51 protein-coding genes, 1 pseudogene and 1 riboswitch (2 of these 53 only partly in view) are annotated in these 57,671 nt (G+C 69.1%); of the genes and pseudogenes, 32 read left to right on the top strand and 20 right to left on the bottom strand.

The window, feature by feature from the left end:
* Together AA983_RS14540 and AA983_RS01875 are read right to left on the bottom strand one after the other, a co-directional pair.
* On the bottom strand, positions 1–524 hold the 5' portion of the coding sequence (locus AA983_RS14540) for a DUF559 domain-containing protein (protein WP_052946774.1). Its footprint begins 388 nt before the window's first position; only the first 524 of its 912 coding nucleotides appear in the window; the start codon lies at positions 522–524; its stop codon lies off the left edge, out of view.
* Positions 525–687: 163 nt separating this feature from the next.
* Positions 688–1,878: an MFS transporter gene (locus tag AA983_RS01875; protein ID WP_047310517.1), complete on the bottom strand. Its 1,191-nt coding sequence runs from the start codon at positions 1,876–1,878 to the stop codon at positions 688–690.
* Between the two features lie 133 nt (positions 1,879–2,011).
* Here AA983_RS01875 and hrpB point away from each other — a divergent pair, with 133 nt between their 5' ends.
* Positions 2,012–4,567, top strand: a complete 2,556-nt coding sequence (hrpB, locus tag AA983_RS01880) for an ATP-dependent helicase HrpB (RefSeq protein WP_047310518.1) — start codon at positions 2,012–2,014, stop codon at positions 4,565–4,567.
* Here hrpB and AA983_RS01885 read toward each other — a convergent pair.
* The 4 genes from AA983_RS01885 to AA983_RS01900 form a co-directional block, all read right to left on the bottom strand.
* Entirely contained in the window at positions 4,558–5,859 is a 1,302-nt protein-coding gene (locus tag AA983_RS01885; protein WP_047310519.1) for an MFS transporter, read from the bottom strand. The two genes, hrpB and AA983_RS01885, sit on opposite strands and share 10 nt — an antisense overlap.
* 159 nt (positions 5,860–6,018) lie before the next feature.
* Complete coding sequence (locus AA983_RS01890) at positions 6,019–8,037, bottom strand: thioredoxin domain-containing protein (RefSeq protein ID WP_047310520.1); 2,019 nt, start codon at positions 8,035–8,037, stop codon at positions 6,019–6,021.
* Positions 8,038–8,186: 149 nt separating this feature from the next.
* Entirely contained in the window at positions 8,187–8,420 is a 234-nt protein-coding gene (locus AA983_RS01895; protein ID WP_047310521.1) for a hypothetical protein, read from the bottom strand.
* A 74-nt stretch (positions 8,421–8,494) separates the two neighbouring features.
* Positions 8,495–9,664: a phosphatase domain-containing protein gene (locus AA983_RS01900; protein WP_047310522.1), complete on the bottom strand. Its 1,170-nt coding sequence runs from the start codon at positions 9,662–9,664 to the stop codon at positions 8,495–8,497.
* 105 nt (positions 9,665–9,769) lie between these two features.
* On the opposite strand from AA983_RS01900, the gene AA983_RS01905 reads away from it, so the two are divergent.
* Entirely contained in the window at positions 9,770–10,057 is a 288-nt protein-coding gene (locus tag AA983_RS01905) for a GNAT family N-acetyltransferase (RefSeq protein ID WP_047310523.1), read from the top strand.
* A complete protein-coding gene (locus AA983_RS01910) occupies positions 10,054–11,211 on the top strand; it encodes a glycosyltransferase (protein WP_193642550.1) in 1,158 nt (385 codons plus the stop codon). Before AA983_RS01905 ends, AA983_RS01910 begins: the two co-directional genes overlap by 4 nt.
* On the opposite strand, the gene AA983_RS01915 is transcribed toward AA983_RS01910, so the two are convergent.
* From AA983_RS01915 to AA983_RS01930, 4 genes are all read right to left on the bottom strand, one after another.
* A complete protein-coding gene (locus AA983_RS01915; protein WP_047310524.1) occupies positions 11,136–12,017 on the bottom strand; it encodes a glycosyltransferase family 2 protein in 882 nt (293 codons plus the stop codon). The genes AA983_RS01910 and AA983_RS01915 overlap by 76 nt on opposite strands.
* Complete coding sequence (locus AA983_RS01920) at positions 12,007–12,519, bottom strand: galactosyltransferase-related protein (protein ID WP_052946777.1); 513 nt, start codon at positions 12,517–12,519, stop codon at positions 12,007–12,009. The genes AA983_RS01915 and AA983_RS01920 overlap by 11 nt, the downstream gene beginning before the upstream one ends.
* Positions 12,506–12,691 carry a catalase gene (locus tag AA983_RS01925; protein WP_047310525.1) on the bottom strand — a complete coding sequence of 62 codons (186 nt, stop codon included), beginning with the start codon at positions 12,689–12,691 and terminating at the stop codon, positions 12,506–12,508. The genes AA983_RS01920 and AA983_RS01925 overlap by 14 nt, the downstream gene beginning before the upstream one ends.
* Positions 12,692–12,879: 188 nt before the next feature.
* Complete coding sequence (locus AA983_RS01930) at positions 12,880–14,355, bottom strand: amino acid permease (protein WP_052946901.1); 1,476 nt, start codon at positions 14,353–14,355, stop codon at positions 12,880–12,882.
* 431 nt (positions 14,356–14,786) lie between these two features.
* Between AA983_RS01930 and AA983_RS01935 the strand changes: the two genes are divergently transcribed.
* Together AA983_RS01935 and AA983_RS01940 are read left to right on the top strand one after the other, a co-directional pair.
* On the top strand, positions 14,787–16,340 hold the full coding sequence (locus tag AA983_RS01935; RefSeq protein WP_052946778.1) for an MFS transporter: 1,554 nt from the start codon (positions 14,787–14,789) through the stop codon (positions 16,338–16,340).
* Between the two features lie 168 nt (positions 16,341–16,508).
* A complete protein-coding gene (locus AA983_RS01940) occupies positions 16,509–17,162 on the top strand; it encodes a class I SAM-dependent methyltransferase (protein WP_047310527.1) in 654 nt (217 codons plus the stop codon).
* A gap of 8 nt (positions 17,163–17,170) precedes the next feature.
* On the opposite strand, the gene AA983_RS01945 is transcribed toward AA983_RS01940, so the two are convergent.
* Positions 17,171–18,871, bottom strand: a complete 1,701-nt coding sequence (locus AA983_RS01945; RefSeq protein ID WP_047310528.1) for a long-chain-fatty-acid--CoA ligase — start codon at positions 18,869–18,871, stop codon at positions 17,171–17,173.
* Between the two features lie 172 nt (positions 18,872–19,043).
* On the opposite strand from AA983_RS01945, the gene AA983_RS01950 reads away from it, so the two are divergent.
* From AA983_RS01950 to AA983_RS01975, 6 genes are all read left to right on the top strand, one after another.
* Complete coding sequence (locus AA983_RS01950) at positions 19,044–19,562, top strand: O-acetyl-ADP-ribose deacetylase (RefSeq protein WP_047310529.1); 519 nt, start codon at positions 19,044–19,046, stop codon at positions 19,560–19,562.
* 40 nt (positions 19,563–19,602) lie between these two features.
* Positions 19,603–19,971 (top strand): MazG nucleotide pyrophosphohydrolase domain-containing protein, encoded by a 369-nt coding sequence (locus tag AA983_RS01955; RefSeq protein WP_047310530.1) that lies wholly within the window; start codon positions 19,603–19,605, stop codon positions 19,969–19,971.
* The gene (locus AA983_RS01960; RefSeq protein WP_047310531.1) at positions 19,968–20,501 is read left to right on the top strand and encodes a methylated-DNA--[protein]-cysteine S-methyltransferase; all 534 of its coding nucleotides are present in this window, start codon (positions 19,968–19,970) and stop codon (positions 20,499–20,501) included. The genes AA983_RS01955 and AA983_RS01960 overlap by 4 nt, the downstream gene beginning before the upstream one ends.
* Positions 20,502–20,754: 253 nt before the next feature.
* A complete protein-coding gene (locus tag AA983_RS01965) occupies positions 20,755–21,093 on the top strand; it encodes an RNA polymerase sigma factor (RefSeq protein ID WP_052946779.1) in 339 nt (112 codons plus the stop codon).
* A complete protein-coding gene (locus AA983_RS01970) occupies positions 21,090–21,725 on the top strand; it encodes a methylated-DNA--[protein]-cysteine S-methyltransferase (protein WP_047310532.1) in 636 nt (211 codons plus the stop codon). Before AA983_RS01965 ends, AA983_RS01970 begins: the two co-directional genes overlap by 4 nt.
* A 109-nt stretch (positions 21,726–21,834) precedes the next feature.
* Positions 21,835–22,356 (top strand): DUF4240 domain-containing protein, encoded by a 522-nt coding sequence (locus AA983_RS01975; protein ID WP_047310533.1) that lies wholly within the window; start codon positions 21,835–21,837, stop codon positions 22,354–22,356.
* A 133-nt stretch (positions 22,357–22,489) separates the two neighbouring features.
* On the opposite strand, the gene AA983_RS01980 is transcribed toward AA983_RS01975, so the two are convergent.
* Positions 22,490–23,077 (bottom strand): DinB family protein, encoded by a 588-nt coding sequence (locus AA983_RS01980; RefSeq protein WP_082128622.1) that lies wholly within the window; start codon positions 23,075–23,077, stop codon positions 22,490–22,492.
* Positions 23,078–23,274: 197 nt separating this feature from the next.
* Between AA983_RS01980 and AA983_RS01985 the strand changes: the two genes are divergently transcribed.
* From AA983_RS01985 to crcB, 3 genes are all read left to right on the top strand, one after another.
* Positions 23,275–25,302, top strand: a complete 2,028-nt coding sequence (locus AA983_RS01985; RefSeq protein ID WP_047310534.1) for a PhoX family phosphatase — start codon at positions 23,275–23,277, stop codon at positions 25,300–25,302.
* 107 nt (positions 25,303–25,409) lie between these two features.
* Positions 25,410–25,835, top strand: a complete 426-nt coding sequence (locus tag AA983_RS01990) for a CrcB family protein (protein ID WP_047310535.1) — start codon at positions 25,410–25,412, stop codon at positions 25,833–25,835.
* Positions 25,832–26,191 (top strand): fluoride efflux transporter CrcB, encoded by a 360-nt coding sequence (crcB, locus tag AA983_RS01995; RefSeq protein ID WP_047310536.1) that lies wholly within the window; start codon positions 25,832–25,834, stop codon positions 26,189–26,191. Before AA983_RS01990 ends, crcB begins: the two co-directional genes overlap by 4 nt.
* On the opposite strand, the gene AA983_RS02000 is transcribed toward crcB, so the two are convergent.
* The 3 genes from AA983_RS02000 to AA983_RS02010 all read right to left on the bottom strand — a co-directional run bounded on the left by AA983_RS02000 (position 26,129) and on the right by AA983_RS02010 (position 31,823).
* Entirely contained in the window at positions 26,129–27,691 is a 1,563-nt protein-coding gene (locus AA983_RS02000) for a cell wall metabolism sensor histidine kinase WalK (RefSeq protein WP_047310537.1), read from the bottom strand. The two genes, crcB and AA983_RS02000, sit on opposite strands and share 63 nt — an antisense overlap.
* Positions 27,688–28,410, bottom strand: a complete 723-nt coding sequence (locus AA983_RS02005; protein ID WP_047311104.1) for a response regulator transcription factor — start codon at positions 28,408–28,410, stop codon at positions 27,688–27,690. The genes AA983_RS02000 and AA983_RS02005 overlap by 4 nt, the downstream gene beginning before the upstream one ends.
* Before the next feature lie 1,124 nt (positions 28,411–29,534).
* Positions 29,535–31,823 carry a bifunctional UDP-sugar hydrolase/5'-nucleotidase gene (locus tag AA983_RS02010; protein ID WP_047310538.1) on the bottom strand — a complete coding sequence of 763 codons (2,289 nt, stop codon included), beginning with the start codon at positions 31,821–31,823 and terminating at the stop codon, positions 29,535–29,537.
* Positions 31,824–32,031: 208 nt separating this feature from the next.
* Between AA983_RS02010 and AA983_RS02015 the strand changes: the two genes are divergently transcribed.
* The 6 genes and pseudogenes from AA983_RS02015 (at position 32,032) to AA983_RS02040 (ending at position 36,120) form a co-directional block, all read left to right on the top strand.
* The gene (locus AA983_RS02015) at positions 32,032–33,087 is read left to right on the top strand and encodes a pirin family protein (protein WP_047310539.1); all 1,056 of its coding nucleotides are present in this window, start codon (positions 32,032–32,034) and stop codon (positions 33,085–33,087) included.
* Between the two features lie 135 nt (positions 33,088–33,222).
* Positions 33,223–34,082 (top strand): annotated as a pseudogene (locus AA983_RS02020) (oxidoreductase).
* Positions 34,082–34,804: a lysoplasmalogenase family protein gene (locus tag AA983_RS02025; RefSeq protein ID WP_052946781.1), complete on the top strand. Its 723-nt coding sequence runs from the start codon at positions 34,082–34,084 to the stop codon at positions 34,802–34,804. Before AA983_RS02020 ends, AA983_RS02025 begins: the two are co-directional and overlap by 1 nt.
* Positions 34,805–34,840: 36 nt before the next feature.
* Complete coding sequence (locus AA983_RS02030) at positions 34,841–35,326, top strand: hypothetical protein (RefSeq protein ID WP_047310540.1); 486 nt, start codon at positions 34,841–34,843, stop codon at positions 35,324–35,326.
* Between the two features lie 145 nt (positions 35,327–35,471).
* Complete coding sequence (locus tag AA983_RS02035) at positions 35,472–35,924, top strand: hypothetical protein (protein ID WP_047310541.1); 453 nt, start codon at positions 35,472–35,474, stop codon at positions 35,922–35,924.
* 1 nt (position 35,925) lies between these two features.
* On the top strand, positions 35,926–36,120 hold the full coding sequence (locus AA983_RS02040; RefSeq protein ID WP_047310542.1) for a helix-turn-helix transcriptional regulator: 195 nt from the start codon (positions 35,926–35,928) through the stop codon (positions 36,118–36,120).
* Here the strand turns inward: AA983_RS02040 and AA983_RS02045 are convergent.
* On the bottom strand, positions 36,117–36,563 hold the full coding sequence (locus tag AA983_RS02045; RefSeq protein ID WP_227484349.1) for a hypothetical protein: 447 nt from the start codon (positions 36,561–36,563) through the stop codon (positions 36,117–36,119). The genes AA983_RS02040 and AA983_RS02045 overlap by 4 nt on opposite strands.
* Positions 36,563–37,609 (bottom strand): 6-phosphofructokinase, encoded by a 1,047-nt coding sequence (locus tag AA983_RS02050; protein ID WP_047310543.1) that lies wholly within the window; start codon positions 37,607–37,609, stop codon positions 36,563–36,565. The genes AA983_RS02045 and AA983_RS02050 overlap by 1 nt, the downstream gene beginning before the upstream one ends.
* Positions 37,610–37,761: 152 nt before the next feature.
* Between AA983_RS02050 and AA983_RS02055 the strand changes: the two genes are divergently transcribed.
* The 10 genes from AA983_RS02055 (at position 37,762) to AA983_RS02100 (ending at position 52,394) form a co-directional block, all read left to right on the top strand.
* Entirely contained in the window at positions 37,762–41,673 is a 3,912-nt protein-coding gene (locus AA983_RS02055; protein ID WP_156170126.1) for a Pls/PosA family non-ribosomal peptide synthetase, read from the top strand.
* A complete protein-coding gene (locus AA983_RS02060; RefSeq protein WP_047310545.1) occupies positions 41,670–43,028 on the top strand; it encodes a M1 family metallopeptidase in 1,359 nt (452 codons plus the stop codon). The genes AA983_RS02055 and AA983_RS02060 overlap by 4 nt, the downstream gene beginning before the upstream one ends.
* A gap of 269 nt (positions 43,029–43,297) precedes the next feature.
* The gene (locus tag AA983_RS02065) at positions 43,298–44,524 is read left to right on the top strand and encodes a branched-chain amino acid ABC transporter substrate-binding protein (protein ID WP_047310546.1); all 1,227 of its coding nucleotides are present in this window, start codon (positions 43,298–43,300) and stop codon (positions 44,522–44,524) included.
* A gap of 90 nt (positions 44,525–44,614) precedes the next feature.
* Positions 44,615–45,625, top strand: a complete 1,011-nt coding sequence (locus AA983_RS02070; protein ID WP_047311107.1) for a branched-chain amino acid ABC transporter permease — start codon at positions 44,615–44,617, stop codon at positions 45,623–45,625.
* Positions 45,622–46,800, top strand: a complete 1,179-nt coding sequence (locus AA983_RS02075; protein ID WP_047310547.1) for a branched-chain amino acid ABC transporter permease — start codon at positions 45,622–45,624, stop codon at positions 46,798–46,800. The genes AA983_RS02070 and AA983_RS02075 overlap by 4 nt, the downstream gene beginning before the upstream one ends.
* Complete coding sequence (locus AA983_RS02080; protein WP_047310548.1) at positions 46,797–47,756, top strand: ABC transporter ATP-binding protein; 960 nt, start codon at positions 46,797–46,799, stop codon at positions 47,754–47,756. The genes AA983_RS02075 and AA983_RS02080 overlap by 4 nt, the downstream gene beginning before the upstream one ends.
* Complete coding sequence (locus AA983_RS02085) at positions 47,743–48,456, top strand: ABC transporter ATP-binding protein (RefSeq protein WP_047310549.1); 714 nt, start codon at positions 47,743–47,745, stop codon at positions 48,454–48,456. Before AA983_RS02080 ends, AA983_RS02085 begins: the two co-directional genes overlap by 14 nt.
* Before the next feature lie 119 nt (positions 48,457–48,575).
* Positions 48,576–49,421 carry a thioesterase family protein gene (locus tag AA983_RS02090; protein ID WP_047310550.1) on the top strand — a complete coding sequence of 282 codons (846 nt, stop codon included), beginning with the start codon at positions 48,576–48,578 and terminating at the stop codon, positions 49,419–49,421.
* Positions 49,422–49,784: 363 nt separating this feature from the next.
* Positions 49,785–51,380, top strand: a complete 1,596-nt coding sequence (locus tag AA983_RS02095; RefSeq protein WP_047310551.1) for an aldehyde dehydrogenase family protein — start codon at positions 49,785–49,787, stop codon at positions 51,378–51,380.
* 138 nt (positions 51,381–51,518) lie between these two features.
* On the top strand, positions 51,519–52,394 hold the full coding sequence (locus tag AA983_RS02100) for a glycerophosphodiester phosphodiesterase family protein (RefSeq protein WP_052946782.1): 876 nt from the start codon (positions 51,519–51,521) through the stop codon (positions 52,392–52,394).
* On the opposite strand, the gene AA983_RS02105 is transcribed toward AA983_RS02100, so the two are convergent.
* From AA983_RS02105 to AA983_RS02115, 3 genes are read right to left on the bottom strand one after another with little or no spacing between them, the layout of a single operon-like run.
* The gene (locus AA983_RS02105) at positions 52,298–53,341 is read right to left on the bottom strand and encodes an ABC transporter ATP-binding protein (RefSeq protein WP_052946783.1); all 1,044 of its coding nucleotides are present in this window, start codon (positions 53,339–53,341) and stop codon (positions 52,298–52,300) included. The genes AA983_RS02100 and AA983_RS02105 overlap by 97 nt on opposite strands.
* Positions 53,338–55,068: an ABC transporter permease gene (locus tag AA983_RS02110; RefSeq protein ID WP_369798727.1), complete on the bottom strand. Its 1,731-nt coding sequence runs from the start codon at positions 55,066–55,068 to the stop codon at positions 53,338–53,340. The genes AA983_RS02105 and AA983_RS02110 overlap by 4 nt, the downstream gene beginning before the upstream one ends.
* On the bottom strand, positions 55,032–56,150 hold the full coding sequence (locus tag AA983_RS02115; protein ID WP_047311111.1) for a thiamine ABC transporter substrate binding subunit: 1,119 nt from the start codon (positions 56,148–56,150) through the stop codon (positions 55,032–55,034). Before AA983_RS02115 ends, AA983_RS02110 begins: the two co-directional genes overlap by 37 nt.
* Positions 56,151–56,211: 61 nt before the next feature.
* A riboswitch (TPP riboswitch) is annotated at positions 56,212–56,321 on the bottom strand.
* Between the two features lie 105 nt (positions 56,322–56,426).
* Here AA983_RS02115 and AA983_RS02120 point away from each other — a divergent pair.
* Together AA983_RS02120 and AA983_RS02125 are read left to right on the top strand one after the other, a co-directional pair.
* Entirely contained in the window at positions 56,427–56,762 is a 336-nt protein-coding gene (locus AA983_RS02120) for a DUF4235 domain-containing protein (RefSeq protein WP_047310552.1), read from the top strand.
* Between the two features lie 333 nt (positions 56,763–57,095).
* On the top strand, positions 57,096–57,671 hold the 5' end (the start) of the coding sequence (locus AA983_RS02125) for a circularly permuted type 2 ATP-grasp protein (protein WP_052946784.1). The gene runs 951 nt beyond the window's last position; 576 of the gene's 1,527 nt are visible here — the first part of the coding sequence; the start codon lies at positions 57,096–57,098; the stop codon falls past the right edge of the window.

A 57,671-nucleotide genomic window follows, 5' to 3' on the forward strand; every position in this document is an offset into this window, starting at 1 on the left:
GCTTGGAGCAGGCTGGACCTAGTCACGCCCGCGTGCGCGGCGGCGTCCGCCGTCACCAGTCCCGCTCGCGGACCGTGGGCAGCGGCAATCTGAACGCAGGCCTCCTCGAGCCGCTGACATCGCAGGCCTTCGATCACCACGGTCTCGCTGCCCCACGGCATGAAGGAATGCAGCACTCCGCGTGAAGCCTGCACGCGAGGTCGGCGGGAGACCTCGACCCGTTCGGGTTCGGACAGGACGGCCACGCCGTGAGCCACCGCGCTGGAACGTCCGACGAGGTACAGGTCTGGCCGTCCGGCCAACAGACTGCCGCAACGGCGAAGGTGAAGGCATCGGGCACGCTCGAACGCGGTGACGCCAACGAGTGGTGCCACGATGAGGTAGTCCCCACCGCCCAACGACTCCAGTAGTCCGGCGGAGACCCAGGAGGCGAGGGTGCGTTTCGACAGGCCCTGCCGATCGGCGTCGGAACGGTGGAAGTCATGGCGGCCTTCGGCGAGACGGCGCTTCAGCGGTTCGGTCATGCCGTCAGCGTGCGTCGCGTCGCCTGCCTCGTGCCGACGTCGGGCCCGCCGCCTGTGGAAAGGGGTGTCAGAGCGTCACACCTGGGGAAAACAACCTGTGAGTGTTGGCCCAGTGTGTGAGCGGCGCCGGTCACAGACCGGGCCAACACTCACATCGTGCGCATCAGCGCGCGGCTGCGCGGGTGATGCGCCGTCGGTAGGCGACGACCATGAGCGTCGCCGTCAGCATGCCGATGGCGGCGACGACGTAGACCGCGTGGATGCTGCTCGTGTCGAGCACGAGGGCTCCGAGCGCGGCGCCGCCGGCGATGGCGAAGTTGAAGATGCCCGAGTCGAGCGCGGCTGCGGGCTCGGCATAGTGACGCGCCGACGTAAGCACCCAGTGCTGAAGCACGACGGCCATTGCGCCGCCGAACAGGCCCCAGATCGTCATGGCGATCGCCGCGACGATGGGTGCGCCCGAAATCATGAGAACGAACACGCCGACGGTCATGCCGGTGGTCACGAGCAGCAGCGCGAGCATCGGGCGCGTGCGCATGATCGGCGCCGAGCCGACGTTGCCGATGAGGCCCGCAACACCCATGAGCAGCAGCATTCCGCCGACGCCGGCCTCGCTCACGCCCGCGAACTCCTGCAGCGCCGGGCTCGCGTACGTGTACGCGCAGAACTGCGCGACGACGAGCACCGCAGTGACGAACAGGGCCAACCGCACCGGGCCGATCGACCACGCGTGGCGGTAGCCGTCAAACGTGAAGCGCTCCGTGACGAGAACGCGCGGCACGAGCACCCACAGCGCGCCGGCCGTCACGAGGCACAGGGCGGCGAGGACGAAAAAGGCCGTGTGCCACGTCCACGTCGTGCCCAGCCAGGTGCCGAGCGGAACGCCGAGAATCGTGGCCGCCGCGGCGCCGGTGAACGCGACCGTCGTCGCGAGCGCAGCGCGCTCCGGGCGCACGATGCGTGACGCGACGATGGCGATGAGCGCCCAGAACACGCCGATGCCGAGGCCCGCGATGAGGCGCGCCACGAGGTAGACGGCCACGTTCTGCGCGGCCGCCGTCGCTGCCGTGGCGGCACTGACGAGGAGCAGAGCAACCACGAGCACGAGGCGCCGGTCGAGCGTGCCGATGACGACGCTCGTCGACAGACCCATGACACCCGCGACGGCGCCGGCGAGCGTCACACCGAGACCCACGGCGCCCTTCGACGCACCCAGGTCGTCGGAGATGAGGGTGAGAACGCCGATCGGCAGTTCCTCCACCGTCACCATCGCGAAGATGCCGACGGCGAGCGCCACCACTCCGGGCCAACCCGAGTCGCGCAGTTCTCGAAGCGACGACACAGACCTGGGCATGACGCGGTGACTCCTTCTCGCAAAATGACGGTGTTGAGGTCCACTCTCGCAGGCCGGGCGGCCACCCACGTCATCGCCCTGACGCTGCGTCGCTCGGGTTGCCGCTGGCGTGCGTCGCGCCCGGCACGAAAGGATGGCGAACGTGCCTGAATTCGACCTCGACCGCATCGGCGCGGGGCTGCCCTTCGCGGCGTCACTCGACGCGTTGCGCGATGCCCTGACGCGGGGCGTCGCCGTCGTTCAGGCACCGCCGGGTACCGGTAAGACGACGCTGGCGCCGCCGCTCGTTGCGAACCACGTCGCGGGTGTGGGTCGTGTGATCCTGACGCAGCCGCGACGGGTCGCGGTGCGCGCAGCGGCCCGCCGGCTGGCGCAGCTTTCCGGCACGACGCTGGGCGAGCACGTCGGATATGCAGTGCGCGGTGATGCGCGCACGAGCGCGTCAACGCTCGTCGAGTTCGTCACGCCGGGACTGCTCGTGCGCCGCCTGTTGGCGGACCCGGAGCTGACGGGTGTGGCCGCCGTCGTGCTCGACGAGGTCCACGAGCGCTCACTCGACTCCGACCTGCTCGTCGGCATGCTCGCCGACGTGCGCGAACTGCGCGACGATCTCGCCCTCGTCGCGATGTCGGCCACACTCGACGCCCCGACGTTCGCCGACGTCCTCGCCGGGGACGACGGCGTCGCGCCGCTCGTCGACTGCCCCTCGGCGCTGCACCCGCTGACGCTCGACTGGGCGCCCTTCGACACGCCACGCACCGACGCGCGCGGTGTGACGCGTGACTTCCTCGACCACGTTGCCCGCGTGACGGTTGACGCTGCTCGCACCAGCGACGACGACGCCCTGGTGTTCCTGCCCGGCGTGCGCGAGGTGTCGCACGTGGCCGACGCCGTCCGCCGTGCCCTACCGGATCGTGACGTGCTCGAATTGCACGGGCGCGTCGACGCGCGCGAGCAGGACCGCATCACGGCCGGGCGCGGGCCAGACGAGCCGCGGCGCGTCATCGTCTCGACGGCGATCGCGGAGTCGTCACTCACCGTGCCGGGCGTGCGGCTCGTCATCGACGCCGGCCTGTCGCGCGAACCGCGTCGGGATGCGGCACGCGGCATGGCGGGCCTCGTGACGGTGGCGTGCTCGCGAGCGTCAGCCGAGCAGCGAGCCGGACGCGCGGCCCGTCTGGGGCCGGGACGCGTCGTGCGCTGCTACGACGAGCGGACGTTCGCGCGGATGCCCGAGCACGTCACGCCGGAGATCTCGACGGCCGATCTCACCTCCGCAGCGCTGACGCTCGCCGCGTGGGGCACGCCCGGCGGCGTCGGGCTGCGGTTGCCGACGGCGCCGCCCGCTGCGGCGCTGCACGCGGCGGACGAGTCACTCACCGCCCTCGGGGCGTTCGACGGTTCGGATGACGGTCGTCTCACCCCGCTGGGTCGCACCCTCGCGGATCTGCCGACCGACCCACGCCTGGGGCGGGCGCTGCTTGTCGCGGGCGAGGGAGTCGACGTCCGTCGGGCCGCCGGGGTCGTGGCGGCCCTCTCCGACGATCTCCGCGCGAACGACGCTGACCTCGCCCGCGCTTTGCGAGAGCTGAGCGGCCCCACCCGAGCTCGGTGGTCGAAGGAACGCGACCGCCTCACCCGCCTCGCTGAACACCGCCCGAGCGAACCGGCACGTGACACGCCGCCCGTGCCCGGGGAGTGCGCCGACGGGTTCGTCGTGGCCCTCGCCTACCCCGAGCGGGTGGCTCGGCGAGTGACTGACGGCGTCTACCTTCACGCTTCGGGCACCCGCGCGGCGCTTCCGCCGAATTCGCCCCTGCGCCACCACGAATGGCTCGCCGTCGCCGACGCCACGCGGGCCGACGGACGCGTCGCACAGGGCACGGGCGCCGTCGTCAGGCTCGCCGCGCCGCTGACGCGCGAACTGGCCGAGCGCGCCGCGAGCCACCTCCTCGTCGACGAAGTCCGCGCCACCTGGGACGACGGCCGTGTCACCGCGCGTCGCGTGCAGGCCCTCGGCGCGATCGAGTTCTCGGCTACCCCGACGAAGCCGACACCCGAGGCCGCGCGAGCGGCCGTCCATGACGCTCTGCACAGGCACGGCCTTGACCTGCTCACCTGGAGCGACGAAGCCACTGCTCTGCGTCGCCGCCTCGCCTTCCTCCATCACCACCTCGGCGAGCTCTGGCCGGCGATGGACGATACGAGCCTCCTCGACCGCGCCGACGAGTGGCTCGGCCCGGAGCTCGACGCACTCGCTCGCGGGGCGAAGGCGTCGTCGGTGCGGTTGCTCGACCCGCTACGTCGTCTGCTTCCCTGGCCCGAAGCGACCCGCCTCGACGACCTCGCACCCGAACGCTTCGAGGTACCGAGCGGCTCGCGCATCCGGGTGAGTTACCCCGAGGACCCGGCCGATCCACCGGTCGTCGCGGTGAAGCTTCAGGAGTGCTTCGGGCTCGATGAGACCCCGCGCCTGGCCGACGGCCGCGCCCCGGTGCTGTTCCACCTGCTCTCACCGGCGGGGCGTCCGCTCGCGATCACCGACGACCTCGCGTCGTTCTGGGCCGGGCCGTACGCGGGCGTGCGCGCCGACATGCGCGGGCGCTACCCCAAACACCCGTGGCCCGAGGATCCGACGACGCACGTCGCCACCGCGAAGACGAAGAACCGTCTCGGTTCTCAGCGATAGCGGCGCAGGAACAGCAGCGACACGACGACGAGCACGGCCGGCATCACCGTGAAACCGAGCGCCACGGCGGTGATCGCCTGGCCGGTTTGGGTCGCGCCGCCTCCGCTCGACGGTGCGTACCCACCGAGTGCCAGCACGGCGGCGTAGAGGAACGGGCCGAGGGCGAGGCCGAGTGTCTCCCCCGCGGTCCAGACCCCGGTGAACGTGCCGATGCGGTTCTCGCCCGACGCCGTCGCGTCGTCGGCCGCCACGTCCGGCAGCATCGCCATCGGAAAGAGCTGAATGCCCGCGTAGCCGACGCCGACGACAGCGAGCGTCAGGGCTGTCGCTGCCATGCCGACGTTCGAGGCCCACCACGTCGTGAGCGCGCCCACCGCGAAGACGAGGGACGCCACGACGTAGCCCTGTCGCTTGTCGCGACGCTCGGCGAAGCGCTGCCACAGCGGAGTGACGAGGAGCGCCGGCCCGACGAAGCAGACGAACAGGACGGTCGCCGCACCGTCGTCCTCCAGGACCCAGCGTGCGACGTAGTCGACGCCGGCGAGCATCGCTCCGGTGGCGAGGGCCTGGATGATCCACGTGCACACCAGGTTTCGGAAGGCACGGTTCGCGCTGACGACGCGCAGTTGCTCCCGTAGCGACCCCACGGAACTCGTCGTCACGCGCGGAGTGACGCCGGCGGTCCCACGCCACGACGCGAGCGTGCCCACCGCGATCAGGGCGCCAACGAACAGTCCGACACCCCAGTAGCCCACCGCGTCACGCACGACGGGTGCGAGGCCGCCGCTCACGAGAATGGCGAGCGCGAGCACGGCGACGCGCCACGTCATGAGGCGGGTGCGTTCGTCGTAGCTGGAGGTGAGTTCGGCGGGCAGCGCCATGTACGGCACCTGGAAGAACGCGTACGCGCTGGCGCACGCGAAGTAGAGAACGACGACCCAGATCGCCCCCGCCGTCGTCGAGCTCGGCCCGAAGAAGAGCAGAGCGAACAGGACGGCGAGCGTCAGGCCACCGCGCAGGAGGAACGGGCGTCGGGATGATGCGCCGCGCCGATCACCGATGCCGCCGACGATGGGGTTGAAGATGACGTCCCACGCCTTCGGCAGGAAGACGAGAAGGCCGGCGAGCCACGCCGCGACACCGAGGTTGTCCGTGAGCAGGGGCAGAAGGAGCAGCCCCGGAACGGCGCCGAACGAACCCGTCGCGACCGATCCCAAGCCGTACCCCGCGCGCACGCGAGTGGGCAGAACGTCGTCCGCGCGCACCCCGTTCGCCGCGCCCCCACTCGTCATGCGCGTGACGGTAACAGCGCCGAAGCACGAGCCAGGCAGGATTCGGACATTAGCCCGGACCGCCGCAGGTGACGCAGTTCGGTGCGCGTGACGCAGTCTGAGCCAGTTCGAATCGCGTCAGCTGCACCGAAGTGCGTCAGCTGATGTCGGGCGGCCGGGTCAGACCTCCCGCAGGCTCCGCTCGAGTTCGCCGGCTTCCGTCGTTGGCGCGTCGCAGACGAACCCCCGGCAGACGTAGGCAGTCACACCGCCGTCCGCGGCCGGGCGGTCGGCGAGCAGCGGAACACCCTCGGCATCCGTACGGCCAACGACCCGCACAAGGCCAGGGCTCGTTGCCTGCCAAGCCGCCGTGGCCATGGCGTCAGTGTCGGGCGAAGCGCCGTCGCTGACGATCGCCACCTGAACCGGCCCCGCCGCGAGCGCCTCGGCTGCGGCGAGCGCCCACCCGGCGAACCGGGGCGCCTGACGCGCGACGGCACCCAACTGCCCTATACACACCTCCGCGAACTCGCGGTAGTCCGCCTCTCCCGTGAGCGCGAACGCCATGACCGCCGCGCTCGCCAGGGCCGACGCGCCGCACGGCTCGGCGTTGTCGCCTGTCGAACGGGGCCGGGTGAAGAGCTGTTCGGCGTCCGAGCCCGTGTCGTAGACGGCGCCGTCCGTGACGAAGAGGTCGCGCGAAGCATCGAGCAGCTCCGTGGCGTGCGTGAGGTAGCGCGCTTCCCCGGTGGCCTGGTGGAGCACGAGTAGGCCCTCGGCGAGGTTGCCGTAGTCGTCGGCACAGCCGAGCGCTTCGCTCACCTCACCGCCGAGCGAGGTGCGGCGCAGCCGACCGTCCATGACGTGTGATTCGAGCACGACGTCGGCCGCGGTGCGCGCCGCGTCGAGCCAGCGCGGCTCGTCGAGAATCATAGCCGCCTCCGCGAGTGCTGCAATCGCGAGTCCGTTCCAGGAGGTGACGACCTTGTCGTCGCGGGCCGGCTGAGGCCGCCGGTCGCGGGCGGCGAGCAACCGCGAACGAACGTCGTGCCACCACGCGTCGGGGTCGCCCACCTCGTCTGGGGCGAACACGTCTCCGGGGTCTCGGCGCAGCTGCAGCGTCGAACTGCCGTGCTCGAACGTGCCGTGCGGCGTCACCTCGAGCAGGCGCGCAGCGCGAGCACCGTCCTCGCCGCCGAGTACCTCGACGAGCTGCGCCGGCGTCCACGCGTAGGTGAGTCCTTCGACGCCGTCGGTGTCCGCGTCGAGTGCCGAAGCGAACGCGCCCTCGTCGGTGAGCAACCGACGCAACATGAACTCGGCGGTCTCGACCGTGACGCGACGAGCCGGCGCCGAACCTGTGGCACGCCACAGGTGGGCGTAGACGCGCAACAACTGGGCGTTGTCGTACAGCATTTTCTCGAAGTGCGGCACGACCCACGCGGCGTCGACGCTGTAGCGCGCGAAGCCGCCGTCGAGCTGGTCGTACATTCCGCCGCGAGCCATCGCCTCGCAGGTGCGCTCGGCCATGGCGAGCGCGTCGGCGTCACCCGTCCGGGCGTGGTGCCGCAGGAGGTGTTCGAGCGTCATCGACGGCGGGAACTTGGGGGCTCCCCCGAAGCCGCCGCGAGCGTCGTCGAACTCGCGCCGCAACGCCGTGATCGACGCGGCGAGCGCTTCGTCGTCGAACTCGATAGCGCTGGTGGAGGTCTTCACCGTCATTCCGCTCACGGCGTCGACGATGGCGCGGCCACTCGATTCGGCGCGCTCGCGGTCAGTGCGCCAGACGTCGTCGATGGCGGAGAGCACCTGGAGGAAGTGGTCCCGCGGGAAGTACGTGCCCGCGTACAGCGGTGCAGCGTCGGGCGTGAGGAACACCGTCATGGGCCAGCCGCCGTGGCCGGTGAGCGCCTGCGTGACGTTCATGTACACGGCGTCAATGTCGGGGCGTTCCTCGCGGTCGACCTTGATGGCGACGAAGTTCGCGTTGACGACGGCCGCGACCTCAGGGTCTTCGAACGACTCGTGTGCCATGACGTGGCACCAATGGCAGGCCGCGTACCCGACGGAGAGCAGGATCGGAACGTCGCGCTCACGCGCCTCGGCGAACGCCGCGTCGTCCCACTCGCGCCAGTCGACCGGGTTGTCGGCGTGCTGACGAAGGTACGGGCTCAGGGATGCGGCAAGACGATTGGCCATGCCTCGACGCTAGTGGCCGACACCGACAGGGACAACGGACATCGGATGCTCGTGAAGCATCGACCGATCGCCGACGCGGGTGCGCACGGCGATCGATCTGTTCACGCGCCTGCCCGACGAGGGCCTGGGCGCGCTGGACGGCGGCGGTGTTACGCCGCGCGACTGAGTTCTGTCACGGTGTCGGCTGTGGCATCCACGGCCTCGTCCTCGTCGGGTGAGACGAGCACCGCGTCGAACATCCGCTCCTCCACCGTCGCCAGCACGAAGATCAGGACGAACATCACGATCACCGAGCTCACGACGAGGAGAAGCGACTCTTCCAGGCTCATGCCCTCTACCGTGCCACCTTCGGGCAACGCTTTAAAGGTCAACACCCCGAACACAGGTGAACGTTCTGTAACGCTCCGGCACATACCGATTCGATGCATTTTGCGAACGGATCGGTATGTTCCAGGTGTCAGAGACCTGCTGCGGCAGCGTCGCGCTGGACGAGCGACCGAATCGTCTGCTCCTGCTCCGGTGTCTCCCAAGCCATCTCGTCGAGCAGTCGATTCGTCTCCGCGATCACCCGCTTCACACCCGCCGGCGAGACAAGCCCGAGCTCGTGCGCCTTCGCCGCGGCGCCCACGTACGTGTCGACCACCCAGATGTTCTTCGCGGCCAATTTCTCTCGTTCAGCCGGAGCCATCGCGACGACGTCGTGGATGAACACGGCCCGCACGACGTCGCCGTGCGCCTCGACGATGGCCTCACCCACGGCGATGTCACCCTGGCCCGAGTCGCCGATGAAGACGAGGTCGTACTCGGGGTAGAGCTTGGCGTAGTGGTCGATGTTCTCGACCTTCTTGGCCGCCATCGAGTCGTGCGTCGCGAGGTTGAAGATGCTGCCGGTCATGATCGACATGTCGGCCAGCCCGGCCTTCGTCAGCGTCTCGCGGCTGTGGCCCTTCATGAGCCCGAGCGCATCCGAGGGTCGCGCCGTGACGAAGGTGAGGTCGCCCCGCGAGATCGGCTCGTCGCGCGGGCCCAGGTCGAGTGCCTCGTAGAACTCGAGCACGCCGGGGATGACGCTGCCCTTCGGGTAGCGGTCCTCGTGGATCTTCGCCAGCGCCGTGTCGTCGATGTCCGACAACGCCTTCGCCTGACGCTCCCCGTCCAGCGACGAGCTCGCCGCGAAGTGGGCGAGGATCTCCTCGCGAATTCCCTCGTCATCGACGTCGGAGAACACGAGGCCCTCGAGGTCGTGGCGGCCCTTCGCGAGGTTGATCGTGTTCTTCAGGTGCGACAGGTCGTTGCCCGCGTGCGAGAGCAGGATGTCGCGGATCGCCGCTTCCATGACCTCGTCCGTGTGGCCCTCCTGCATACCGCGGATGATCGACGCCTGCGCGTGCAGGCCGAGGTCGTCACGACGCTCGTAGGCTAGAAGCTGCACGAGGTCGTCCCGGTGATCGCGGCCGATGAGCCGGTTGTCGACGCTGTCGAACAACTCGACGGTGTCGAGCTTCTCCATGGCCTCGTCGAGCTCGGCGGCGGGCGCGGAGCGCAGGATGTCGAGCACTTCGCGCTCCTCGGAACGGCTCGTCGAACCGTCGATGAGGGCGGTGAGCAGATCGAGGGTGCTGGGCACGGGGTGTCCTCCTGTGGGGCAGGGCTCGTCGGCGAGCGGCGGGTCGCTGCGTTCACCCTAGCGAGAGCCACCATCAACGCAGCCTGCGCGTGGCAGGGTGGGGGCATGAGTGATGTCATCTCCGTCCAGAAGAACGCCGAGACCGGCCGCTTCGAGGGCTTCCTCGACGGCGAGCTCGTCGGCATCGCCGACTACCGCGAGTCCGGCGACGTCGTCGACATGCCGCACACCGTCGTCCCCGAGCAGTTCGCAGGCCGCGGTTTCGCGGGCCAAATCGTCAAGTTCGCGCTCGACGACATCCGCGCCGGCGGCAAGAAGGTGCAGCCCACCTGCCCGTACGTCGACTCGTGGATCAGCAAGCACCCCGAGTACGAGGATCTGCGCGCCTCGTGATCTGCGGAGAACGGCCACCTGCAGCCCTGCGGGTGGCCTCCGTTCCGGCCGACCACCCCTACGTCCGTCACCTCGCGCCACCGCCCGGTGACGAGGCCGATGCCGGTCGCCGTGTCCTGCGCCTCGCCGACCCACCCGTGGTCGGTGAGGACGGCAGTGTGCGCTGGTGGCCGCCGCGGATGCTCCAACCGGGCTGGGTCGCACGAAACGCTACGGACTTCGACGTCCTGCACATCCACTTCGGGTTCGAGTCGTTCACTCCACACGCACTGGCCCGGGTGGTGCGCGAGTTGCGCGAACACGGGAAGGCACTGGTCGTCACCGTGCACGATCTGGTCAATCCGCACATCCCCGACGAGCGCGTTCAACTCGAGCGGCTGGACGTGCTCGTGCCGTCAGCGGACGCCGTGGTGACTCTGACCGAGGGTGCTCGAGACGTCATCGAGAAACGTTGGGGGAGAAAAGCGCACGTCGTCGCGCACCCTCACATCGTCGAGCTGGATGACCTGTCACAAACAGAGGCCGCCCCGTTCGTACCCGCGACGCCCCGTCCGCGCGTGGGTGTGCACCTCAAGAGTTTGCGAGCCAATGTCGATGCTCTCGGAGCGTTGCACGCCCTCGCTCTCGTGAGTGAGTTCGCCGACCCCGTCGTCACCATGCACGCCGTCACGGACGACCTGCGGGATCCCAGTCACGACCCCGAGGTCTCCCGGTTGGCGCACGAGCTGGCCGCCGCAGGGCGCATCGATCTCGTTCTTCACGAGCCGTACGACGACGCTGCCCTCCACGCCCACCTGCGCTCGCTCGACGTCAGCCTCATGCCCTACCGGTGGGGCACCCACTCGGGATGGATCGAGATGTGTCACGACCTCGGCGTACGCGTCGTCGCCCCCGACATCGGCTTCTACCGAGAGCAACACGAGCCCACGCTCTACCCTCTCGGTGCAGACGGCGGGCTCGACCCCCGCACGGTCGCAGACGCCGTCGCCCGCGCTTTGGCGCAGCCCCGACCGCCCGGCGCCGCCGCGCAGCAGCGAAGAGCCCAGCGGCTCGACATCGCTCGCGCTCACGCCGCGATCTACGAGCGCGCCTGCGCCGCAGCGGCACGGCCTGCGTCGGTGAGTTCCAGCGACGCATCGCTCCACACGACGTAGCCGCTCGCAGCGAACTGCGCCAGCCACCCCTCCATCGGCCAGGCCCCCCACCGCTCGCGATACACGCCTGCGTTGCGCACGATGTCGACGAGGTGGTGGACGGGCGGCATCACGCTCGGATGCCATTGATGCACCACGTGGGCTCCCCCGACCCATGCCATTGACACCCCCGCAGTCCGGGCGCGCTGCCCGAAATCCGTGTCCTCGGCGCCGTAACCCACATAGGCCTCGTCGAATCCCCCGATACGGTCCCACACGTTGAGCTCCAACCCGACGGCGAGGGACCACAGCAGACGGTGGGACTCGTCGACGACGACCCGACCACTCGGTGGCGCGGGGCGCGCAGAATGGGGATCCACCCACGGCATCGCCTCGTCAGGCGAGCACCCCTCCAGACGTCGTTCGGGCGGCAGGTAGGTCACGACGGCGTTGAGGACGGCAGACTCGCCCAGGCGTTCGGCGGCGCCGTCGAAGGCCTCGAGGAAACCTGGCAGCGGCGCACAATCGACGTCGAGGAGAACGACCCGCCGAGCCCCGTGCTCGCGCGCCGCCTCGACCCCTGCGTTGCGTGCCCGCGCCGTGGGCATGCCCCGTGGATCGTCGTCGACCGAGGCCAGAACGACGTCACCCCACACTCCTGCGGCACGCAGGTCGTCCTCGAGATCGGGCATGTCGACACCCACCACGACATGAAGGATGCCGGGTGCCACGGCTCGGAGGAATCGTCGTTGGTTGACGAGATGCGTCAGGCGACCGCGCACCGGCGTCACCACGACTGTGCGCCCGAAGCGCGAATCATGCGGCACAACAAGCTCCTTCGACGACGTCGACGGCACGCTGCGCCGCCTCCTCGGTCCTCCACTCCTTGGCCTCTGCGAAACCCTGACGCCCGGCGGCGTCCGGGCCGTCGTGCCACGCCACTGCGTTCGGAACGTGACGCAGCGCAATCCCGGCATTCCAGGCGCGGTACGCGAGATCCCAGTCCTCACCGCCATAGCCGACGAGTGAGGCGTCGAAACCGCCGAGCGCGGTGAATACCGCACGGGGTAGAGCGAGCACAGCGCTGATGACGTAACGCCAGTCATCAGGGCCCGCTTCGGCGAGGTCACGGGTGCGCGCGTAACCCTCACGCAGCGATTGCGGTTCCTCGAGGAGCGGAAGGTGGTCGTCCGCGAGCTCACCGGCGGCCAGGGCGGCTACGCCCGCGCGCCCCAAAGCGCTCAGATCGGCGTGCCGACGGCGCCCGACGACGAGGGCGTCGTCCGCGCACGCGGCGACGACGCGTGCACAGAAGTCAGGTTCGGGCACTCTTCTCGCGCATGTGCGCGTCCTGCATGAGTGTCGGACCGCGATCCCCTGCGCGCAACGAGTTCTGGTCGTCGTAGACGACGCTCCCCTGCTGCGTCGTCATGACATCGTCGTCGCGGACGTCCTGGTGGATCTCGTCTGCGTTGCCTCGGGTCGTGTGCGGGTCAGCCATTCGGACCTCCAACTTCATGGGAGCACTTGCTCGTGGCGGCGCAACCTTGGATCGTGACCTCTTTCACAAGCTATCCCCGACGAAGTGCGACCCACCACGTCCGCAGGGGTGTGCGTGGGCCGATCGCAACCGCCCCACATGCACGAGACCCCCGCCCGAAGGCGAGGGTCTCGTGGTCACCGGAAGCGTCAGTCGTGGTTGCGCGTACGCGTGAGATCGGCCTCCAGGGGCTCGACCTTCTTCGACTTCGTGACGAGCTTGTGGCCCGCCCACACGGCCAGGAAGATCGGCAGGAAGATGTAGCTCTCGAGCAGACCGCCCGGCTCCACGGTTCCCTCGAAGATCAGATCCGAGTTCTGCAGAACGATGACGACGGCGCACATGACGAGCGCCACGATGGGTCCGAGGGGGAACCACTTTGCGCGGAACGGAAGGTCGGCGATGTCGCCGCCCTGGGCCACGTACGCGCGGCGGAACTTCAGGTGACTCCATGCGATGCCGCACCACGTGATGAATCCGGCGAGACCGGAGGCATTGACCAGCCAGGTGTAGGCATCCTCCGACGCGAGGCTGAGGCCGTAGCAGGCCAGCGCCACACCGGCCGTTGCGAGGAGAGCCAGCATCGGCACGTGCCGCTTGTTCGTGCGCAGGAAGATCTTGGGCGCCTTGCCGGACTGCGCGAGCGAGTACAGCATGCGCGTCGACACATAGAGGCCGGACGAGCCGGCGGAAAGGATCGCCGTGAGAATGACGGCGTTCATGACGCTCGCTGCGCCCACGACGCCGGCCTTCTCGAAGATGAGGGTGAACGGGGACGCCGTGATGTCGCCGTCGGCAGACTTCGCGAGCTTCGGGTCGGTGTAGGGCAGGAGGAAGCCGATGACGATGAAGGCGCCGACGTAGAAGAGCAGGATGCGGAAGAAGACCGCTCGGATCGCCTTGGGGATCGTCTTCTCCGGTTCGTCGGCCTCGCCCGCGGCAACACCGATCATCTCGGTGCCCTGGAAGCTGAACCCCGCGATCATGAAAATGCTGATGAGGCCGGTGAAGCCCCCGACGAACGGCGCGTCACCCGTCGTCCAGTTCTTCGTGCCGGGGGCGTCGGTCATGATGCCGAAAATCATGAGCACCCCGACGACGAGGAAGACGAGCACGGTGAGGACCTTGATCGAGGAGAAGAGGAACTCGCTCTCCCCGAATGCCTTAACGCTCACGGCGTTGATCGTGAACAGCACCGCGAAGAAGACCATGGCGACCAACCTCTGGTCGACGTCCGGCCACCAATAACTGACGATGATGCCGGCCGCCGCGATCTCGGCGGCCACCGTCACGGCCCAGTTGATCCAGTAGTTCCATCCCTGCGCGAAGCCGAAGCTGGGGCTGACGAAGCGCGTGCCGTAGGCCTCGAAGGAGTTGGCCAGGGGCAGGTACGTCGACATCTCACCGAGGCTCTGCATGAGCAGCCACACCATGAAACCGATGACGGCGTAGGCGACGAGCGCGCCGCCGGGTCCGGCGTCCTTGATCGAGCCGGCGGAGGCGAGGAACAGGCCCGTTCCGATGGCGCCACCGATGGCGATCATGTTGAGGTGGCGCGCCTTGAGGTCGCGGCGCAGGTCGTTGTCGCCGGCCCCGCCGGGCAGGCTCCCTTCGCCTCCTGGCATCGGGGGCGGCGAATCGACGCTCGTGGACATGGTGGCTCCTGTAGACAGTGGAAATCGGCGACCCCGAGGGCGCGCCCATGAGCCCGCGCTCTCGCGAAATCGGCCAAGGGTAACAACCGCGAGTGAAGCAGGTCACTCACCGCCACGGCCGGTGAACACCCGGAACGTCGTCGGCCGAGGAATCGGTCGCGCGATCGACCCGAAAAGATGCATCGTCGCTCTATGTGTGTGGCACTTCACACCACTCACGAATTGCGTTGGCATCCTTGGGTCGCTCGCGGGACTCGCTACGAATTTCGCGCCCTCGCAGGCCATTTCGAATGGACAAGACGCAACCCCGCCGGTTTGCTTGACGGTCGCTCAAACGAATAATGCTCGCTATCCCAGCGCCCCGGTTCGGGTTCGTCCGCCGCGTGTGCGCAGGAGGAACGATGTCTGACGTCCGCCAAGCAGCCGGGTCCGTGGGGGACGGACCACACGGCGCACACCCCGAACTCGAGGTCAACCACGTCACCGTCGTCGAGAAGGGCCCCCTCAAGAAGGCCATCTCCGGCGCCACCATGGGCAACCTCATGGAGTGGTACGACTTCGGCATCTACGGCTACCTCGCCGCCACGATGACGAAGGTGTTCCAGCCGCAGACCACCGACCAGACCACCGGCATGATCATCACGTACGCCGTCTTCGCGGTGAGCTTCCTCGCTCGCCCCTTCGGCGGCATCTTCTTCGGGCCGCTCGGCGACAAGATCGGCCGCCAGAAGACGCTCGCCATCACGATGATCGCGATGTCTCTCGGCACCGGCCTCATCGGGCTCCTGCCGTCCTTCGCCACAGCCGGCTGGTGGGCGTTCGCAGCGCTCATCGTCCTGAAGATGGTCCAGGGCTTCTCCACCGGTGGTGAGTACTCCGGCGCGACGACCTTCGTCGCCGAGTACTCCCCCGACAAGAAGCGCGGCTACCTCGCGAGCTTCCTCGACACCGGCTCCTACCTCGGTTTCGCCATCGGTGCCGCCGTCGTGGCCGCCCTGAGCTTCGGCGTCGGCGACGACGCAATGCTCGACTGGGGTTGGCGTGTGCCGTTCCTGCTCGCTATCCCGTTCGGCCTGCTGGCTCTGTGGTTCCGAATGAAGATCGAGGAGTCCCCGACCTTCGAATCGACGCAGGCGGCCAACGCGGCCGCGGAGAAGCACGACGAGATCGACGAGTCGCAGACGCAGCTCGGCCTCATCGGCATCGTCAAGCACCACTGGCGCCCCCTGCTCATCGCGATGGCCCTGGTCGGCGCCACGAACACGGCGGGTTACTCGCTCACGTCGTACATGCCCGGGTATCTCGAGTCCAACCACGACTACACGACACTCGGCGCCGCGACCGCGACTATCCCGGCCCTCATCGCCTTGTCCCTGGCCGTCCCCCTCGTGGGGAAGCTGTCGGACAAGATCGGCCGCAAGCCGGTGTACTGGATCGCCATCATCTCCACCCTGGTGTTCACCTACCCCGCGTACCTCATGATGGGGAACAAGAGCCTCGTGTGGCTCTCGATGCTCATGCTGGCGTTCTCCGTGACGTTCTACGTCGCCATGTCGGCTTCGACGCTTCCGGCGCTGTTCCCGACGGCATCGCGTTTCGGCGGCATGGCCCTGTCGTACAACATCGCCGTCTCGCTCTTCGGCGGCACCGCCCCGACGATCAGTGAGTCCCTCGTCAAGCTGACGGGCAGCAAGGCGTCGCCGGCGCTCTACACGATGTTCTTCGCCGTCCTCGGCGGTATCGCCCTCATCGGCATGAAGGAGTCGGCGCGCAGGCCGCTGCCCGGTTCGATGCCGACGGTCGGTAGCGAGGAAGAGGCCAAGGAGCTCGTCGAGACCCAGCACGACAACCCGGATCTCGACCACGACGAGCTGCCGTTCCACGCGCACGACGTCGCGAACGCCGAAGCCGATGGCGAGGACCTCGGCGACGGCAAGAAGCTGGCCGGCGTCTGATCGCCCACGCTTCGCCTGACGCGGGCCCGCTCACCTGTTCGGTGGGCGGGCCCGCGGCGCGTGTTCAGAGGTTTCGCGTGGCGTTGGGCAGACTCACCTGCGGCTGGGCAGTGCCCGCCTCGGCCCAACCGCACCGAAGTCTGCCCAACGCTCGCTACCCTCGCTCGCGTGACCTCAAAAGAGCACGGCGTACGGGCCGCCTACGACGACGTGGCCGACCTCTACGCCGATCACTTCCGCGCCACTGAGGCCGAGCAGCCGGTCGACGTGGCCATGATCGAGCACTTCGTCAGTCTGCTCACCAGCGCTGACGGTGCGCGCCCGCGGGTGCTCGACGCAGGCTGCGGAGCTGGCCGGATGCTGCCGCTGCTCGCCCGGTTCGGAGCCGACGTCGAGGGCGTCGACCTGTCACCGGCCATGATTCGTCGAGCGCACCGTGATCACGCGCAGTTCACCACGCGCGTCGGGACGCTGACCGCGCTCCCCCACGACACTGCGTGGTTCGACGGAGCGTTCAGCTGGTACTCGACGATCCACAACCCCGACAGCGACCTGCCGACGATGCTCGCCGAGCTCGCGCGGGTGACGCGCGCCGGCGGGTGCGTCCTCGTCGCCTTCCAGGCGGGCGAGGGCGAACGCGACGCCTCGGGCGCCTACCGACAACGGGGCCACGACATCGTCCTCACTCGGTACCTGCGTACGCCGGACGACATGTCAGCTGCGCTCGAGGTGGTAGAGCTCGAGGTGATCGCACGGCTCGAGCGTCCGGCAGTCGGCGGCGAGCGCGACCCTCAGGCCGTCGTCATCGCGCGCCGCACCTGATCACCGGCTCAGCGAGCGTCGGCAGCCTTTTCCTTCTCCTCGACGAGCTTGGCCACGTCGCGGCGCTGGACCTTGCCCATCTGGTTCGTCGGCAGTTCGTCGACGACGACGAAGCGGCGGGGTGCCTTGTACGCGGTGAGGGTCTGCTTGACGTGACTGCGCAGCGCTTTCGTGTCGACATCGCTGTGCCCCTCCGCCAAGACGACGGCCGCGACGACGTCCTCGCCACCACCCGAAGCAGGCATGCCGACGACGGCAACGTCCTCGACCGAATCGTGCTGACGCAGGGCGCCCTCGACCTCGCTCGGGTACACGTTGAATCCGCCGGTGACGATCATTTCCTTGATGCGGTCGACAACGGTGAGGTAGCCGCCCGCGCCCATCTCGACGACGTCGCCGGTGCGGAAGAAGCCGTCGTGGAACGCCTGACGCGTCTCCTCGGCGCGGCCGAAGTAGCCGCCGAACACCTGGGGTCCGCGCACGAGCAGTTCGCCCGGGCCCTCGGCGGGGGCGTCCTTCGTCACGTCCTCGGGGTCGGCGAGGCGGATCTCGACGTCGGGGAACGGCACTCCGATCGAGCCGGCGCGGCGGTCGGCGGAGATCGGGTTGCCGACGACGACGGGGCTCGTCTCCGTCAGGCCGTAGCCCTCGATGAGGTGGCCGCCGGTGGCCTGCTCCCAACGCTCGACGAGGTCGACGGGAAGCGACATCGCACCCGACAGACCGATGCGGATGCCCTTGAGGCTCACCCCGCGCTTCTCGGCCTCCTCGATGATCTTCCCGTACAGCGGCGGAACTCCGGGAGCGAACGTCGGGGTGCGGCGCTTGATGGCTTCGACGATGAGCGGCACCTCCGGCGCCGGCAGCACGAGCAGGCACGCGCCCAGGTTGATGCCGGCGAGCACCGAGATCGTCAGGCCGTAGGCGTGGAACATCGGCAGCACGACGAGGAACGTCTCGCGCCCGTCCTCGAGCTGCGCCCACGCCTTGCCCTGCAGGCAGTTGGCCACGAGGTTCGCGTGCGTGAGCGGCACACCCTTCGGCGTTCCGCTCGTGCCCGAGGTGTAGAGCATGACGGCGGCGTCGTCCTTGCTCGGGCGCGGGTGCCAGATCGGCAGGTCGCCGTACGTGAGCAGGTTCTCCCAGGCCATGACGCCGTCGGGCGCGGGGCCGGTGAGCTTCTCGCGGGAGGCGCGCGCCTTCGCGACCGGCAGGCGCAGCGCAAGGCGCTTCGCGAGCGGCAGCGCCTTCGTCACGTCGACGGAGATGATGGTGTCGATGTCGGTGGTCTGCGCGAGGTCGGTGATCATCGGCGTGATCTTGTCCCACGCGATGACGATGCGCGCGCCGTGATCGGCGAACGGCGCCTTGAGCTCGTCCTGGGTGTAGAGCGGGTTGTGCTGCACGGCGACGGCGCCGATGCGCATGATCGCCTGCGTCGCCACGATGTTCTGGGGGCAGCCGGGAAGGAGCACGGCGACGCGGTCACCGGCTTCGACACCCATCTCGACGAGGGCCGCGGCGACGCGGTGGACGTCACGGGCCAGATCGCCGTACGAGGTCACCTGCCCCATGAAGTCGATGGCGGGGCGGTCGCTGAACTTGCGTGCGGCGCGCTCGAACTGCTCGACGAGCGTCTCGGTGCCGTAGTCGAGGTGCAGCGGCACACCCGGGGCGTAGGAACCCGCCCACACCGATTCGTTCGTCATCGTTCGCCCCTCGCTCTCACGGGGTTCTCACCCCACACGTCAACCCTGCCACGCTACCCGCGTGACGAGCCTCTCAGCGACCCTCTCCGGTGTCGCGCAGATCACGTTCGCGCACCCGCCTCGGGCAACGCGCTGTTGACGACGACCACCCTGTCAGGCGCACGATGAACCCATGGCCACACCACGCATCGAGATCACCCTGGGCGACATCACGACGGAGGACGTCGACGCCATCGTCAACGCCGCCAATTCGAGCCTGCTCGGGGGTGGCGGTGTCGACGGAGCGATCCATGCCGCAGCCGGTCCCGACCTCCTCGCGGAGTGCAGGCGGGTGCGTGCGAGCGACTACCCGGACGGCCTCCCGACGGGCCGAGCCGTCATCACGGGGGCCGGTCGGATGCCGGCGCGTCACGTCGTTCACACGGTCGGCCCGAACCGTCACGCCGGCCAGACCGACCCGGCGCTGCTCGAGTCGTGCTTCCGCGAATCGCTGCAGGTGGCCGACGAGGCAGGCTGCCGGTCCGTCGCCTTCCCCGCCATCAGCGCCGGCGTGTACGGCTGGGACGTCCACGAGGTCGCTCGCGTCGCCGTGCGTACCGTCCAGGCAGCGTCGTGCGAGAACGTCGACCTCGTCCGATTCGTCCTGTTCGACAAGCGGTCCGAGGACGCCTTCCAACTCGCCCTCGGCTGACGGGGCCGGCCTTGTCGGTTCCGCGTGATTGCATGACGGCATGGAACTCGGTGAGTGGAGTGAGCGCGTCGAACGCGTGTCGGCGGGCTACGGCGACTACTACGGCGTCGAGCGCTCGCCCGAGTGGACGCTACTCAAACTCACCGAGGAGGTCGGCGAACTCGCCCAGGCGCACCTCGCGCTGAGTGGTCAGGGGCGCAACCGCGGCAAGAGCCCGGACGAGTTGCGCACCGACCTCGAGGGCGAGGTCGCCGACGTGCTCGCCATGGTGCTCGTCTTCGCCGGGCGCGCCGGAATCGACGCGGAGGCGGCACTCGAGCGGAAGTGGCTTCCGTGGGAGCGCTTCCACGGCGAGCGGGCGGCAGGCGGCGATCCGACTCCGCCCGGCGCCATCGAGGAGCGCCAATGAGCCCCTCGCGCCGGCACACCCGCATCACGACGCCGCTCGGCGATCTGCTCCTCGTCGCGAGCGCCGACGCCGTTGTCGGCGCCTACTTCGACGGCCAGAAGTACCAGCCGGAGACCGCGTGGTTCGGCGACGACGTCACGGGCACCGGCGACGACGTCCTCACGGAGGGCTCGCGACAGCTGAGTGAGTACTTCTCCGGCGACCGCCTGACGTTCGACCTGCCGCTCGCGCCGGTGGGCACCACGTTCCAGCAGCGCGTGTGGCAGCAGTTGCTCCTCATCGAACCGGGAAGCACCTCGACGTACGGCGCCATCGCCGCAGCCCTGAGCGACGACGGTGAACTCACGCCGGGGCTCGCCCAGGGTGTGGGGCAGGCCGTGGGGCACAACCCGGTCTCCGTCGTCGTGCCGTGCCACCGCGTCGTCGGATCCGACGGTTCGCTCACCGGCTTCGCGGGTGGGCTGGAGCGCAAACGGTGGCTGCTCGCCCACGAGGAGAGCGACGAACAGCGCGCCACGCGCCTGTTCTGATCGCTCCGTCCGCCGTGTCGAACCTTTCTTCCGCCGCGACCTCACACTTCGGCCCCGTCGCGCGACTACCCGGTGATGACGAACCAACCGCTCTTCCACGAGATCGTCGAGGCCCACTCCTCGACGGTGCTCGCCGTGTGCTCCTCGGTCCTGGGCCCCGGCCCCGACGCCGAAGACGCGTGGCAGGAGACCTTCGTCTCGGGCGCTCAGGGCCTACCCCTTCGACGGGGTCGCGAACGTCGAGGCGTGGCTCGTGCGGGTCGCCGGTCGACGCTGCATCGACGTCCTGCGTGGCCGTCGGCGAGAGCAGCCGATCGACGACGCCGACCTCCTCGGGGTGCTGGGTCGCGACCACGCTCCGGGCGCCGACGAGCTCGCGCTCCCGGACGAGGTGTGGGAGCACGTCGTGACGCTCACGCCGCGGCAACGGTTCGTCATCGTCCACCGGTACGTGGCGGGGTGGAGTTTCGGTGAGATTGCAGCCGAACTCGATTGCAGCCCGGCTGCTGCGCGACGCTGCGGCTCCGACGCCGTCGCCGCCCTGCGAGCTCGCCTCGTGCCGTCCGGCACGCCCACCGAGGAGTCCCGATGACATCCACACCGGCAGAAACCGCTTTCGAGGAGCGCCTCGCGGCCTTCGCGCAAACCCATGACACCGAGAGGCTCGCCACCCGTCTCGCGGCGAATGGCTCGGGCGACATCGACATCGTCTGGTGCACTCACGACTCGCCCGTCGGCACCCTGCTGCTCGCCCTCGCGGGCGATGCCCTCGTCCGTGTGGCGTTCGAGCGCGAAGGGTTCGACGTCGTGCTCGAGAGCCTCGGTGAGCGCGTCGGACGCCGCACCCTGCGGGCCGCAGCGCCGGCCGACGATCTGCGCCGTCAGCTCGATGAGTACTTCGCGGGCGTGCGCTCGAACTTCGAGACGCGCACCGACCTGCGCCTGTCGAACGCACCGTTCCGGCGCGAGGTACAGAGCAAGCTCGCCGACATCCCGTACGGCACCACCGCGAGTTACGCGCAGGTGGCGACGAACGCGGGGCGCCCCAAGGCGGTGCGCGCCGTCGGTTCGGCGTGCGCCACCAACCCGCTGCCCATCGTGTTGCCGTGCCACCGCGTCGTGCGCAGGGACGGCGGCTACGGCAACTACCTCGGGGGCGAGGAAGCCAAGCGTTTTCTCCTCGACCACGAGCACGCCCACGCTCCGGCCGCAGCGTGCGGCTGAAGCCGTCAGACCCAGCGCCAAAGTCGAGACCGAGCTGTCACCTCACCCTCTTCACACGGGCACGAGCGCGGTCGTAGCCTGTTGAAAAGCCTCGACTCGGGAGCACACGATGGACCGGACGCAGTACTGGGAACTCATCGAACAGGCACGTGACGCCGTGCCGGACGGCGACTGCGACGAGAAGGCCGACGCCTTCGTCACCGCGCTCGCCGAGCACGGCGCCGACGAGATCGCCGACGCGTGGTTGCGCCATCGCGAACTCATGCACGACGCCTATTCGTGGGACGTCTGGGGCGCCATCTCGCTCCTGCTCGGCGGGTGCAGCGACGACAGCTTCGACTACTTCCGCAGTTGGCTCATCCTCCAAGGCAGGGAGGCGTTCGACACCGTCATCGACGACCCTGATTCGCTCGTCGATCTCGTGCCCGACGGCGAGATCGACGAGAACGCCTACGAGTGCGAGGAACTCGAAGGCGCGCCCTTCGTCGCCTACGAGGAGGTCACGGGCGAACAGATGCCGCTGCATCGCGACATCCCCGACGAACCCGACCTCGGCGAGGAGTTCGACTTCGACGACGACGAGGAGATGAAGCGTCGCTACCCGCGGCTGTGGGCGCGCGTCAACGGCTGATCGCCGCGGATCAGCTCGTCGTCACGAGCCGAACCAACGTGAGGAGGCGTCGGGAACCGCCCGGTTCCCGTCGCCTCCTCACGTTCTCGTTCGAGCGTCCGCCTGCCTGTAGGGCGAACGCAGCAAGCCTCCGTCAGGCGCTCACGTCCTTGAGGTGATGCTCGAGGTCGTGGAGGAAGTAGACAGCCAACGTCGCCACGGTGAAGGTCGAACCGTTGTCCCGCAGGCCTCGCCGACCCCACTCATCGTCCCTGACGGCGTCCCACTGGTCGGCCGTCTGCGTCGCCTCACGGCGGTAGGCCTCGGCCACACCCTGCGGCTCGTCCTCGCCGTAGCGCGAATCGACGGCCACCGTATCCGGATCCCAGTTCGGGAACGTCGGGTCGTCCTGCGCGAGCATGAGGTCGAGGCGGCCGCGGTACAGCGCGTTGATGTCACGTACGTGGCAGGCGTACTCGAGCGGTGACCACACGTCCGGAGCCGGACGACGCGGCGCGTCGAGGCGGTCGAGCACGGCCTCCCACTTGGGGATGGTCGCGCGAACGCGCTTCCCGGTCGTCTGGACGTCGAAGTCCGGCGAGAAGCCGCATTCGTCGCACCCATCGGTGACGACAGCCATCCAGCCCTTGTCGGGCGATGCGCCGTCCTCACCGTTCTGACGTGCGGATTCGGTGTCTTCGACGGGCCGCTCGGCGAGCCCGCCCTGCTGGTTTTCGTCCATGCTCGCCACCCTGCCACGACAGGCGCTCAGGTTCACGTCTTAGGCGAACCTCAGTCACGGAATGCTTTGGCGCAGTTCACCTCACGTCTGCTCTCACGTCGCTTGCCGAGCGCTTGCACGCCACAGGATCGCTCCCCGTGGGCGTCTGCGGATGCCCCTGGCCCTCGCCCCATTTCCGAACGCACCAGGAGTCTCCCGTGAGCCCGAAGCTGCTTCCCCTCGTCAACACTCGTCACGGCTCGCGCAGCTACAAGACGTGTGAGTACCGCTGCGCGAACCAGTGCGACGCCCCGACGCCGAACACGTCGGAGAACGAGGAGTTCGCGACGCTCGCCCGTCGCGCCATCGCTCGCCGCTCGGTGCTCAAAGCCACGGCCGGAACGATGGTTCTCGGCGGCCTCGCGGCCTCGCCGGCCGCAGCAGGCGGCAAGGGGCACGGCCACGGCCATGGCCACCGCGGTCCGAAGAAGGTCGGAACGACGGAGTTCACCTCCGTCGCGCCCAACCGCAAGGACGACGTCGTCAACGCTCCCGAGTTCACGCACGACGTCGTCATCCGCTGGGGTGACCCGGTGACGGCACGCGCGCCCAGGTTCAACGCCTACAAGCAGACGCCGGAGGCTCAGGCCCAGCAGTTCGGCTATAACAACGACTACGTCGGCCTCATCCCGCTCGACGGCCGCCGCGCTCTGCTGTCGGTCAACCACGAGTACACCGACCCGGAGCTCATGTTCCCCGCAGGCATGGACGAGCTGACGAAGAAGAAGGTCGAGATGGCTGCCCACGGCCTCGCCGTCGTCGCCATCGAGAAGGGCCGCAAGAAGGGTTCGTGGCACACGGTCGACCCGCGCCGCTCGCGCTACAACCGTCGCGTCACGGCGTCCACACCGCACCAGGTCGACGGCCCCGCCGCAGGCCACCCGATGCTGCGCACGAAGGCCGACCCGCGCGGCCGCACGATCCTCGGAACGTTCGCCAACTGCTCCGGTGGCACGACGCCGTGGGGTACGACCCTGCACGGTGAGGAGAACTTCCACGGCTACTTCGACGCCTCCGGTTCGCTCGACTCGACGCAGTCCGCTGCGTACGCGCGCTACGGCATCAACGGCAAGGGCAAGGGCTGGAAGGAGGTCGACGAGCGCTTCGACCTGACGAAGGCCCCGAACGAGCCGAACCGCTTCGGCTGGGTCGTCGAACTCGACCCGCTCGACCCGAGCGCGCCGCCGGTCAAGCACACGATGCTGGGGCGCCTCAAGCACGAGGGCTGCAACGTCACGATCGCCGAGGACGGCCGCGTCGTCGCCTACACCGGTGACGACGAGAAGGGCGAGTACATCTACAAGTTCGTCTCGCGCGACCGCTACCGCCGCGACCGTTCGCCGCACTCGCGCCGCCACAACAAGGCGCTGCTGTCGGCCGGCACCCTCTACGTCGGTAAGTTCACCGGTGACGGCACCGCTGACGGCCTCCACGACGGCACCGGCACCTGGATCCCGCTCACGAGCGACCGAAAGTCCTACGTGCCGGGCATGAGCGTCGCCGAGGTGCTCATCCACACGCGCGTCGCCGCCGACAAGGTGGGCCCGACGAAGATGGACCGCCCCGAGGACATCGAGCCGAACCCGGTCAATGGCAAGGTCTACTGTGCGCTGACGAACAACTCCGACCGTGGCAAGAAGTTCACGACGGACGAGGCGAACCCGCTCGGCACGTCGATGGTGCGCGAGTCGCTCGGTGCGCCGCTGACGGCGAAGTCGGGCAACCGCAACGGCTACGTCCTCGAAATCACCGAGAAGGGCCGCAAGACGGCGACGTCGTTCACGTGGGATCTCATGCTCATCTGCGGCGACCCGGCCGCGCAGGAGACCTACTTCGCGGGCTTCCCGAAGGAGCAGGTCAGCCCGATCTCGTGCCCGGACAACGTCGCCTTCGACGCCGAGGGCAACCTGTGGATCTCCACGGACGGCAACGTCCTCGGCTCGAACGACGGCCTCTTCCGGGTGCCCACCGAGGGCCCGGAGCGCGGACGCGTGCAGCAGTTCCTCACCGTGCCCTTCGGCGCCGAGACCTGTGGCCCGCTCGTCTCCCCCGACCAGCTGTCGGTCTTCACCGCCGTTCAGCACCCGGGTGAGACGGACGACGCCACGTTCGAGAAGCCCACGAGCACGTGGCCGCACACGGACGCCTTCCCGCGCCCGTCGGTCATCGTCTCGTACGCCAAGTGACGCAACCGATCGTCTGAGGGAGCGGCCCGAGCGCGCACGGTGCGCGTCGGGCCGCTCGTTCGTGTCCGCGCCCGCGCGTCGGCATGGACGTTCTACGCTGACCCACGATGCCCGACGACGCCCGCCCCGCCCACCGCCATCCACGCGCGGTGGCTCTCGTGGCGCTCGGTGGGGCGCTCGGCGCGGCGGCCCGCTTCGGCGTCGCCGAGGCGCTGCCCCACGCCGACGGTGACGTTGCGTGGGCGACGTTCGTCGTCAACATCGCGGGTGCCTTCGTGCTCGGTTGTCTGCTCGAAGCGCTGACCCGCAGCGGACCCGACACCGGGGCACGCCGCTCCGTACGCCTCGTTCTCGGCACCGGGTTCTGTGGTGCCTTCACGACGTACAGCACCTTCGCGCACGACACCGTGACGCTCGACAGGGGCTTCGGCGTCGGGGTGGGCTGGGCCGCGCTCCAGGTGACGTGCGGTCTTCTCGCCGCCGCGTTCGGCGCCGTCGTCGGCGCTGCCGCCACCTCGAGGCGGCGGGCATGACGGCGCTTCTCGTTGCTCTGGGCGGCGCGCTCGGCGCGGTGCTGCGTTCGGTGACCGACGGCGAGATCAAGCTGCGCTCCCGCCGCACCTGGCCGATCGCCACGCTGTGCATCAACGTGGTCGGCTCGTTCGTGCTCGGCCTCGTCGCGGCACTGAACACGAGCGCTACGGTGACCGCCTTCGTCGTCACAGGGGTGTGCGGCGGGTTCACGACGTTCTCGACGGCCAGCGTCGAAGCGATCGGCTTGGTGCGCGAGCGCCGCGGCGTGACGGCTCTGGCCTACGTCCTCGCGTCAGTGCTCGTCTGCGTCTCTGCGGTTCTCGTCGGCATGGCGCTCGGGCACGCGCTGGTCTGAGCGCGGACGCTCGTTGGGGAACCAGGCCTCGACGGTGAGGCCGTCCGGGCTCGAATCGAAAGTGAGGCGCCCGCCGACGGATTCCATGAGGGCCGTCGTGATGGCCAGACCGAGCCCCGAACTCGTCGCGCTCGTGCGGTCGCGGTTACCGAATCTCTTTCCGGGAGAGGCGGCCACGGCTTCGGGCAGGCCCGGACCGTTGTCCTCCACCCGCACCACGACTCCACCGTCTCGCACGTCGACCGTGACACCGACGTCGGTGCCGGCCGGCGTGTGCCGCCGAGCATTGGCGACGAGGTTCGTCACGACACGACGCACGCTCGCCTCGTCACCGACGACGACGGCGGGCTCGTCAACGGCGTGGAACGCCCACCGGTGTTCCGGCGCGAGCAGCGTGGCGTCGGAGAGTGCTTCGAGGGCGATGAACGTGACGTCGACCTCCGCGTCGTCCAGTTGACGCTCGTCCTCGACGCGCGCCAGAACGAGCAGGTCGTCAACGAGCCGGCCCATGCGCCGCCCCTCGCGTTCGATGCGCTCGAGCGACGGACGCAGCTGGTTGCCCTCCGGGGCGAGCGCCGTGATGGCCGCGAAGAGTTCATCGGCCTCGGCCGGAGTGAGTTTCTCGCCGGGCTCCAGGCGGGCAGGCCACACGTGCGACATGTTGGCGTAGTAGTCGTCGACGATCGAACCCGACAGTTCCGCGTGCGAGCGGACGACGGCGATGGGCGTCCGGAGTTCGTGACTGACGTCAGCGAGGAAGGCGCGCCGGGTGGCCTCCCCCTCGTCGCGCCGTCGCAGAGCCTCCTCGACCTGCTCGAGGAGGTTGTTGACCGAGCGAGCAACCGCATCGACCTCCTCGACACTCGATTCCCCCTCGGGGACGCGTCGGCGCACGGCGTCCGTCACCGAGCCGACCGGTGTGGCCGCCATGTCCGACGTCGTGGCTGCGATCTCCCGCAGGGGCCGCGTGAGCCGACGCGTTCCGAGGGCTCCGACGCCGGCGGCCAGGACGCCCGCGAGAAGCCACACGACCCCTTCGAAGAGTCCCAGCTTGGCGAGGTCACGCTCGGTCGTCTCGTCGGAGGTCGCGACGAGAACCCGCCGTTCGGGTGTTACGGCGACCAGCACGCGCATCTCGTCCCGGTCGTTGAACGTGACCGAGTGAAGCCCCGGCGACCCCTGCACGAGACGCCCGAGTTCGTCGCGATCGGCCGCAGTGACCGTGCGGTCCTCACCGACGGCCGCGATGTCGACGTCGTCGCCGGTCTGCCACAACGCGAGGCTTCCGCCCGGCAGTTCGGACGCGAGTTCTTGCACGCTCGCCTGGGGATGGGACACCGCCGTACGCAACTGCCTGTCCATGGAGTCGTGCATGACCGTGCGGGTGACGAGTACGGACACGCTGGTGCCGACAGCCGTCACGCAGAGCGCCAGAAGGACGATGAGCGTGACGATGCGACGCTCGAGGGTGCGCGGCAAGAAGCTGCGCAGTGCTCTCATGCGCCCGGACGCATCGTGTACCCGATGCCCCGCACGGTGCGGATGAGCGGGAGCCCGTCGGCATCGATCTTCTTGCGCAGATACGAGATGTAGAGCTCGACGACGTGCTCGCCGCCGGCGAAGTCCTCACCCCAGACGGCCGAGAGCAGCTCTTGCTTCGAGCACACCCGACGGGCGTTCTCCGCGAGGTGGCGGGCGAGCGCGAATTCCGTGGCGGTGAGCTTGATGGGCACGCCCGCACGCTCCACCTCGAAGGTGGAGGTGTTGATGACGAGGTCGTCGACGGCGAGGTGATCGCCCTGCGCCGCTGCGGTGAGGCCGCGACGGCGCACGAGAGCCTCGGCTCGCACGATGACCTCTTCGAGGCTGAAGGGCTTCGTCAGGTAGTCGTCACCACCCTGGCGGATGCCGGCAACGCGATCGTCGACGCCGTCCCGCGCCGTGAGGAAGATGACGCCGACCTCGGGGTTGAGCGCACGCAACCGAGCGAGCACCTCGAAGCCGTCGATGTCGGGAAGACCGATGTCGAGGACAACGACATCGGGTTCGCTGATGCGGCACTTGGCGACGGCCACTTCCCCGGTGGGCGCCGACTCGGCGTCCCACCCCTGGAAGCGGAAACCTGCAGTGAGGGAGTCGACGAGCCCGGGCTCGTCGTCGACGACGAGGACACGCAGTGCTCGGCCACCCGTGTGGGGAGGCGTTTTCGGTGCGCTCATGCGTCCACAGTAGGGCGTCGCCCACCGCGCGAGGCCACCCTTGGCCGCGGCAGGTCGCATGAGAAGGAATTCTGAAAAAGTAGTTGTATCTTCAATGACGTGCCCGGGGTCGTGCTCCCGTTCCCCCCTTTGTGTGATGCGCCCCGGGCACGCTCACTCTTCGCAGCGCGGCTGCGCACTGCAGGCTCGGTGTCCACAAGCAGCGCGGGAATCGCGCTCTTCGATCGGCTCGAGCGGGCCCTTCAACAGGCCGCACCACGCGACCCTTTCGTGGTTGGTCAGTTCGGGCCACGCTCCTTTTCATGGACCCGAGAACCGAGACCTCCCGCCTCGTCCTGGTGAGCAGCGAGCCGGATGAACTCCGCACCAGCCCAGCGCTCCCGGACGCACGCCACGCCACCTCAGCTTGTCTGGACGACGACCTCGACTGGCACGCCCTGCTGCTCGCGGCGGGCATCCGCCAGGAGCGAGGCGACCCCCGCGAATGGCGCGCTGCGCCCCGACGGGCCGGGCTCGCCTCCTCAGTCATCGACGCGATCATGACGCCCCGCGTCACCTCCGTCACGGTCGAGAACGCCGTCACGAGGTTCGTCGACCGCTTCGGTGACGGCGACCTCGATGTCCTCCGGGGCGCGATGGACGAGCTCGGGGCCGAGCGGTGGCGCACTGAGGTTCTGACGAGCCATCGGGTCGTGCCGCGCAAGGACGCCCCGTACAAGGCCGACGTCATCGCCGAGGCTGCCGAGGTGCTGCGCCACTACGACGTGTGGGCCGCCGACCACCTCGTCGAACGCGCTCGGGACGAGCTGCTGCGCGGAGCGTGGTGTGCCGTCACCGGCCAGTCGAGCGGCTTCACCTGGCGGCATCTGCTGCTGGCCGCGGGCTTGGACGATCCCCTCGTCTGCCCGCTCACGCGGCGGTTCGTCCGGCGTCACCTCGGACGGCGTGCGGCCGCCGCACCGGAGACGGAGCTCCTTGCGGTCATGACGCGGGCCGCCTGCCTGCTCGGCGTCGACACGCTGAAACTCGACCACCAACTCTGGCGCGCTGCGCTCACGCCTCCGCCCCACCGTGGCGTGAGCCAGGGCGGGGCGGGGAGCGACGGCGTCAGCCGCGAGGAGACATCAGACGGTGCGACGCAGGCGAGCGACGACGGCGCCGATGCCGGCGACGAGCAGGAGGCCGAGGCCCGCGAGGCCAGTGACGGCCTGCTCGTTCCTCATCCCGTCGGTCTCGACCTTGGGGCCGGTGGTCGAGGTGCTGGAGGATGACGGGTTACCGCCACCGCTCGTGCTCGTACCGTCCGTCGGGGACGCCGTCGGCTCGTCCGTGGTGGACGGGTCGCTCGGCTCGCTCGTGCTCGAGGGGTCGCTCGGCTCGCTCGTCGGGTCCGTGGGTCCCGTGGTCGGGTCCGTCGGCTCGGTGGTCGGGCCGGTCGGGGTCGTCGTCGGCGCACCACCCTCGATCGTGACGGGGAAGCCGCCGCTCGTGCCGGTCGGCGCAGCCTTGAAGGTGACGAGGGCATCACCCGAGGCGTCGGCCGGCACCGTGAACTTCACCGAAGCCGTGCCGTGGTTGGCCGGGTAGGGCGGTGTCGTGGACGAGCTCGTCGTGATGGGGAACGTGCCCACGGACGTGCCGTCGACGAAGACCTCGACGCTCTTGTTGGCGGGCGCGCCCTTGCTGGTCATGTCGAAGCCGGAGACGGTGAACGACGCCTCCTTGCCCGCGGTGAGCTTCGTCGGCTGGTCCACCACGGAGAGCGACTGCTTGGCGTAGCTCGGCGAGAGCGGGCTCGCGGCCTTGAGCCACTCGACGAACAGACCCTGGTCGATGAGGCCGGAATCGCTCACGGCTCCGCCCTCCTTGAGGGCGGTGAAGTTGTCGCCACCGGTGATGAGGAAGGAGTTGGACGCCACCGTGTAGCTCTTGGACTCCTCCAGCGGCTTGCCGTCGACGAGCACGGAAGTGATGCGCTCACCGGCGGGCTTGTTCTCGTCGAACGTGTACGTCACGTTCTTCGACAGGCCGAGCTTGAGGAACGGGCGCGAGCTGCCCTCCGGCTGCCACTGCTGCTCGAGAATCTTGACGAGCGTTGCGCCCGTGACCTCACGGGTTGCAACGGTGTTGTTGAACGGCATGACGGCGGCGGCCTGCGCGAAGGTGAGGTTGCCGGACGCGTCGGGCACGAGGTCGGCGCGCACGCCGCCGGGGTTCATGAGGCCGATCTCGACGCTGCCGGTGCGGCCCGGCTTGTTGAGCGAGTCGACGTAACTCTGCGCGATGAGGTTCGACAGGTTCGACTCGGCCAGACGGTCGTCGCGGCTGCCGTCCGCCTTGAGCGCCGAGGTGATCGGACCGCTGCTCTGGGCGACGACCTGCTTACCGATCTCCTCGGCACGGGCGTTGGCGGAGTCGACGACAGCGGCAGCCGCCGTGTACGCGGGCAGCGAGGTGCACGCGTCGCTCGGTGCACTCACCGGGCGGTTCGTCACCTTGTACTGCGTCACCTTGCCGCTCGCCTTGTCGTAGCCGAGCTGCAGAACGCCGAGGTACTTCGCGTAGAAGTCGGTCTGAATGATCGGGCGCGTGCCTTCACCGCCGGGAACAGGCGCGTCCCAGCTGTAGAGCTGGTGCGTGTGACCGGTGAAGATGGCCGAGACGTCGCCGCTCGTCTTCGTCACGATGTTGTTGAACACGGGGCTCGCGGCCTGCATCGACGACAAGGTGGCCTCGCCGCCCTCCGGCGCACCCTCGTGGTACTCGGCGACGACGACGTCGGCCTCACCGTTCGCGGCGTTCCCGTCCTTGAGCTTGGCGGCCACGCGGTTGACGGCAGCCACCGGATCGCCAAAGGTCAGGCCGGCCACACCGTCACCGGCCACCATGTTGGGCGTGTCGGTCGTGACGGCACCGACGACGGCCACCTTGACGCCGTTGACATCGAGCACCTTGTACTCGGGCAGAGCGGGCGTCGTGGTGCCGCTCTTGTAGACGTTGGCGCCGAGGTAGGTCCAGCTCGCGCGCGAGCTGACCCGGCCCGTCAGGTCGTCGAAGCCCTTGTCGAACTCGTGGTTGCCCACCGAGCTGGCCTCGAGACCGAGAGCGTTGAGGAAGTCGATCGAGGGGTTGTCCTGCTGCGAGGCCGACTCGAACGGCGTGCCACCGACGTTGTCGCCCGCGGAGATGAACGACGCGTCCGGGTACTCGGCCTTCGCCGACGCCACGGTGCAAGCGAAGTCCTTGGTGAAGTGGCCGTGGAAGTCGTTGGTGCCCAGGAGCGTCAGAGGCGTGAGGTCGCCGTCGAGAGAGTCGACAGGCGCAGCGGCGAGCGCGGAGGGGGCGAACGTGCCGGCGCACGCGAGGGCGAGGACGCCGGTGAATGCGGATCGGCGCACGAGGGAGCTCGACATGGTTGGGGGTGTCCTTCGGATTCGGCTGCGCCGCAGGCGCGGGGAGGGTGCCCGACCATCTTGCGGGAGGGTTCGGCCCTCGAATGCGTTTGCGAGACGATCGGCATCGAATCGTCATCTGACGTTCATTCAGGACTGGCGGAATAGTTGAACCTTCAACTACATTGAAGGAAGCGCCAACACTTCACGGCCACCGAGGAGGCCCCCAATGCCCGCAGTCACCGCAGACACGCTCACGCTGCCGCACCTGCCCGAGGCGAGCCCGCAGGCCGTCGAGCGCTCCCTGCGCCGCCAGATCACCGGGCCGAAGGGCTTCGAGGGTGAGGGTTTTCCCGTCACCCGTGCCTTCGCCGGCCTCACCCACGCCGAGCTCGACCCGTTCGTCCACATGGACGAGATGGGCGCGGTCAACTACGCGCCGGGCGAGCCGCGCGGCACCGACTGGCACCCGCACCGCGGCTTCGAGACGGTCACCTACATCATGGACGGCCGCTTCCAGCACCAGGACAGCCACGGCGGTGGCGGCATGATCGAGAACGGCGCCACGCAGTGGATGACGGCCGGTTCCGGCGTGCTCCACATCGAGACGCCCCCGGCGGAACTCGTCGTGTCCGGCGGCTTCTTCCACGGTGTTCAGCTCTGGGTCAACCTGCCCAAGGCCGAGAAGTGGGCCGACCCGCGCTACCAGAACCTCGAGGGGACCGATTCCGAGCTCATCACGACGCACGACGGTGGGGCGCTCATCCGCATCATCGCCGGATCGATCGGCGGCCACCGCGGGCCGGGCTCGACGCGCACGCCGATCACGATGGCGCACGCCAGCATCGCTGCGGGGGCGCGCGCCGACATCCCGTGGGATCCGTCCTACAACGGAATCGTCTTCGTCTTCTCCGGTTCGGGCACGATCGGCCGCGACCGTCGTCCGATCACGGCCGGCCAGACGATCGTCACCGGCCCTGGCGACCTCATGACGCTCACCGCCGACGAGCGCCAGGACGTCGAGACCCCGGCGCTCGAGGTGCTGCTGCTCGGAGGCCGCCCGCTGCGCGAGCCCGTCGTGCAGTACGGCCCGTTCGTCATGAACACCAAGGCCGAGGTCATCGAGGCGTTCGAGGACTTCCAGCGTGGCCGCCTCGGTCGCGTGCCCGCCGGCGGCATCCGCCCCTACCGCGCGAGCGCGTCGGAGATCGCGGAGGCCAAGGAGAAGCGTCTGCGCGAAGCCGTGGCGTCGATGCCGCACGGCGGTGACATCAGCGAAGGGTGAGTCGGCAGGAGGTCTGCCGACGCCCGACGTTCGGCCCGGTGCGCGCGCTCCAGTTCGCGCACCGGGCCGTCCACATGCCTGTGGCATCCGTGGAGTGCCCGTGCGTTGTCGGGGCCGGGCGTTACCCTCACCGACATGACGACGAAGATCGCCCTGGCCACAGGAGCCTCTGCCGGTATCGGTGAGGCCATCGCACGCGCCCTGCTCGACGAAGGGTGGACGGTGTACGCCGCAGCACGCCGCGTCGATCGCATGGCGGGCCTCGCCGACCGCGGCGCTCACGTTCTCGGCATGGACGTCACGGACGACGCGTCAATGACCGCGGGTGTTCAGCGCATCCTGGACGAGTGCGGACGCATCGATGCCCTCGTCAACAACGCCGGCTACGGCTCGTACGGCGCCCTCGAGGAGGTGCCGATGGACGAGGCCCGCCGCCAGTTCGAGGTCAACGTCTTCGGCCTCGCGCGCCTGACGCAGCTCGCACACCGACGATGCGCGCCCAGCACAGCGGACGCATCGTCAACATCTCGTCGATGGCCGCCCACATCTACGAACCGCTCGGCTCCTGGTACCACGCGACGAAGTTCGCGGTGAACGGCCTGTCCGATTCCCTGCGCCTCGAACTCAAACCGTTCGGCATCGACGTCGTCACCGTGCAGCCCGGCGGCATCAAGTCCGAGTGGGCCGGCATCTCCGCCGACTCGCTCGAGCAGCGCAGTGGCCACGGACCCTATGCGACGCAGGCCCGCACCCTCGCGACGATGCTGCGCGGCAGCGACGCGAACTCCTCCGAACCCGAGGTCGTCGCGCGCGCCGTCGTCGCGGCGTGCACGGCGAAACGACCGCGCAGCAAGTACACGATCGGCATGGGAGCCAAGCCCCTCGTCGCCGCACGCCGCGTCCTGCCGGACCGCGCCATGGACGCCCTCCTCAGCGCCGCCTTCGACCAGGCACCCAAGCTCGTCGAGCGACGCGCCAAGCGGGACGCCTCGTGATGCGCCCACTCGCCGGCTCCTCCGGCCTCCTCCGACGCCCGACCGGCCGGCTCTACGCCGCGGCCTCGGCCCTGACGAGCGGAGCCGCCGCCGTCGGCAACGACCGCGCACACGCCGCGACGAAGTACGCCGTCGCGCCCCTGCTCATGCTCGACCTGGCCGCGCAGCCGGGCGCTTTCAGCCCCGCCCGCCGCACCACGACGGCAACCCTGCTCACCGCCCTCACAGGCTCCGCCCTCGGCGATCACTTCATGCTCGCCGAGTCCCGCTCCACCGGCACGACGGCCCGGGCCCACCTGCGGCGTGGCGCGTCGGCGTTCGCCGTGCAGCAGCTCGGCCTCATGACGGTGCTCGCTCGCGTCGGCTACCGCTTCCGCCGCGAGGCGAGCCTCGCGGCGGGCGTCACGCTTGCCGCCCTCGCCGTCGTCGACGGCCTCGCGGCACGTCGCGACGGCGCCGGCAGCACACCCGACCCCGTCGTCGTTGGGTACGGTGTCCTGCTCGCCTCGATGGCGGCTCTGACGCAGGGGGCACCGGCGGGCACCGGCCCCTTCGCCGCGATCCGCATCGGGGGCCCACTGTTCCTCGTCTCCGACGCAGTCATCGTCGCGCGGCAACTGTTGCCCGAGGGGCCTGGCCGCAACGTCGCAGACGGCATCGTCATGTCCACCTACACGGCAGCCCTGGGCCTCCTCGTCGACGGCACGGCACGCCTGCGGTAATGCTCGCAGTAGGCCCGTCGGCCGTAGGCTGACGGCATGGCCCTTCAGATCGACTATTTCGCCGCCGCGACCGACGAGGAGGCCGCTCGCACGGTCGATCTCGAGTCCGGCCTGCGCTCCCTCCCCTTCGACGACGAGTCCTATTCCGCTGCACCCGAGTACGACGTCGTCGCGAGTCAGGACGTCGACCCGGGCCTCGCGCTCGGCTACCTCAACGAGCTGCTCACGGGGGTTCCCGTCGAGGAGTTCCTCGACTCGGGCTGGCCCGCACCGGTGGCCGTCAGCGCCGACGAACAGAAGTTCGTTCTCCAGGTCGATCCGGGGTTCGTGGCGCTCATGTCGACGCGTGAAGCTCCGTTCGACGGGCTGGCCGCCCAGTGGTCCGCCGTGGAAGCACCCGAGGGCGCGGACGAGTGGAACCCTCACCCTCGCGATCTCGCCGACTTCCTCGCCGAGTTCGTCGCTCTGACGCTACGCGCGCAGGACGAGGGCAAGCACATCTACTGCTGGCTCTGGCCCTGATCCCCACCCGAGGACCACACCCGAGGATTCTCGGCGTTCGAACAACGCCGGCTTCGGGTGGACCCTTGACCACGATGTCAAACACGCTTTACTGTAAAGGAACCTTCACAGTAAAGCGTGTTTGACATCGCGAAAGGGGAACACCATGACCACGCAGAGCACCTGGGGCAGCACACGTTCGGGCCGTTCACCCTGGCCGGGCGCCATCGGAATCGGCGTGGCAGTGGCCGCTGTCCTCGGACTCACCGTCTGGGCGTTCGCCAGCGGCACCAACGGGCTCGTCTACGGCATCGTTCTCGCCGCCGCGTCCTTCATGCCCGGTCTCGCGCTCGGGTGGGTTGTCGTCGTCGACCGCCGCACCGTGAAGGGCGCAGTGCGCAACCCGGAGGAAACCGTCGAAGCGCAGTGGTACGACCGGGCCACGCGCGGCACCTTCCACGACCTGCTCGTGGTCATGGGCCTCACCGCGACGGCACTGAGCGTCGTGCCTCAGTGGCGGGACGGACTCACCGCGTCGGATGCCCTCCTCGCCTGCATGGTGTTCGCGGCGGCAGACGTCAGCGTGCGCTACCGGCTCATCAAGCGACGCGAGAGCTGACGTGGAGAACAATCTGCCCGCGCTGCGCGCCGAGCGCGGCTGGTCGCAACAGCGGCTGGCCGACGAGCTCGGCGTCTCGCGGCAGACCGTCATCTCGATCGAGAAGGGGCGTTACGACGCCTCGCTCCCCCTGGCCTTCAGCCTCGCGCGCGTCTTCACGTGCCGCATCGAGGACATCTTCACGCCCGAGGGCTAGAGCTCGGCGAGCCCCAGCGTCTCGTAGGCGTGCCAGGCCGGCTCCTCGTACGGGTGCGCCGCCAGGACGGCGTCGACGACGCGGCGAGCGTCAGGCCGAGGCACGACCATCTCGACGCGCATCTCGTCGACGACCTCGGGCTCACCGACCCGACCGATCGTCGGGCGGGCCCCGACCTGGGGTTCGAATCGCCCTTCACCTGCCGCGCTGAACGAGCAGGCCCGGTAGTTACCGATCGCCCCGGCGCCGGCACGGGCCGCCGCCCGTCGAACACGGTCGGCAGCCTCCCGCGGCACGAACACCACGACGACGACCAACCCGCCCGAACGCGAACGATCCTGACGGGCCGGAGCGGCAACGGTGCCCACCTGGCGCGACTCAGCGGACTCGTCGCCCACCATTCCGAGGTAGGCGAGCGCCGTCCGCACGAACCTCGACGCCATCAGCCGAAGAGGACGGCGACGTCGTCCCACTGCTCACGCGGGACCTTCTTGAGTTCCTTGGTGGCCTCGTCCATCGGCACCGTCTCGATGTCGATTCCCTTGAGCGCCACCATCTGCCCCCACTTGCGCTGCATCACCGCGTCGATGGCGGCGTGCCCGAACCGGGTGGCGAGCACACGGTCGTACGCCGTCGGTACACCGCCGCGCTGCAGATGGCCGAGCGTCGCAGCGCGCGTCTCGATGCCGGTCTTCGCCTCGATGAGCGGCGCGAGCGCCTCGCCGATACCACCCAGACGCGGACGCCCGGCGGCGTCGAGGCCGCGTTCGGCGACGATGTTCTCCGACTCGCCGCGGTCGTTCTTGAGCTGGAAGCCCTCGGAGACGACGACGACAGGCGCGCGACCGCGGGCCTGAGTCAGGCGCACCCACTCGGCGATCTGCTCGAGCGTCACCGACACCTCGGGGATGAGGATGGCGTGCGCGCCACTCGCGATACCGGCGTGCAGCGCGATCCAGCCGACGTGGCGGCCCATGACCTCCACGACCATGCACCGGTGGTGCGCCTCGGTGGTCGTGCGCAGACGGTCGATCGACTCCGTGGCGATCGAGACCGCCGTGTCGAAACCGAAGGTGTAGTCCGTGCCGGACAGGTCGTTGTCGATGGTCTTCGGGACGCCGACGATGGGGAGCCCGTCGATCGCGAGCCGCGCGGCGCCCGAGAGCGTGCCCTCGCCGCCGATGGCGATGACGGCCTCGATGCCGTGGCGATCCATGACCTCACGGATCGCCTTCGGCCCGCCCACGCCGTCGATACCGTTGTAGGGGTGCGTGCGGGACGTGCCGAGAATCGTGCCGCCCTCCTTGGAGAGCCCTCGCACCCGCCGACGCGGCAGCGGCGAGATGTCGTCGACGATGAGCCCGCGCCATCCGTCCCGGATACCGACGAACTCCTGCTCGTAGATCTTGTCGCCCTTCATCACGGCGCCGCGGATGACGGCGTTGAGTCCGGGGCAGTCGCCCCCGCTGGTGAGAATGCCGATGCTCATGCTTCCAGTCTCACGCATTCGCCCCGGCGGGACGAATGGAGGCGGCGGCGTCTCTCCCACCGGACGTTCGCCGCCCGTCGACGCGGTGATTCGCCTCACCGCTGCACCCCCATGTCACCCGCAGGTCATCTGGAGATAGGACAATGCGCCTCATGACGAGCGATTCACCCGGAAGTACGCTGCTGCGCGCCGACCTGGCACCGGCGCCACGAACGCTCGTCGACATCCTGCGCGAGACGGTGGCCGCCAACCCGGATGCGCCGGCCGTGGACAACGGCGTCGACGTTATGACGTACGCCGAGTTCGCCGACGCCGCAGAGCAGTTCGCCGACGCCCTACACGAGATGGGTATCGGCTCCGGCGAGCGGATCGGCATCCGCATCCCGTCCGGAACGCTCGACCTCTACGTCGCGATCGCCGGCACCCTCGTCGCTGGATGCGCCTACGTCCCGGTCGATTTCGACGATCCTGACGAGCGCGCCGACACCGTCTTCGGTGAGGCCGACGTCGCCGCCATCGCGGGCAAGGACCTCGTCATCAGCCCCCGCGAACACGAGCACGCGGACGACGGCAACACCCACACCGGCGACCCGGGCCTCACCGACGACGCATGGATCATCTTCACGTCGGGTTCCACGGGCAAGCCCAAGGGCGTCGCCGTGACGCACCGCAACGCCGCCGCCTTCGTCGACGCCGAGGCGAACCTCTTCCTCCAGGACGCCCCCATCGGCCCGGGCGACCGCGTCATGGCGGGCTTGTCCGTCGCGTTCGACGCGAGCTGCGAGGAGATCTGGCTCGCGTGGCGTTACGGGGCCTGCCTCGTGCCCGCGCCGCGCAGCCTCGTGAAGTCCGGCATGGATCTCGGCCCGTGGCTGAGCGCCAACGACATCACCGTCATCTCCACCGTGCCGACGCTCGTCGCGCTCTGGCCGCACGAGGCGCTGGCCGAGGTACGCCTGCTCATCCTCGGCGGAGAGGCCTGCCTGCCCGAGATCGGCGCGCGCCTGGCGAACGAGCGACGCGAGGTGTGGAACACCTACGGCCCCACCGAGGCCACCGTCGTCGCCTGTGCCGCGCAGCTGACGGGCGAACCACCCGTGCGCATCGGCCTGCCGCTGGACGGCTGGGACCTCGCCGTCGTCGACGGCGAGGGCAACCCCGTGCCCGAGGGCGAGCCCGGCGAGCTCATCATCGGCGGCGTCGGGCTCGCCCGCTACCTCGACCCGGCCAAGGACGCAGAGAAGTACGCCCCCATGCCGACGCTCGGCTGGGAGCGCGCCTACCGCAGCGGCGACATCGTCGTGAACGACCCGCAGGGCCTCGTCTTCAACGGCCGAGCCGACGACCAGATCAAGCTCGGCGGCCGGCGCATCGAGCTCGGCGAGATCGACTCGAACCTGCTCCAGCTTCCCGGCGTGAGCGGCGCAGCCGCTGCCGTGCGTACCTCCCAGACCGGCAACAAGCTTCTCGTCGGCTACCTCACCGTCGAGGACGGTTTCGACCGCAAGGCCGCCACCGCTCATCTGCGCGAGACCATGCCCGCGGCGCTCGTGCCTCAACTCGCGGTCGTCGACACGCTGCCGACGCGCACCTCCGGCAAGATCGACCGCGACGCCCTGCCGTGGCCGCTCGAGATCACCCCCGACGACGAGGACGGCGCCTTCACCGGCACCGCAGCCCGCCTTCGCGAGCTCTACACCGCCATCCTCGGCGCACCGCCGGCCTCCCCCGAGGACAACTTCTTCGACCTCGGCGGCGGTTCGCTGAGCGCCGCCCAACTCGTCGCCCGCGTCCGCGAGACGCACCCCGAGTTCACGGTCGCCGACGTCTACGAGAACGAGTCGATCGCCGAGCTCGCCGCCGCGATCGACGCGATGGATTCGCCGACCACGCGCCTCAACGACGACGTGGTCCGGGTGCGACGCAGTACCCAGACGATGCAGGTGGTCGCCTCCCTCGCCGTCCGGCAGTTCTCCGCGCTGCGGTGGCTGACGTGGCTCGGAGCGGGCGCGAACCTCGCCCACGCCGTCGGACTCGAGTGGATTCCGACGCTCGACTGGTTCTGGATCGCCCTCGGCTGGGTGCTCTTCGTCGCGCCGCCGGGACGCATGATCCTCGCCGCGCTCGCCGCCCGCGTCATCCTGCGGGGCGTGCAGCCCGGCGCCTACACCCGTGGTGGACGCACCCACCTGCGCGTCTGGCTCGCCGAGCGTCTGGCCGACGAGCTCGGGGCGACGACGCTCGCGGGCGCTCCCCTCGTGAAGTTCTACGCACGGCTGCTCGGCTGCGACATCCGCAAACACGTCGACCTGCACAGCCTGCCTCCGGTCACCGGCCTGCTCACGCTCGGCAAGGGCTGCTCCGTCGAGCCCGAGGTGGAACTGCGTGGGCACTGGATCGACGGCGACGTCTTCCACCTCGGGCGCATCGAGGTGGGCGCGAACGCCCGGGTCGGCACCCGCTCGACGCTCCTGCCGGGCGCACGCATCGGCAAGCGTGCCGAGGTGGCCCCCGGTTCCGGCGTCTTCGGCGACGTCCACGCCGGTGAACTGTGGTCGGGCGCGCCGGCCGTCCACATCGGCGAGGCACGCGGCCCGTGGGAGGACGAGGCGCCGCCGAACAAGCCGATCTGGCTCGGCGCCTACGCCGCCTCCGGTATCGCAGCCTCCCTCGTGCCCGCCGTCGGGGCCGCAGCCGGCATCGCCGTCTGCTGGCCCTGGCTGAAGGAGGCCGACTCGGTCGCCGACCTCGCTCGCATCACCGCGATCGGCGTCGTGCCCGCCACCCTCGTCGGATTCGTCACGACGGCCCTCGTCATCCTGGGCGCCGTGCGCGTGCTCGGCCACGGTCTGCGCGAGGGCTACCACCCGATCCACGGCGGCCAGGGCTGGCGCGCGTGGACGACGATCCGCCTCCTCGACGAGGCGCGCACCTGGCTCTTCCCGCTCTACTCGAGCACCCTCACGCCCGTCTGGCTGCGTGCGCTCGGCGCCCGCATCGGCAAGGACGTCGAGGCCTCGACCGTGCTCATGCTCCCGAAGATGGCCGACATCGGCGCCGGGTCGTTCCTCGCCGACGACACCCTCGTCGCGAACTACGAGCTCGGTGGCGGCTGGATCCGTATCGCGCCGGTCAAGGTCGGCAAGGGCGCCTTCCTCGGAAACTCCGGTATGGCCGCGCCGGGCCGCAAGGTGCCCAAGCGCGGACTCGTCGCGGTCCTCTCGGCGGCACCCGCTCGCGGCAGCGCGAAAAAGGGCACGAGCTGGCTCGGCTCTCCCCCGCAGCGCCTACGACGCGAGGCCGGCGAGTCCGACACGAGCCGCACCACCGCGCCGCCGCAGCGCCTGCGCGTGGCCCGCGCCGTCGTCGAGGCACTGCGCATCGTGCCGCAGAGCCTCCACTCGGCGCTCATCGCGGGATCGGCCCTCACGATGCTCGCCGTCGCCGACCGCTTCAGCTGGCTCGTCGCCGCCCTCACCGGAGGCTGCGTCCTCGTCGTGGCTGGGGCCCTGGGCGGCCTCTCGGCCGTCGTCGCGAAGTGGCTTCTCGTGGGCCGGCTGCGCGTCACGGAGTACCCGCTGTGGAGTTCGTTCGTGTGGCGCAACGAGCTCGCCGACACCTTCACCGAGGTCATCGCGGCACCGTGGCTCATCCGCGCGAACGCGGGCACGCCGGTGCTCAACCTCTGGCTGCGCCTCATGGGCGCGAAGATCGGCCACGGCGTGTGGTGCGAGACGTACTGGCTGCCCGAGGCCGACCTCATCCGCCTCGGCGACGGAGCCTGCGTCAACGCGGGCTGTGTCGTGCAGACCCACCTCTTCCACGACCGCATCCTCGCCATGGACACCGTCACCCTCGGCGACGGCGCCACCCTGGGGCCCAACAGTGTCGTGCTCCCCGCAGCCGCGCTGGGCCGTCACGCTACGGTGGGGCCGACGTCGCTCGTCATGCGTGGCGAGAGCGTCCCCGACAAGACCCGCTGGCTCGGTAACCCCATCGGCCCGTGGCTCGAGGACGACGACGACACCCCGGAAACCACCCGTGAACGGAGCGCACGAGCATGAGACGCCACCACACCCCCGCCGGCGGCGCCGACCCGTACGTGCCCGGACACGGCGACACGACGTTCGGGGTCGACGCCTACGACCTCACGCTCGATTACTCCCCGGCCGGCAACCACCTCGACGCCAAGGCCGTGCTGAGGTGCCGCATCGCCGATGACGTCACCGAGCCCGTGGCACGCATCGAGCTCGACCTGCACAGCCGACTCAAGGTGACGAAGCTCGCCGTCGCCGGCGCCCGCGTCGGACGGTACGGCCACGACCACTCGCGCCTGTTCGTCCGTTTCGCGCAGCCCCTCGCGGCCGGCACGCCGTTCACGGTGACGGTGGCCTACAAGGGCTCGCCCGGCCCCATGCGCGGCCTCGACGGCGACGCAGGCTGGGAGGAGCTGACGGACGGCGTCATCGTCGCGTCCCAGCCCCACGGCTCGCCGACGTGGTTCCCGTGCAACGACCGCGCCGCGGACAAGGCCACGTACCGCTTCGTCGTGACGACCGATTCCGACTACGCCGTCGTCGCCAACGGCTCGCTCGTACGCCGCCGTCAGGCCGGACGTCGCACGACGTGGACCTACGAGTGCCCCAGCCCGATGTCGCCCTATCTCGCGACGCTGCAGATGGGCCAGTACGAGACGAAACAGCTGCGCACCTCGCCCTCCGACGTGCGCCTCGTCTACCCGCCGCGCCTGCGCGAAGCCGTGCGCACCGCGTACGCCGACCAGGTGCACATGATCGACTTCTTCTCCTCGCGCTTCGGCGACTACCCCTTCGACAGCTACACCGTCGTCATCACCGACGACGACCTCGAGATCCCGCTCGAGTCGCAGACCCTCTCGACGTTCGGCGCGAACTTCACGAACCGCTCGTGGGATGCCCAGCGCCTCATCGCGCACGAGCTCGCCCATCAGTGGTTCGGCAACGCCGTCACCTCCTCGGCGTGGGAGGACATCTGGTTGCACGAGGGCTTCGCCTGCTACAGCGAGTGGCTGTGGAGCGAGGAGGCGGGGCTCGCGACGGCCATACAGCGCGCCCACGAGCACCACGGGCGCCTGTCGCGGCTGCCGCAGGATCTGCGCCTGCAGGATCCGGGGCCGGACGACATGTTCGACGACCGTGTCTACAAGCGGGGCGCCCTGACGCTGCACGCGCTGCGCACCCTGCTCGGCGACGAGGCCTTCTTCGGCCTCCTTCGCCGCTGGGTGACCGAGCACCGGTACGCGACGGTGACGACGGCCGACTTCATCGCTCTCGCCGAGCAGGTCGCCGGTCAGGATCTCGGCGAGTTCTTCGACGCGTGGCTCCGAGCGCTACCAATTCCCGGGTTGCCGTCACTCCCGCTCTCCGGCCCCCGCGTCTGAGGCTTCGCGCGACGTTTCTCGAGCGAGGAATTCTCCATCTTCATCGTTGGAGTTTCTCGCTCAGATCCATCCAATTTCACTGCGGTGCAGCCAAATAAAGCACGATGAAAACAAACATAGTTCGGCAACTAATCCGTTTTTCTCGGGCTTTGCCGTAACAAGAAGGTCACAACAGCATTCATCAGAAGTTGCACGGCCATAAACCGTTCTAGTCTCCTCTCACTATCAGCGGGTCGCCTTTCGGCCCCTTCTGCGTGGGAGAAACCACCGTGAACGCAAAGCTCACCTACCGTGTCGCCGGCCTCGGCGCGGCTGCCGCACTCGCCCTCACCGGGTGCGCCAACGACAGTTCGAAGACCTCGAACTCCTCCGAGAGCGGTGGCGCCTCGGGCGTCAACCTCCCGGCCGTCCAGACGGTCGACACCCCCAAGTCGCCCGTCATGCCCAAGGGTGACGGCAAGGCCAAGTGCTCAAACGTCACGATCGGCTACGTCGGCGCTGTGACGGGCGACAACGCCCAGCTCGGCGTCAACATCTACAACGGCATCCAGACCGCCATCAACGAGCACAACCAGGCGAACAAGGACTGCCAGGTCAAGTTCGAGAAGCTCGACACCGAAGGCAGCCCCGACAAGGCTCCGGGCCCGGTCACGACCATGGCCAACAAGTCGCAGGTCGTCGGTGTCGTCGGTCTGCCGTTCTCCGGTGAGTCCAACGCCACGGGCAACATCTTCGAGAGCAAGGGCCTCGTGCACATCACGCCGGCCGCCACGCTCCCGGAGCTGACGACGAAGGGCTGGAAGACCTTCTTCCGCGGCCTCGGCAACGACTCGGTCCAGGGCCCGGCTGCCGCCAAGCTCATGACCGAGAAGCTCAAGGCCGAGAAGGTCTTCGTCGTGCAGGACGACTCGCCCTACGGTGTCGGCCTCGGCGGCGAGACCACGAAGGCCCTCGGCGACAAGCAGGTCGGCTCCGACAAGGTGACGACCAAGCAGAAGGACTTCTCGGCCACCGTCACGAAGATCATGAACGCCAAGCCGGACGCGGTGTTCTACGCCGGCTACTACGCGGAGGCCTCGCCGTTCGCGCAGCAGCTTCGCGCCAAGGGCTTCAAGGGCAGCTTCGTCGGCCCGGACGGCGTGAAGGACAACGAGTTCATCAAGCAGGCCGGTTCGGCCTCTGACGGCGCGTACTTCACCTGCCCGTGCATCCCGGGTGAGCTCATCAAGGACTTCAACGACGCCTACAAGAAGACCGCGAACAACGCCGCCCCCGGTACGTACTCCATCGAGGGCTACGACGCCGCCACCGTGCTCCTCGCGGGCATCGACGCCGGCAAGACGGACCGCAAGTCGCTCCTCGAGTGGGTCAAGACCTACGACAAGGACGGCCTGAGCAAGCACTACAAGTGGGACGACAAGGGCGAGCTCGCCAAGCCCGACGTCTACGGCTACAAGGTCGAGGGCGGCAAGATCGTCCCCATCGGCAAGATCTGATCCGCTCCACCCACCACGGTCGACGCCGCCCGCCAGCCCTGATCGGGCCCAGTGCGGGCGGCGTCTGCCGGTGAGTACGAAAGCATCACCATGCTCAGTGCACTGCTTCCCATGGCAGAGTCGGGTTCGACGCAGTGGCTCAGTTTCGACTGGAACGCCCTCATCTCCAACCTCGGCCCGGCCACGATCGACGGTCTGACGTTCGGCGCCATCTACGCGCTCGTCGCCCTCGGTTACACGCTCGTCTACGGCGTGCTCAACCTCATCAACTTCGCCCACTCCGAGGTGTTCATCGTCGGCGCGTACGGCGTGATCTTCACGCTCTCGGCGCTCGGCTTCAACGGTTCACCGCCGAACCTCGGCATCGGGCCGATCATCCTCAACCTGTTGCTCGCCATGATCGTGGGCATGATCGCGTCGTGTACGACGGCCGTCGCCGTCGAGCGCCTCGCGTACAAGCCGCTGCGCAAGCGCAACGCGCCCCGCCTCGTCTTCCTCATCACCGCGATCGGCGTCAGCTTCGTCATCCAGTACGCGATCTTCGCCTTCCACAGCAAGAACGCGGAGCCGGCCGTCACGATGTTCACGCCGAAGGCGATCTTCGACCTGGGCGGCACCATCATCGACAGCCAGCAGCTGACGATCATCATCGCGGCCGTCGTCATGATGATCGCAGTCGATCGCTTCATCGCGAAGTCGAAGACGGGCCGCGGCATCCGCGCCGTCGCGCAGGACCCGGCAACCTCGACGCTCATGGGCGTCAACTCCGAGCGCATCATCCTCGCGACGTTCGCCATCGGTGGTCTCCTCGCCGGTGCAGCCGCACTGTTCTACGTCATGAAGGTGCCCTCGGGCGTCATCTACAACGGTGGCTTCCTCCTCGGCCTGCAGGCGTTCGCCGCAGCCGTGCTCGGTGGTATCGGCAACATCCGCGGCGCCCTCGTCGGCGGTCTCGTCATCGGTGTGATCAGCAACTACGCGCCGTTCCTGCTCGGTGACTCCAACTGGTCGCAGGTCGTCGTCTTCGCCGTCCTCGTCCTCGTCCTCGTCGTGCGCCCGCAGGGTCTGCTCGGCCAGACCCTCGGAAGGAGCAAGGCATGAGCACCGTCGCCGAGTCGTCCGAGACGACGAAGACCGACAAGGTCACGTTCATGCAGCGCTGGCACATGCTGGAGCGTTGGCAGCAATGGGCGGCGCTCATCGTCGTCGCATTGGCGCTCTACCTCCTGCCGGTGCTCAACCCGCCGATCATCTCCACCGACGGCGGCGGCTCCGACTTCTCCATCGCGTGCTTCGACATGGCGCGCATGGCTCTCATCGCGGTCGGCCTCAACATCGTCATCGGTTACGCGGGTCTGCTCGACCTCGGGTACGTGGCGTTCTTCGCGGTCGGCAACTACGTCGCGGCCATGCTGACGAGCCCCGACAGCCCCTACCTCAAGATCCCCTACCTGTGGACGTTGCCGGTCGCGGTCATCGTCACGATGATCTTCGGTGTGCTGCTCGGTGTTCCGACGCTGCGTCTGCGCGGCGACTACCTCGCCATCGTCACGCTCGGCTTCGGTGAGATCGTCCGCCTGCTCGCCACGATCATCCCGGCCATGCGTGGCCAGGAGGGCTTCAGCAAGGTCGGCGCTCCCCCCGGTACCGCGTCCGACGGCACGCCGCTGTTCACGAACAGCAACGGTCTGCCCTGGTACTGGCTGACGCTCACCGTGCTCCTGCTCGTCATGATCCTCGTCGGCAACCTCGAGCGTTCGCGCGTCGGCCGCTCATGGATCGCCATCCGCGAGGACGAGGACGCAGCCGAGACGATGGGTGTGCCCACGTTCAAGTACAAGGTCTGGGCGTTCGCGCTCGGCGCCGGTCTCGGTGGCCTCTCCGGCGCGCTGTTCGCCGGTCAGATCGGCTTCGTCAACAACGCGAAGTTCGACGTCGTCACCTCGATGCTGTTCGTCGCCGCCGTCATCCTCGGTGGTAGCGGCAACAAGGTGGGTGCGGCCATCGGTGGCGCCATCGTCGCGTACCTTCCGGTGCGCTTCACCGGCATCGCCGAGTACAAGTACCTCATCTTCGGTATCGCACTCATCCTGCTCATGCTGTTCCGCAGCGAGGGCCTCATGCCGGCTCGTATGCACCTGCTGACGTACGCCAAGCGCGCGTACCAGAAGGCCACCGGCAAGGAAATCGTTGCCCCCGAGTCCGAGGACAACCCGTTCGCAGGGGATTCCAAGACCTTGAACCTCGCAACCGAGAAGGAGGCTGACGAGAAATGACGAACGAGCAGAACACGCCCGCCGTCGAGGAAGAGCTCGCAGCCATCGGCAGCAGCATGGAGAAGGTGAGGGAGAAGGGCGTCAAGCTCGACGACCTCGCCGAGGCCGGTGTTCCTCTCGAGGTCGCCAAGGTCATCTCCACCGACCGTGACATCGCCGTCGGTGTCGGCGAGAAGCTCGTCGAGGTGAAGAACCTGACGATGAAGTTCGGCGGCCTCACCGCCCTGGACGACGTCTCGTTCGACATCCACCGCGGTGAGATCCTCGGCCTCATCGGGCCCAACGGTGCCGGCAAGACAACCTGCTTCAACGCGATGACGGGTGTCTACAAGCCGACGAGCGGCGACGTCATCCTCGAGGACACGCGCCTCAACGGGTTGGCCAAGCACAAGATCACCCGCGCCGGTATCGCCCGAACCTTCCAGAACATCCGTCTGTTCGGTGAGATGACGGCGCTCGAGAACGTGGTCGTCGGGCTCGACGCGCGTCACCGCACCTCGGTGCCCGGTGCGCTCATCCGCTCGCCGCGTCACTTCCGCGAGGAGAAGGACGCGGTCGACCACGCCGCAGCGCTCCTCGAGTTCGTCGGCATCTCCGACTCGGCCGAGCGTCTCGCGAAGCACCTGCCCTACGGCTACCAGCGTCGTCTCGAGATCGCTCGAGCCCTCGCCACTGAGCCGAAGCTGCTGTGCCTCGACGAGCCGGCGGCCGGCTTCAACCCGGCGGAGAAGGAACAGCTCATGGAGTTGATCCGCACCATCCGCGCCGACGGGTACACCGTCCTGCTCATCGAGCACGACATGAAGCTCGTCACCGGCGTCACCGACCGCATCGTCGTGCTCGAGTTCGGGCGCAAGATCGCGGACGGCACACCGGCCGAGGTCACGAGTGACCCGAAGGTCATCACCGCCTACCTGGGCGAGGACGAGGGGGACGACGACGATGAGCTTGCTTGAGCTGAACGATGTCTCGGTGCACTACGGACGCATCCAGGCACTGCACGGCCTGACGTTCACCGTCGAGGAGGGCGAGGTCGTCTCCCTCATCGGCGCGAACGGTGCGGGCAAGACGACGACGATGAAGACCATCTCCGGTCTGCTGTCGCCGTCGTCGGGCAACATCATGTTCCAGGGTGAGGACATCACGAAGGTGAAGCCGCACCTGCGTCCGGGCCTCGGCATCTGCCAGGCACCGGAAGGTCGCGGTGTCTTCCCCGGCATGACGGTGCGCGAGAACCTCGGCATGGGCGCCTTCGGCCGTAAGGACAAGGCCGGCATCGACGAGGACTACGACCGCGTCTTCGAGCTCTTCCCGCGCCTCAAGGAGCGCGAGAACCAGCTCGGCGGCACGATGTCCGGTGGCGAGCAGCAGATGGTGGCCATCGCGCGTGCGCTCATGGCACGCCCGAAGCTGCTCCTGCTCGACGAGCCCTCGATGGGTCTCGCGCCGCAGTACATCCGTCAGATCTTCAAGATCATCAAGGAGATCAACGCGCAGGGCACGACGATTCTGCTCGTGGAGCAGAACGCCAACCAGGCGCTGAGCCGTTCGCACCGCGCGTTCGTGCTCGAGACGGGTTCGATCACGCGCGCCGGTACGGGCCGGGAGCTCAAGGCCGACCCGGCCATCAAGGAGGCCTACCTCGGGGTCGCCTGAGGTAGGCACCGCGTGAAGCGCGGGTGAGAGGATGCGTCCTCTCACCCGCGCTTCGTGCGTGTTCGAGGCCGAACCGGGGGTGTGGTCTGCGCCACGTCGGGGGCCGTTAGGGTGTGAGCATGGCTGCGAGCACCTCCCCCGAAACCGCCGAGTTCACGCCCCGCGAGGACGTCGACGCGTACTTCGTCCCGCTGGGCGAGCACGACGGTGGGCGGCTGTTCGAGCCGACGATCCACGTCCAGGGTGCGTGGAACGAGGCCGAGCAGCACCTCGCGGCGTCGGCCGGGCTCATCGTGCACGAGATCGAGCGTCACGAGCCGCGTGAGGGGATGCAGCTCGCGAAGGTGACGTTCGACGTCTACGGCTTCATCCCGTTGCGTCCCACCCACGTGCGCGTGCGCACGATCCGCCCCGGCCGCACGATCGAACTCGTCGAGGCCGAGTTCAGTGTCGACGGGCGCCTCATCATCGTGGCGCGCGCGTGGCGCCTGTCGGTTCAAGATTCCTCGCCGGTCGCCGGCGCCGACCTCGAACCGCTGCCTCCCATGAATGAGTGCGAGCGCGTCGACATGGCGCAGATGTGGCCCGGCGGCTTCATCCGTTCCGTCGAGCGCTTCGACGCACCTCCCGGCTACGTGCCGGGCCGCAACCGCACGTGGCTGCGCACCGACCTGCCGAGCGTCCTCGGCGAGGAGATCAGCCCGACGACGCATTTCCTGTGCGTCATCGACGGCGCGAACGGCATTGCCGTCCGAGTCGACCCGCGCGAGTGGATGTTCCCGAACGTCGACCTCACCGTCCACCTCTTCCGCCGGCCCGACCCGACGGCCACCGGCTTCGACACGACGGTTGCCATGGGCGAGAGCGGCCTCGGCGTGACGATGACGACGCTGCACGACATCCACGGCCCCGTCGGGCGCATCGCGCAGAGCCTCACCGTGCGCGAGATGCCGAGCAAGGGCTGATCTGCTGCGGCGACCCGCCCCAGCATCATCGGCGCGACAACGCCGATTGTCGCGATTCGGCACACAGAATCGAATCGGCTCGCTACAGTCGTGGCACTGCAAAGCACAGGCCGTGCACGACGCCTCCCACGTTTCGAGGCGCCCGGCACGACTTCGTCGACATTGCTCCGGAACGTCATGCACCCACTTGGCCAGGAGATCGACGAGCATCCCGCCTTCGTCGGGATGTCCGCCCTTATCGCCCACCGCGATCCCGGCGTTCGATTAACCCCAATTGATGGCCGCTCACGCGTACCCGGATCACGTGTTTCGTGACTCGCTCGAGTGGCCGTCCTGCGCACCCTTCACGCGTGAGGAGTCCCCATGACTGCCCTGCCCGCCGAGCACGACACAGCGCTCGCCGCCCTGCCCAACGCCCTGCACGTCAAGCCGGGCACCGAGTGGAGTTCGGTCCTCGACCGCGCCGCCACCGCCGCCCCGGAGGCCTTCGGCGAAGGCCGCCTCAAGAACCTCGTCGGTGGTGAGTGGCTCTCCAACGGCACCGACGAGATGCTGACGAGCCCCGTCGACGGCAGCTCGCTCATCAACCTGCCGAAGCTCTCCGTCGAGGAGGCTCAGGCCGCAGTCCACGCCGCGACGCAACAGCACCGCGAGTGGCAGAACGTTCCGCTGGCCGAGCGCAAGAAGCGCGTCCTCGCCGCCGTCAAGGCGATGACCGAGGTGCGCGACGACCTCGCGCTGCTGCTCGCCTGGGAGATCGGCAAGCCGTGGCGCCTGGCCTGCGCCGATGTCGACCGCGCCCTCGACGGCGTGCGCTGGTACGTCGAGGAGATCGACTCGATGATGGACGGCCGCCGCCCGCTCGAGGGGCCGGTGAGCAACATCGCGAGCTGGAACTACCCGATGTCGGTGCTCGTGCACTCCGAGCTCGTGCAGATGCTCGCGGGCAACGCCGTCATCGCGAAGACGCCCTCACAGGGCGGCGCGACCTGCCTGACGCTCGCGCACGCGATGATGGCGCGCGAGGGACTGCCCGCGACGCTCATCTCCGGCAGCGGCGCCAACCTCTCCGAGGTGCTCGTGCGCTCACCCGAGATCGGGGCCATGGCCTTCGTCGGTGGGCGCTCGAACGGCGGCAAGATCGCCGCGCAGCTCGTCGACACCGGCAAGCGCCACATGCTCGAGCAGGAGGGCCTCAACGCCTGGGGCATCTGGAACTTCTCCGACTGGGAGGGCCTGGCCGCCCACCTCAAGAAGGGCTTCGAGTACGGCAAGCAGCGGTGCACCGCGTACCCGCGTTACGTCGTGCAACGCGAGCTGGTCGACACGTTCCTCGAGACCTACCTGCCCATCGTGTCGGAGCTGAAGTTCGGCCACCCCCTGGCGGTCGAGAACGACGACGACGATCTGCCGGAACTCGACTTCGGCCCGATGATCAGCGCCTCCAAGGCCCGCGAGCTGAGCGAGCAGGTCGACGACGCGATGCACCGCGGCGCCGTGCCGATCTATCGCGCCGACGTCGAAGCGCGCGGGCGCTTCCTCGAGGGCCAGGACACCTCGGCCTACGTCGCCCCGACGACGCTGCTGTCGCCCGCGACGGCCAGCTCGCTCATGCACGCCGAGCCGTTCGGCCCGATCGACACGATCGTCGTCGTCGACACCGAGGCCGAGCTGCTCGCCCAGATGAACGCGTCGAACGGTGCGCTCGTGGCGAGCCTGGCCTGTGACGACGAGGTCCTCGCACGACGCCTCGCGCGCGAACTGCAGGCGTTCAAGGTCGGCATCAACAAGCCCCGCTCGCGCGGCGACAAGGCCGAGCCGTTCGGTGGGTACGGCGCCTCTTGGCTCGGCTGCTTCGTCGGCGGCGAACTGCTCGTGCAGGCCGTGACCGAGGGGCCCGAGGGCGAGATGCTCTACGGCAACTTCCCGGAGCACTCGCGCTACCCCGAGCGCAGCTGATCCGTCGCTCTCCCCACGTGCCCTCCGGCCCCTGCGGTCGGAGGGCACGTTGCATCGCGTGGAAGGGTCGCGCAACGTCCGGCGAACTCTCGGTGAAGCCCCTGGCGTGGCGCTGACGGCGTCGGCGACGGTGAGCACGTGAGCCTCACCGACATCGCGGTCGCCCACCGGGGCGGCGCCGGCCTCGCGCCCGAGAACACCCTCGCCGCGTTCGAGATGTCGCACGCCCTCGGCCTGCGCCTGCTCGAGACCGATGTCCAGGTGACGAAGGACGGTGTTGCGCTCGCCTTTCACGACGCGACGCTCGCGCGAACGGCCGGGATCGACGCGCGTGTGCGAGATCTCACGTGGGAGGAACTGCGCGCCGTCCGGGTTGGCGGTGAGCCGATCCTGCGCCTCGACACCCTGCTCGACGCCTTTCCCGATGCGAGTTTCCTCATCGATCTCAAGACGGTGCGCGCAGCGGCCCCACTCGTCGACGCCGTGCGCCGCACGCGCAGTGCCGAGCGCGTCTGCGTCGCCGACGGCCGAGACACCTGGCTGCGCGATGTCGCCGAGACGACCGGCTGCGCGCGTTCGCTCGGCTGGCGCGGCCTGTTGACGCTCATGGGTGCAGCGAAGACGGGCACCCGAGCCCCGCGGCGCGTGCTTCACGGCGCGTTCGCCGCCCACATCGCCACCCGGCTGGGCGGCATCCCGTGGATGGCGGATGCGCGAGCCGCCGCACGCCTGGTCGACATGACGCACGACGCCGGGCTTCGCCTCGTGACGTGGACCGTCAACGACAGCGCCCAGATGACCCGCTACCTCGACGCGGGCGTCGACTCCGTCATCACCGACCGGCCCGACCTGCTGCGTGAGGTGCTCGTCGCCCGCGACGCGTGGACGGCGCCCGAAGGTTTGCCGCTCGTGCGCACTCAGCCGAAGCGCACCGCCCCCGAGGAACTGACGCGGACGCCGACACGCGCGCCCTCGTCGAGCGTCGCGGCAGTCGGCGCGTCATCGCTCGGATAGGCGATCGCCTCCAGTTCGCGTCCCGGCAGAGCATCGAGGGTGACGCTGACGTGGGTCGCCTCGCCCGACGCCGACACCCGCGCCACCCTTCCGGGCAGAGCGCCGGGGGCGTCGACCCCGACGACCCGCAGGCCACCGCGCCGTAGCGCCCAGGCAGCGCGTTCGAGGCCGAGCCGCTGTGCTTCGTCCGGGGTGAGGTGCGTGGTGAACCCGAGGAAGTCAGCGGTCTCCTCGTCCACCGGGTGAGCCCAGACCTCGCGCGTCGAGCCGTGCTGAACGATGCGACCGTCGCGCATGATCGCCATGTCGTCCGCGACCGTGAGCGCTTCGTCGTGATCGTGTGTGACGAAGAGGGCCGTCGCACCCTCGGCGAGCAGAACGGAGCGCAGATCGCCCGCGAGGCGTTCGCGCAGTGAGCGGTCGAGAGCCGACAGCGGCTCGTCGAGCAGGAGCAGCCGGGGGCGCGCGGCGAGCGCCCGCGCGAGCGCAACCCGCTGCTGCTGGCCGCCCGAAAGCGTTGCCGGACGGCGTGATTCGAGCCCCGAGAGGCCGACGAGGTCGAGCAGTTCGGCCACGCGGGCGTCACGGTCGGCAGCGGGTGTGCCCCGTCGCGCCAGCGCGTAGGCGACGTTGCCTGCCACGTCGAGGTGGCCGAAGAGTTGCCCGTCCTGGAACATGAGCGCGAAGTCGCGTTTGTGAGTGGGCACGCGCGTCACGTCGGTGCCGTCGAAGGCGATGCGTCCGGCCTCGAGCGCCTGCAGACCGGCGACGGCGCGCAGGAGCGTCGACTTGCCGCAGCCGCTCGGGCCGAGCACGGCGAGCACGCGCCCGCGCGGCAGCGTGAGGGAGACGTCGTCGAGTGCGGGCGTGGCGTTGCCGGCGAAGGTGACGCGGGCGTCCGTCACCTCGAGGCCTCCGGCGTCCTCCCGATCCTGGGGCTGCGTCATCCGTCCATCCTTCCCGCGGCGCTGCCGCCGATGCGTTCCACGGCAGCCATGACGAGGGCCGTCACCGTCGCGAGCAACACGGAAGCCGCCATCGCTGCCCCGAAGTTGCCCGCGCCGGGGCGGCCGAGCAGTTGATAGATGAGAACGGGCAGCGTCGGCGACTCGGGCTGGGCGAGAAACGCCGTCGCCCCGAACTCGCCGAGCGACACGGCGAGGGCGAACCCCGCCGCGGCGACGAAGGGACGCCACAGGTGTGGCAGGTCGGCCGTCATCCAGGCGCGCAACGGGCTCGCGCCGAGGGCGGCCGCGGCTTCACGCGACCTCGGGTCGAGCGAGCGCAGCACGGGTACGAGCGCGCGCACGACGAGCGGCAGCGCGACGGTGGCCTGCGCGATCGGGATGAGGATCGGCGAGCTGCGCAGATCGAGCGGCGGACGGTCGAGGGTGAGAAGGAAACCGAAGCCGACCGTCACGGCCGAGACGCCGAGCGGCAGCATGAACGCAGCGTCGAGGCCCGCAATGACGCGGCGGCCGCGCGGCGTGCGAGCCCGCCACGAGACGACGACCGACACCATGACGCCGAGCGCGAGCGCGAGCAGTGCCGCGTCGAGGGCGATGCGCCACGAAACCGAGAGGGCGGCCAGGGCGGCCAGTTCTCCGCCGAGCGCGCGGTAGTGCACGAGGGACCAGCCGTCGCCGTCACGCAGCGAGCGCAGGACGAGGGTGAAGAGAGGTGTGACGACGAGAGCCAAGGCGAAGAGGGTGGCAGCGAGCGCCGGGGCGTCGGATCGGGTGACTCGGCGCGGCTCGTCGGCCACCGCGACGCCGCGGCGCACAACGGAATCACTGCGCCGCAGACCCGAGCGGGCCCGCTCAGCGCCGAGCAGCAACAGCGCGACGAGGACGAACTGCACGGTCGAGAGCACCGCGGCGGCGCGCATGTCGAGGAACTCGACCGTGAGCGAGTAGATCTCGGTCTCGAGCGTCGCGTAACGCAGCCCGCCGAGCATGAGCACGATGCCGAACGCCGTCGAACAGAAGAGGAACACGACCGTCGCGGCACTGACGACGGCGGGACGCAACGCCGGCCACGTCACCGTCCGGAAGACCTGGGCGGGCGATGCTCCGAGGCCGGCTGCCGCCTGCGCGGTGCGCGGGTCGAGGGAGGCCCACATCGGCCCGACCGTGCGCACGACGACGGAGATGTTGAAGAACACCATCGCGAGCAGCACCGGCTGCCACGTTCCGTCCCACCCCAGCGCCGCGAGCGGCCCGCCGGGGGCGAACAGCGAGCGGAACGCCACGCCGACGACGACCGTCGGCAACACGAACGGCAGGACGACGAGGGCGCGCCACAGCCCCGCCAACGGCACCCGCAGGCGGTAGAGCACGTGCGCGACGGGCAGCCCGAGCGCCACCGAGCAGAGCGTCGCGAGCGCCGCCATCCACAGCGTGAACCACAGCACGCGCAGGGTACGCGGGCGGGTGACGACGTCCCAGGCACCCGCGAGGTCAACGCCCCCACCGTCGCCCGTGACGCCGCGCACCGCCATCGCGAGAACCGGCCACCCGAAGAAGATGCCGAGGAAGACGAGCGGCACCGCGGCGAGCAACGCGAGCACGAGCACGCGCGGGAGGGACGAGGTTCCCGCGCGTGCTCGTGCTGCCGGCGCAGCGACGCCGTCACGGCTCACTTCGACGTGACGTCCTTCCACTGCGTCAGCCACGTCTGACGCTTCTCGTCGATCTGCGCCGGCGAGACGTCGATCGTCTTCTCGGCGGGCTTCACCGTCTTCGCCCACTCAGGCGGCAGCTCGACCGAGGAGTCGACCGGGAAGACGTACATCGAGTTCGGCAGCGACTTCTGGAAGCTCTTGCCGTTCATGAAGTCGATGAACGCCTTGGCGCCCTCGGGGTTCTTCGCGCCCTTGATGACGCCCGCGTACTCGTTCGAGCGGAAGCACGTGTTGCCGAGCGCCGACGTCGTCGACTTGCCCGCACCGTCCACCGTGAACGCCGGCGAACTGTCGTAGCTGACGACGATCGGGCGGCTGCCCTTGCCCTCACCGGCGGTGTAGTCGACGTTCCAGGCGTCGCTCCAGCCCGACGTCAGCTTGAGGCCGTTGCTCATGAGCTTCGTCCAGTACGGCTTCCAGCCGTTCTCCCCGTACTTGCCGACCGTGGCGAGGAAGAACGCCATGCCGGGCGAACTCGACGAGGCGCCTGGCGCCACCATGAGGTTCTTGTACTCCGGCTTCGTCAGGTCGTCGAGGCTCGCCGGCTTCTTCTTGTTGTTCTTCGTGAACCACGCGTCGTCGACGTTGACGCACACCGACGCCGTGTCGATGGGCGACAGCACGCCCTTGCCCTGGCCGTCCGGCAGGTCGTACGTCGACGTCGACGCAGCGGCAGCCTTCGACGTGTACGGCTCGAGCACGCCCTCCTTCGTCACCCGCGACGCGAACGTGTTGTCGATGCCGAAGACGACGTCGCCCGTCGGATTGTTCTTCGCGAGCACCAACTTGTTGGCCAGGGTGCCCGCGTCGCCCGACTTCGACACCTTCACGGTGTAGCCGGTCTGCTTCGTGAACTCGTCCATGACGGCTTTGTCGGGCGCCCAGGACTCGTGGGTCACGAGCGTCACCGTCTTGCTCTTCGCATCCGACGCTGACGCCGACGACTTCGTCTTCGTGTCACTGACGCTGCACGCCGACGTCGCCAACACCGCAACACCTGCCACCAGCGCAGCCACCGTCGTCGGCACGGGGTGGGAACCACCCGTCCGCTCGGTCACGTGGAACTTGCTCATCACGACGTCCTCCTCACCTCGAGTGAGGGACCACGCCCGCAAGCGGCACGAGCCGCGCACGAACGGGTGAGTCTCGACTTCCTCCGCCGGTGCTAACCGGTTCAGGTTCGAGGGTTTAGTGCCCTACCTCGGCACGATCTCAGCGCAACGTGCGCTCCCCTGTCGTTCGCAGGCGACATTACACGTCGACCAATCGGCCCGCACGACTGGCGAACACACAACACCGCCTGCGAATATGGGCACAAGACATTGACCACCCTTGGAAGGGGAGACAACATGGGCAACCTCGTCTGGAAGGTACTCAGCCTCGGCGCCGGAATCGTCGCCAGCAAGGCAGCCACCACCGTCGCGACCAAGGGCTGGAAGACCGCCACCGGCAAGAGCCCGCGCAGCGCCAAGGACCCGAACGCCGGCATCCTCGAAGCCGCCATCTACGCCGCCATCTCCACCGGCGCCCTCGCCGCCGCCAAGATGTACGCCGAGCGTCGCGCAGCCGACTACTACACCAAGTCCGCCGGCCACCCGCCGCAGGCGCTCGTCAAGCGCGCCGAGGAAGAGGCCAAGGAAGCCAAGAAGGGCAAGAGCCAGGCGCCTGTCGTCGTCATGAAGTGATTCCCTTCGTGCTGTCGCACCGAGCGTGGCGGCCGAGCCTGCGAGGCCGCCACGCTCGGTGCGACAGCACTCGGGGGAGTCCGCTTCCAGCGGGGTCGCGCACTCAAGGAGTGTTGCGGCCCCGTTGCCGTACCCGGCTCTTCATACCCGCCGGGTTGATCGTTTCCCTGCGTGACGGGGTCGCGCACTCGAGGAGTGTTGCGGCCCCGTTGCCGTACCCGGCGCTTATGCCGCGGGTCTTTTCTCCCCCTTTGGGGTGAAGTGTTACGACGCGTCATGACGGGAGTTTTCGCGTTCCTTCCGCTGCACCGCGACGCGCTGTAGCGTCATCGCATGACGACGACGTCCGCGGGTGAAAACCCCACCAACAGCGGCCCCCACGAGGGCGTTCCCGGCGCGTTCTCCGCGTACCGCGACTACATCCCCGCCACCAAGGGCGTGCACGACGAATCCGTCACCGCCGACGCCAAGATGCGGCCCGACTACTGCACCGTCCTCAGCCGCATCGAAGCCCTCGGCTCCGAACGCCTCACCGCGCGCCTCCGGGAAACCGCCGATGACCTCGAAGAACTGGGCGTCACGATCAACTCCAAGGACGGCAACCGCCCCTACCCCATCGACATCGCGCCCCGCATCATCACCGCCGAACGCTGGGCCGAGATCAGCGCAGGCCTCGAACAGCGCGTGCGCGCGCACGAGCTGTTCCTGCGTGACGTCTACGGCCCGGGCGAAATTCTCAAAGCCGGCCGCATCGACCGCGAAGTCCTGCGCCGCGCGCCCGGCTACTCCAAGGACGGCCACAAGGTGCCCGAAGGGTTCGTCCGCGCCGGCCTGTGCGGGCTCGACCTCGTCTCCCCCTCCGCCGGCGAATGGATCGTCCTGGAGGACAACCTGCGGATGCCCGGTGGG

Origin of the sequence: Dermacoccus sp. PE3, assembly GCF_001021715.1 — a bacterium.
In the GTDB taxonomy this organism is placed as follows: Bacteria; Actinomycetota; Actinomycetes; order Actinomycetales; family Dermatophilaceae; genus Dermacoccus; species Dermacoccus abyssi.

Excerpts from the sequence above, each read along its gene's own strand:
- AA983_RS01875 (WP_047310517.1), bottom strand. The coding sequence starts at position 1,878 with ATGCCCAGGTCTGTGTCGTCGCTTCGAGAACTGCGCGACTCGGGTTGG.
- hrpB (WP_047310518.1), top strand. The coding sequence starts at position 2,012 with ATGGCGAACGTGCCTGAATTCGACCTCGACCGCATCGGCGCGGGGCTG.
- AA983_RS01885 (WP_047310519.1), bottom strand. The coding sequence starts at position 5,859 with ATGACGAGTGGGGGCGCGGCGAACGGGGTGCGCGCGGACGACGTTCTG.
- AA983_RS01890 (WP_047310520.1), bottom strand. The coding sequence starts at position 8,037 with ATGGCCAATCGTCTTGCCGCATCCCTGAGCCCGTACCTTCGTCAGCAC.
- AA983_RS01905 (WP_047310523.1), top strand. The coding sequence starts at position 9,770 with ATGAGTGATGTCATCTCCGTCCAGAAGAACGCCGAGACCGGCCGCTTC.
- AA983_RS01925 (WP_047310525.1), bottom strand. The coding sequence starts at position 12,691 with ATGGCTGACCCGCACACGACCCGAGGCAACGCAGACGAGATCCACCAG.
- AA983_RS01930 (WP_052946901.1), bottom strand. The coding sequence starts at position 14,355 with ATGCCAGGAGGCGAAGGGAGCCTGCCCGGCGGGGCCGGCGACAACGAC.
- AA983_RS01935 (WP_052946778.1), top strand. The coding sequence starts at position 14,787 with ATGTCTGACGTCCGCCAAGCAGCCGGGTCCGTGGGGGACGGACCACAC.
- AA983_RS01945 (WP_047310528.1), bottom strand. The coding sequence starts at position 18,871 with ATGACGAACGAATCGGTGTGGGCGGGTTCCTACGCCCCGGGTGTGCCG.
- AA983_RS01950 (WP_047310529.1), top strand. The coding sequence starts at position 19,044 with ATGGCCACACCACGCATCGAGATCACCCTGGGCGACATCACGACGGAG.
- AA983_RS01955 (WP_047310530.1), top strand. The coding sequence starts at position 19,603 with ATGGAACTCGGTGAGTGGAGTGAGCGCGTCGAACGCGTGTCGGCGGGC.
- AA983_RS01960 (WP_047310531.1), top strand. The coding sequence starts at position 19,968 with ATGAGCCCCTCGCGCCGGCACACCCGCATCACGACGCCGCTCGGCGAT.
- AA983_RS01970 (WP_047310532.1), top strand. The coding sequence starts at position 21,090 with ATGACATCCACACCGGCAGAAACCGCTTTCGAGGAGCGCCTCGCGGCC.
- AA983_RS01975 (WP_047310533.1), top strand. The coding sequence starts at position 21,835 with ATGGACCGGACGCAGTACTGGGAACTCATCGAACAGGCACGTGACGCC.
- AA983_RS01980 (WP_082128622.1), bottom strand. The coding sequence starts at position 23,077 with ATGGACGAAAACCAGCAGGGCGGGCTCGCCGAGCGGCCCGTCGAAGAC.
- AA983_RS01990 (WP_047310535.1), top strand. The coding sequence starts at position 25,410 with ATGCCCGACGACGCCCGCCCCGCCCACCGCCATCCACGCGCGGTGGCT.
- crcB (WP_047310536.1), top strand. The coding sequence starts at position 25,832 with ATGACGGCGCTTCTCGTTGCTCTGGGCGGCGCGCTCGGCGCGGTGCTG.
- AA983_RS02000 (WP_047310537.1), bottom strand. The coding sequence starts at position 27,691 with ATGAGAGCACTGCGCAGCTTCTTGCCGCGCACCCTCGAGCGTCGCATC.
- AA983_RS02005 (WP_047311104.1), bottom strand. The coding sequence starts at position 28,410 with ATGAGCGCACCGAAAACGCCTCCCCACACGGGTGGCCGAGCACTGCGT.
- AA983_RS02010 (WP_047310538.1), bottom strand. The coding sequence starts at position 31,823 with ATGTCGAGCTCCCTCGTGCGCCGATCCGCATTCACCGGCGTCCTCGCC.
- AA983_RS02015 (WP_047310539.1), top strand. The coding sequence starts at position 32,032 with ATGCCCGCAGTCACCGCAGACACGCTCACGCTGCCGCACCTGCCCGAG.
- AA983_RS02025 (WP_052946781.1), top strand. The coding sequence starts at position 34,082 with ATGCGCCCACTCGCCGGCTCCTCCGGCCTCCTCCGACGCCCGACCGGC.
- AA983_RS02030 (WP_047310540.1), top strand. The coding sequence starts at position 34,841 with ATGGCCCTTCAGATCGACTATTTCGCCGCCGCGACCGACGAGGAGGCC.
- AA983_RS02035 (WP_047310541.1), top strand. The coding sequence starts at position 35,472 with ATGACCACGCAGAGCACCTGGGGCAGCACACGTTCGGGCCGTTCACCC.
- AA983_RS02045 (WP_227484349.1), bottom strand. The coding sequence starts at position 36,563 with ATGGCGTCGAGGTTCGTGCGGACGGCGCTCGCCTACCTCGGAATGGTG.
- AA983_RS02050 (WP_047310543.1), bottom strand. The coding sequence starts at position 37,609 with ATGAGCATCGGCATTCTCACCAGCGGGGGCGACTGCCCCGGACTCAAC.
- AA983_RS02055 (WP_156170126.1), top strand. The coding sequence starts at position 37,762 with ATGACGAGCGATTCACCCGGAAGTACGCTGCTGCGCGCCGACCTGGCA.
- AA983_RS02060 (WP_047310545.1), top strand. The coding sequence starts at position 41,670 with ATGAGACGCCACCACACCCCCGCCGGCGGCGCCGACCCGTACGTGCCC.
- AA983_RS02070 (WP_047311107.1), top strand. The coding sequence starts at position 44,615 with ATGCTCAGTGCACTGCTTCCCATGGCAGAGTCGGGTTCGACGCAGTGG.
- AA983_RS02075 (WP_047310547.1), top strand. The coding sequence starts at position 45,622 with ATGAGCACCGTCGCCGAGTCGTCCGAGACGACGAAGACCGACAAGGTC.
- AA983_RS02080 (WP_047310548.1), top strand. The coding sequence starts at position 46,797 with ATGACGAACGAGCAGAACACGCCCGCCGTCGAGGAAGAGCTCGCAGCC.
- AA983_RS02085 (WP_047310549.1), top strand. The coding sequence starts at position 47,743 with ATGAGCTTGCTTGAGCTGAACGATGTCTCGGTGCACTACGGACGCATC.
- AA983_RS02090 (WP_047310550.1), top strand. The coding sequence starts at position 48,576 with ATGGCTGCGAGCACCTCCCCCGAAACCGCCGAGTTCACGCCCCGCGAG.
- AA983_RS02095 (WP_047310551.1), top strand. The coding sequence starts at position 49,785 with ATGACTGCCCTGCCCGCCGAGCACGACACAGCGCTCGCCGCCCTGCCC.
- AA983_RS02105 (WP_052946783.1), bottom strand. The coding sequence starts at position 53,341 with ATGACGCAGCCCCAGGATCGGGAGGACGCCGGAGGCCTCGAGGTGACG.
- AA983_RS02115 (WP_047311111.1), bottom strand. The coding sequence starts at position 56,150 with ATGAGCAAGTTCCACGTGACCGAGCGGACGGGTGGTTCCCACCCCGTG.
- AA983_RS02120 (WP_047310552.1), top strand. The coding sequence starts at position 56,427 with ATGGGCAACCTCGTCTGGAAGGTACTCAGCCTCGGCGCCGGAATCGTC.